Below are 55,146 nucleotides of genomic sequence, written 5' to 3'. Positions count from 1 at the left end.
ACGCGTGAACCCCATGCGCCAACCAAGGTTGGCGTCTACCAAACCCGGGCCGGGTAGAATGCCCCCATGAAGATCGCCTCGTGGAACGTCAATTCACTCAATGTCCGCCTGCCGCACCTGGAGCAGTGGCTCAAGGAGTTCGGCCCGGACATCGTCGGTATCCAGGAAACCAAGCTGGAGGACCACAAGTTCCCCGATTCGGCGCTGATCGGCGCGGGCTACCGCAGCGTGTTCGCCGGCCAGAAGACCTACAACGGCGTGGCGTTGCTGTCGCGTGAGCCGGCGCAGGACGTGCAGATCGGCATTCCCGGTTTCGAGGACGAGCAGAAGCGCGTCATCGCCGGCACCTTCGGCGACCTGCGGGTGATCAACCTGTACGTGGTCAACGGCCAGGACATCGGCACCGACAAGTACGAGTACAAGCTGCGCTGGCTGGAGGCGGTGCATGCCTGGATCGCCGAAGAACTGCAGCGGCACCCGAAGCTGATCGTGATGGGCGATTTCAACATCGCCCCGGACGCGCGCGATGTGCACGACCCGGAGGTGTGGAACGAGAACCACATCCTCACCTCCACCGCCGAGCGTGGCGCGCTCAACAAGCTGCTGCAGCTGGGCCTGCACGATGGCTTCCGCCTGCACAATGACGAGGCGGGCACCTTCAGCTGGTGGGATTACCGTGCCGCTGGCTTCCGCCGCAACCTGGGCCTGCGCATCGACCTGACCCTGGTCTCCGATGCGCTGAAGGGCAGTGCGGTGGCTTCGGGTATCGATCGTGAGCCGCGGACCTGGGAACGGCCGAGCGATCACGCGCCGGCATGGGTGCAGATCGGTTGAACGAACGGGGCCCGACGATTGCCGGGCCCGTTGTGATGCGTCTGCCGGCCAGCGGCCGGCACGACTGCCGTGTCAGCGTATGCTCTTGCGGGTGAACAGGTTGACGATCGCCAGCAGGATCACCGCACCGATCAGCGAGAACAGGAAGGTGCGGATGGTGATCGCTTCGTTGATGCCGCCGCCGAACAGCCAGCCGGAAATCAGCGCGCCGACGATGCCGACCACGATGTTGAGGATGATGCCCTGCTGGGCATCGCGCTTCATGATGATGCTGGCCAGCCAGCCTACGATGCCGCCGACGATCAGCCAGATGATGATGCCCATGATCGAACCTCCGGTGGGGAACTGTGACCAGTTGACGCGCACGGCTGTGAACCCGTCGTGGAATTGCGTGATGGGCGCGTGCGGATGAGCCTGCCAGCCACCCTCGACGGCCCGTGGCGCTTCGGTCCGGTGACGGTCTGGCGACGCCCGCATGTGCCGGGCCACCGCGGCGAACCGCAGGCGCGGCAGGTGCTGGCGCAGGCGCTGGGCGCCGAGCCGGAGACGCTGCCACTGGTCCGTGATGACAAGGGCCGGCCAGAGCTGAGCGGCGCGCTGGCCCACTACGGCACCGGCTGGAGCCACAGCGGCGAGGTGCTGCTGGTGGCGCTGGGCGAGGGCGTGCGGCTGGGCGTGGACCTGGAGCTGCTGCGGCCGCGGGCCCGCCTGCTGGAGATCGTGCAGCGCTTCTTCCACCCCGAGGAGGTGGCCTGGCTGGAAAGCCTGGACGAGGCCGGGCGCGAGCACTGGTTCTTCCGCGTGTGGTGCGCCAAGGAAGCGATGCTGAAGGCGCACGGGCAGGGCATCTCGTTCGGCCTGCACCGCCTGCAGCTGGCGCCGGGGGCCGATGGCGCCCTGCACCTGCGCTGGTGCGACCCGGAACTGGGCGAGGCCGCGCGCTGGCACCTGCACGAATGGCAGGCCACCGGCCAGTTCCGTGCGGCATTGGCCTGGTATCCACACTGAAGCGGGGAATCAGCGCGCAAAACCGGCGATAATGTCGGCATGAGCGAACACCCACTTCCCGCCAGCGTATCTGCCACGCTGGAACAGGGCCTGGCCAGCATGGGCCTGGACGCCGCGCTGGCGCCGCCGCTGCTGCGCTACCTGGCCCTGCTGCACCGCTGGAACGGCACCTACAACCTCACCGCCATCCGCGATCCGCAGGAGATGGTCACCCGCCACCTGCTCGACTCGCTGGCGATGCAACCGTTCGTGGCCGATGGCAGCCTGGCCGACCTCGGCACCGGCCCCGGGCTGCCCGGCATCCCGCTGGCGATTGCCTGCCCGGCCCTGCAGGTCACCCTGGTTGAGAGCAACGGCAAGAAGGCGCGCTTCATGCGCGAGGCCGTGCGCCAGCTCGGCCTGGGCAACGCCCGCGTGGCCGAATCGCGCGCCGAGGCGCTGGACGAGGCCGGCCGCTACGACCAGCTGACCGCGCGCGCGATGGACACCCTGGCCGGCATCGTCCGCGTCGGTGGTCACCTGCTGCGCCCCGGCGGTGTGCTGCTGGCCATGAAGGGCGTCTACCCGCATGAAGAGATCGCGGAGCTGCCGGACGGCTGGCAGGTGCGCGAGGTGACCCCGCTGAGCGTGCCCGGCCTGGCCGGCGAACGCCACCTGGTCACTGTTACAGGCCCCTGATTCCCGCCGCCAGCCCCTTGTGGAACAACGGGTTGGCGATTCACGATTTCCGCAAGGGGCCGGTTGTACGCATAATGACCGGTCCCAGCACACGTCGACGAGGCACACCCGCATGGCCCGCATCATCGCCATCGCCAACCAGAAGGGTGGCGTCGGCAAGACCACGACCGCCGTCAACCTGGCCGCTTCCCTGGCCAACGCACCCAAGCGCGTGCTGTTGGTCGACCTGGATTCGCAGGGCAACGCGACCATGGGCAGTGGCGTGGACAAACGAGAGCTGGCCGCCTCCACCTGTGACCTGCTGCTCGGCGAGAACAGCGCCGCCGATGTGCGCGTGCAGACTGCCGAGGGCTACGACCTGCTGCCCGGCAACATCGACCTGACCGCCGCCGAGATCCAGTTGATGGGCCAGAGCGAGCGCGAGCAGCGCCTGAAGCGCGCGCTGGCGCCGATCCGCGACGAGTACGACTACATCCTGATCGACTGCCCGCCGGCGCTGTCGCTGCTGACGCTCAACGCGCTGGCCGCCGCCGACTCGGTGATCGTGCCGATGCAGTGCGAGTACTACGCGCTGGAAGGCCTGAGCGCGCTGGTGGAAACCATCGAGGCGCTGCGCACCAGCCTGAACCCGGCGCTGGAGATCGAAGGCGTGCTGCGCACCATGTTCGACGTGCGCAACAACCTGGCCAACGCGGTCTCGGCCGAGCTCACCGAGCACTTCGGCGACCGCGTGTTCCGCACCATCGTGCCGCGCAACGTGCGCCTGGCCGAGGCGCCCAGCCATGGCCAGAGCATCGTCGGCTATGACCGCGCCTCGCGCGGTGGCGTGGCCTACCTGGGCCTGGCCGGCGAGATCATCCGCCGCAACAACGAACGCAACAAGGCCGCCAAGGCCGTGGAGACCGTCTGATGACCAGCAGCAAGCCGGCAGCCAAGAAGCGAGGCCTCGGCCGTGGCCTGGATGCCCTGCTGGGTCCCAAGGGTGCGGTCAGCCAGGTGCAGGCCACCACCGCGGTGATCGAGCCGCTGCCGGGTGAAGTGCTGCGCAAGCTGGCCGTGGGCCAGCTGCAGCCGGGCAAGTACCAGCCGCGCCGCGAGATGGACGAGGGCAAGCTGTCCGAGCTGGCCGACTCGATCAAGTCGCAGGGCGTGATCCAGCCGATCCTGGTGCGCCAGCTGCCGGCGGGCAACTACGAAATCGTTGCCGGCGAACGCCGCTGGCGCGCATCGCAGCTGGCCGGCCTGGACGAAGTGCCGGTGGTGGTGCGCGAGCTGGAAGACCGCACCGTCATCGCGATGGCGCTGATCGAGAACATCCAGCGCGAAGACCTCAACCCGCTGGAAGAAGCCGAGGCGCTGCAGCGCCTGATCAGCGAGTTCACCCTGACCCATGCCGAGGCCGCCGAGGCCGTCGGCCGCTCGCGCGCGGCGGTGTCCAACCTGCTGCGCCTGCTGGAGCTGCCGGTGGCGATCCGCCTGCTGCTGGAAACCCGTCGCCTGGAAATGGGCCACGCCCGTGCGCTGCTGACCCTGGCCCCCGAGCTGGCCGGCAAGCTGGCGCAGGAAGCGGCCGATGAAGGCTGGTCGGTGCGCGAAGTCGAGCGCCGTGCGCAGGCCTTCGCCGCCGGCAAGGTGCCGAGCAACCGCCCGGTGGCCACGCCGAAGGTGCAGCAGGCCGACATCGCCTCGCTGGAAACCGAGCTGTCCGAAGCCCTGGGGGCCAAGGTGGCGATCAACCATGGTCGCGGCGGCAAGGGCAAGCTGATCATCCACTACACCGACCTGGATACCTTGGACGGCGTGCTGGAAAAGCTGCGCACGCGCCAGGGCTGAGCCCGGCGCAGTGACAGGGGGCGCGGCCCGTTCCTGCCGTGTCCCGCGAATGACAGGGAACGCACCGCCGCGCGCGCCGTGGGATGTACTGCCTTCCGGCCCGTGGCCTCATCCAGGGAGCAGGACATGAGCAACGCATTCGACGACGTCAGCCCGGGCGGCAGCCCGATCCTGGTGCACAGCCGCCAGAAGGATTTCACCCCGCCGCAGGGCGAAGAACACATCGAGGCGATCGGCGCGCACATCGAGCGCCATCTGGGCCCGGTGTCCGGTGTCTTCCACGAGATCATCTCCGACCTGGTGCACATCGACGTGCACGTGGTACCGGCCAATGACCAGTTCCCGTACCTGCGCCTGGTCACCTCCGGCATGAGCGACCTGCCGATGACCGTGCCCGCCGAGGTGGACGCGGACGTGCCGCGCTACATGGAGCTGATGGTGACCCTGCCGGCCGACTGGCCGATCACGCAGGACGCCTTCGAGGACGAACGCAACTACTGGCCGGTGCGCCTGCTGAAGGGCATGGCGCGGCTGCCGCACGAGTACGACACCTGGCTGGGCTTCGGCCACACCATTCCCAACGGCCATCCCAGCGAGCCCTATGCGCCGGGCGTGGGTTTCGACGGTGCCATCGTGCTTCCACCGGTGACTGCCCCGGAAGAATTCGCCACGCTGGAACTGGACGACGGCAAGACCATCAGCTTCATGACCCTGGTTCCGCTGTATCCGGAAGAGATGGATCTGAAGCTGAAGAAGGGCGCCGAGGCGCTGCTCGACCGCTTCGATGCGAAGAAGATCCAGGACGTGATCGAACCCGGCCGCACCAACGTGGCCAGGAAGCGTTTCGGGCTGTTCTGAGTCCGCAGCGTATCCTCTGCACCTGTACTCATTGATTTCCAGGCAACTGCAATGACCATCCTGCTCACCGGCGCTGCCGGCTTCATCGGTGCCTACACCGCCCGCGCGCTGCTGGAGGCGGGCCAGCCGGTGGTCGGCCTGGACAATTTCAACGACTACTACGACCCGCAGATCAAGCGCGACCGTGTGGCCGCACTGTGCCCGACCCTGGACCTGCGCACCCTCGACCTGACCGACCGCGAGGGTCTGGCCGCGCTGTTCGACGAAGTGAAGCCGACGGCGGTGATCCATCTGGCCGCTCAGGCCGGCGTGCGCTATTCGCTGGAAAACCCGCATGCCTACGTCGACAGCAACCTTGTCGGCTTCGTTAACATGCTCGAGCTGTGTCGCCACCGTGGCGTGCAGCATCTGGTGTATGCCTCCAGCAGCTCGGTCTACGGTGATTCGGCCACGCCGCCGTTCTCCGAGGACCAGCGCGTTGACCAGCCGCGCTCGCTGTACGCGGCGACCAAGGCCGCCAACGAGCTGATGGCCTACACCTACGCGCAGCTGTATGGCCTGCACGCCACCGGCCTGCGTTTCTTCACCGTGTATGGCCCGTGGGGCCGGCCGGACATGGCACCGCTGCTGTTCTCGCGTGCGGTGCTGGCCGGGCGGCCGATCGACGTGTTCAACGAAGGCCGCATGCAGCGCGACTTCACACATATTTCCGACATCGTGTCGGGTATCCTCGGCGCCCTCGCGCATCCGGCCGACGGTCCGGTGCCGCACCGGGTGTTCAACCTCGGCAACCATACGCCGGTCGAGCTGGAGCGCTTCATCAGCGTCATCGAGCAGGCCGCCGGCCGCCCCGCGCAGAAGGTCTACAAGCCCATGCAGCCCGGCGACATGGTGCGCACGATGGCGGACACCCGGCGCGCGCACGACGCCTTCGGCTTCGATGCGGTGACCCCGATCGAAGAGGGGCTGCCCCCCGTCGTGGAATGGTGCCGCGAGTATTTTGGCGACCGCGCCTGAGCAGTGATCCTCACGCGGCCGGGTTCATCTTCGGATAACCTCGGCTGCGGAGAATGCGCGGTCTTTGTCCCCCTTGGCCGAGTCCCCCATGAGCCAACCCGAGCTTTCCGTTGTCGTCCCCGTATTCAACGAGCGCGACAACGTCGCCCCGCTGGTCGCCGAAATCACCGCTGCGCTGCGTGGCCGGCTGCCGTTCGAGATCGTCTACATCGACGATCACTCGCGCGATGACACCCTGGCGGTGCTGCAGGGGCTGAAGGCAACCACCCCGGAACTGCGCGTGCTGCACCATGTGAACCAGAGCGGGCAGAGCACCGCGGTGCGCACCGGCGTCAAGCATGCGCGGGCGCCGTGGATCGCCACCCTGGATGGTGATGGCCAGAACGATCCGGCCGATATTCCCAAGCTGCTGGCAGCGCGCGATGCTGCCGAGGCGCAGGTGAAGCTGTTTGCCGGCTGGCGCGTCAACCGCCAGGACAGCGGCAGCAAGCGCTGGGCCAGCCGCTGGGCCAACCGCATCCGCGCGCGCATGCTGCGCGACGATACGCCCGACACCGGCTGCGGCATCAAGCTGTTCGAGCGCAGTGCGTTCCTCGACCTGCCGTACTTCGACCACATGCACCGCTACCTGCCGGCGCTGATGCAGCGCGCCGGCTGGAAGACCACCAGCGTGCCGGTCAACCACCGCCACCGCACCGCCGGCGTGTCCAAGTACAACAACCTCGGGCGCGCGCTGGTCGGCATCCGTGACCTGCGCGGCGTGGCCTGGCTGATCACCCGCAGCAAGCGCACCGCGGTGGAAGAGCGGTGATGGGCCTGGAGCTGCACTGGCTCGACCAGCCGCTGACCTGGCTGTACTGGACCGGCCTGCATGTGACCGGCTGGAAGCTGATCGGCTATACCGGCGCACTGATGTTCGGCGGCCGCTGGCTGGTCCAGTTCATCGCCTCCAAGCGCGCCGGCAAGCCGGTGATCCCGCGCCTGTTCTGGTACATGAGCGTGATCGGCAGCCTGATGACGCTGAGCTACTTCCTGTTCTCGGCCAAGCAGGACTCGGTGGGCGTGCTGCAGAACCTGTTCCCGGCGTTCACCGCGCTGTACAGCCTGCACCTGGACATCAAGCACCGGGGCTGGAAGCGGGACAAGGCCAGCCACTGAGGCTGTGGGGTCGGATCCCTTTCCGCAGGAAAGGGCTCTGACCCCGTCCGGATCGCCGGCGCATCCACGCATGGCGTGGCTCTGTTGCATGTCCGGCGGCCGTGCCGGGTCCTGCCTGCTGTGGGTAGAGTCGACTTTCGCGCGAAGCGCGGGGTTTGCTACATCTGGCGGAAGAGCAGCCGACTGACAGTCGGCTCTACCACGCGCCTTCGGCGCTGGGGCCCCGGCCTGCGGCCGGTTCCCGGTCCTGCCTGCGTTGCAGGCAGGACCTTCGTCCCATGCCACGGGCCGTGGGCGGTGCCATGATCGGGGTCTGCCTTCCCGGGAACCTGTGCTCGTGAAAACCCGTCTTGCCGTTGCCCTGCTGATCGCCCTGTCCGCCCCCGCCGTGGCCCTGGCCGCGCCGCCCGCCACCGCCGCACCGGCCAGCGTGGCCACTGAATCGCCCGCCGACGCCGCCTTCCGCGCGCTGTACGAGAAGGAATGGAAGTGGCGCCAGCAGGGTGGCGGTGAAGCCAGCGAGGACGAGGACGCCCCGGCCAACGCCACCCGCATGCCCGACATCGGCCCGGCCGCGCAGCAGGCGCGCCTGAAGGTGTGGGACGAGACCCTGGCCGCGCTGAAGAAGATCGACCCGAAGACCCTGTCGCCCGACAACCAGGTCAACTACGCGATCTACCACGACCAGGTGTTCAACCTGGCCGAAGAGACGCGCCTGCGCGGCTACGAGATGCCGTTCAACGCCGACTCCTCGTTCTGGTCCAACCTGTCCTTCATGGCCCGGCGCGAGATGAAGACCGCGCAGGACTACCAGAACTACATCGCCCGCCTGAATGATGTGCCGCGCTACTTCGGCCAGCAGACCGAGAACATGCGCGCCGGCCTGAAGCGTGGCTTCAGCGTGCCGCGTGCCGTGCTCGATGGTCGCGAGGTGTCCATCGCCACCGTTGCCGAACTGAAGGACCCGACCGAATCGCCGCTGTACGCGCCGTTCAAGAAGTTGCCCAACAGCATCCCGGCGGCCGAACAGGCCAGGCTGCAGGCGCAGGCGCGTGCGGCGATCAGCGGCAAGGTCGTGCCGGCGTTCCAGCAGCTGCGCACCTTCTTCGTCAACGAATACGTGCCGCAGGCGCGTACCACCCTGGCCGCCGAAGCGATGCCTGATGGCAAGGCGTACTACAAGCAGCAGATCCACGAATACACCACGCTGGACCTGTCGCCGGACGAGATCCACCGCATCGGCCTGGGTGAGGTCGAGCGCATCCAGAAGGAAATGAACGACATCATCAAGCAGGTGAAGTTCAAGGGCAGCTTCGCCGAGTTCCTGACCTTCCTGCGCACTGATCCGCAGTTCTATGCCAAGACGCCGGAAGAGCTGCTGTCGCGCGCCGCGTGGATCTCCAAGCGGGCCGATGGCCAGCTCGGCAAGTACATGACGTTGCCACGTGCGCGCTTCACCATCGTGCCGGTGCCGCAGGACATCGCACCGTTCTGGACCGCTGGCCGTGGTGGCATGGGCACCTACTGGCTCAACACCTACAACCTGCCGTCGCGCCCGCTGTACAACCTGCCGGCACTGACCCTGCACGAATCCGATCCGGGCCACTCGCTGCAGGGCGCGATCGCCGCCGAGCAGAAGAACCTGCCCGAGTTCCGCCGCAACGCCTACATCTCCGCCTATGGCGAAGGCTGGGCGCTGTACTGCGAGAAGCTGGGCGTGGAGATGGGCATCTACGAAACCCCGTACGAGGATTTCGGCCGCCTGACCTACGAGATGTGGCGCGCTGCGCGCCTGGTGATCGACACCGGTGTGCATAGCAAGGGCTGGACCCGCGAGCAGGCACTGGCCTACCTGCGTGACCACACCGCATTGAGCGAACATGAAGTGACCACCGAAGTGGACCGCTACATTTCCTGGCCGGGCCAGGCGCTGAGCTACAAGCTGGGCGAGATCGCCATCGTTCGCCTGCGTGCGCAGGCCGAGAAGGAGCTGGGCGACAAGTTCGACATCAAGGGTTTCCACGACACCCTGCTCAAGCAGGGCTCGGTGCCGCTGCCGGTGCTGGAACAGCAGATCCAGGCCTACATCGCCGAACGCAAGAAGGCCTGACCGTTCCAAGGTAGTGCCGGCCGCTGGCCGGCAATCCGACCCGGTCATGGGGTCGGATCCCTTTCCCACGGAAAGGGCTCCGACCCCGGCATCACCTCACCCCACCGCCCTTGGCTTGGCCACCCGTGCCGCGAAGGTCGGCAGCACCAGCAGGGTCAGCACGGTGGCGGTGATCAGGCCACCGATCACCACCGTCGCCAGCGGCTTCTGCACCTCGGCACCGGAACCGCTGGCGATTGCCATCGGAATGAAGCCGACGATCGCCACCAGTGCCGTGGTCAGCACCGCGCGGATGCGACTTGAGGCACCGTTGATCGCCGCCTGCAGCGGCAGGTCGCCGGCGTCCAGACGTTCGCGGATCGCCTGCATCAGCACCAGGCCATTCAAGGTCGCCACGCCGGAGACGGCGATGAAGCCGACCGCCGCCGACACCGAGAACGGCATGCCACGCAGCAGCAGCGCGAGGATGCCGCCGACCAGTGCCAGCGGCACGCAGCTGAACACCAGAATGGCTTCCTTGCCGCTGCGCAGGGCCATGAACAGCAGGCTGCCGATCAGCAGGAACACCACCGGCACCACCGTCGCCAGCCGCTTCTCCGCGCGCTGCAGGTTCTCGAACTGGCCACCCCAGGTCAGGTAGGCACCCGGCGGCAGTGCCACGTCGGCCACTGCAGCCTGCGCCTCGCCGACGAAACCGCCCAGGTCGCGGCCACGCACGTTGGCCTGCACCACCACGCGGCGGCTGCCATTGTTGCGGCTGATCTGGTTCGGCCCTTCGCTGACCGTGATGCGCGCGACCGACGACAGCGGAATCACCAGCCCCGACGGTGTAGCGATCGGCAGTGAAGCGAGCTGGTCCGGATCGTTGCGCGAGGCATCGTCCAGGCGCACGACCACGTTGAAGCGGCGGTCACCCTCGAAGATCTTGCCGGCCGCCGTGCCACCAATGCCGGTGGACAGCGCATCACTCACGTCCGCGGCGGTCAGCCCGTACTGTGCCGCTGCCACGTGGTCGATGGCCACGTTGAGCGTGGGCAGGCCAGAGATCTGCTCCACCCGCACATCGGCCGCGCCCTCCACCGCGCGCAGCTTCAGCGCCACCTGGTCGGCCACCTTCTGCAACTGGCTGAAGTCATCGCCGAAGATCATCACCGCCAGGTCGGTACGCACGCCGGAAATCAGCTCGTTGAAGCGCAGCTCGATCGGCTGGCTGAACTCGAAGCTGTTGCCCAGCTGCTGCCCGGCCAGCGTTTCGAAGCGTGCCACCAGCGCGTCCTTGCCCAGCTTCGGATCCGGCCAGTCCTTGCGTGGCTTCAGCACGATCACGCTGTCGGAGATGTTGGTCGGCATCGGGTCGATGGCCGCCTCGGCGGTACCGGTGCGCGAGAACACGGTCTCCACTTCCGGCTGCTTGGCGATTGCCTTTTCCAGTGCCAGCTGCATCGCCAGCGACTGCTCAAGTGAGGTCGATGGCACGCGCAGGGCCTGCATCGCCACGTTGCCTTCGTCCAGCGTCGGCATGAACTCGCGGCCCAGCAGCGAGAACGAGCCGATGCCCACCACCACCATCATCACCGCACCGGCCAGCACCGTGCGCGGATAGGTCACGGCCTTGCGCACCACCGGCTCGATGCGCGCACGCAGCACGCGGATCAGCTTCGTCTCGTGCTCGCCATCATCGGTATGCGCATCGCCGTCCTTGACCTTCGGCTCGCGCACCAGCAGCGCGGCCATCGCCGGCACGAAGGTGAAGGAGAAGATGAAGGCACCGACCAGGGCCAGCATGAAGGTGGCTGCCATCGGGTGGAACGTTTTGCCCTCCACGCCTTCCAGAGTAAGGATCGGCGCGAACACCAGCAGGATGATCAGCTGGCCGAAGGCTGCAGGGCGTGCCATCTTCATGGCCGAATCGGCGGCCACGCGCAGGCGTTCCATCGCGGTCAACGCACGGCCCAGTTCGGCGCGGCGCTGACCCAGCATCAGCAGCGTCGACTCGACCACGATCACCGCACCGTCCACCAGGATGCCGAAGTCCAGCGCACCCAGGCTCATCAGGTTGCCGCTGATGCCGAAGCGGTTCATGCCGATCACTGCGAACAGGAACGACAGCGGAATCACCAGCGCGGTGATCGTTGCCGCACGCAGGTTGCCCAGCAGCAGGAACAGCACCACCACCACCAGCAGCGCGCCCTCGGTGAGGTTCTTGGCCACGGTCTTGATGGTGGAATTGACCAGCACGCTGCGGTCCAGCACCGGTGCCGCCACGATGTCGGCCGGCAGCGATTTGTTCACCTGTTCCAGGCGCGCGGCCGCGGCCTGGGCCACGGTGCGGCTGTTGCCACCGGCGATCATCAGCGCGGTGCCCAGCACGGCTTCGTGGCCGTTGCGGCTGGCCGCACCCAGGCGCGGCGCGCGGCTCAGCTCGACCTCGGCCACATCGGCCACGCGCACCACCACGCCATTGCGGGTAGCCACCGGGGCCTGTGCCAGATCCTCGGTGGTCAGCGCCAGGCCGTCAGCACGCACCACCAGGCCTTCGCCGGCACGCTGCACGAAACCGGCACCGGCCTGCACGTTGGAGCGCTGCAGGGCAGTGACCAGATCGGCCAGGCCGAGGCCGTGCGCGGCCAGCCGGGCGCTGTCCGGATGCACGCCGTATTCCTTGACGTAGCCGCCGACCGTATCGACGCCGGCCAGCCCCGGGCTGGAACGCATCTGCGGCGCGATGATCCAGTCCTGCACGGTACGCAGGTAGGTGGCACGTTCTTCCGGCGTGCGCAGCAGGTTGCCTTCCGGCGTGCGGTAGACCTCGCCGGCCTGCCAGCCCGCTTCACCGGGCTTGGCCAGCCTGGCCGGATCGAACGTGGTGAAGTCCACGGTCCACATCAGCACTTCGCCGAGGCCGGTGGTGACCGGCGACAGCATCGGCGACGCGCCATCGGGCAGGTCTTCGGATGCCTCGCGCATGCGTTCGGCCACCTGCTGGCGCGCGAAGTAGATGTCGGTCGCATCGGTGAAGATCGCGGTGACCTGCGAGAAGCCATTGCGCGACAGCGAACGCGTGGTGGTCAGGCCGGGAATGCCGGCCAGCGCGGTTTCCAGCGGATAGGTCACCTGCCGCTCGATCTGTTCGGGCGTCAGCGCTGGTGCCACCGTGTTGATCTGCACCTGGCGGTTGGTGATGTCCGGCACCGCGTCGATCGGCAGCTTGCCCAGCTGGAACAGGCCCACGGCAGCGATCAGCGCCGCCATGAACACCACCAGCCAGCGGTGGCGCACCGCTGTTTCAATGATCAGCTTGAACATGGTCGCCTCCTCAGTGGCCGTGCTCGGCTTCGCCCTTGGCCAGTTCGGCCTTGAGCAGGAAGGCGTTGGCACCGACGATGCGCTCGTTGCCGGTCAGTCCACCGAGGATCTCGATGCGGTCGCCGGCACGGCGCCCGGCCAGCACCGGCTGCGCCTTGAAGCCGCCGTCGACGGCGACGAACACCGCACTGCTGCCATCGACGTTCTGCACCGCATCGGCGGGCACGCTGAGCGAACCGTCCTGGCCCTCGGTGACCACCACCGCCGAAACCGGCGAACCGGCCGGCGGCAGCGAAGCGTCCACTGGCGTGGCGCGGATCACCGCGACGCCGCCCTGCTGGCGCACATCGGCGGCCGAACCGGTGACGGTGGCGGTGAAGCTGCCACCCGGCACGCTCACTTCCAGCTTCATGCCGGGCGTGACCTGTGCGGCCAGCGCGGGCGGCGCGGTGAACACCAGTTCGTTCATCGCCGGATCGGCGACATCGGCCACCGCGCTGCCGGCGGCGACCACCCCGCCCGGGGTGACCTGCACGTTGCCGACGATGCCGGCCACCGGACTGGTGATGCGCACGCGGCCACTGGCATCGGGCGCACCGTTGGCAGCAGCCTGGGCCTGCGCGGCAGCGGCCTGGGCCTGTGCCGCCAACGAGCGGGCGCGCGAGGCCTCCAGTTCCTGGCGCGCGACCACGCCCTGGTCGACCAGCGCCTTGTCGCGACCATAGGCCAGGCGCGCGGCTTCGGCTTCGGCCGAGGCGGCCAGCGCATTGGCGCGGAACACCGCGGCCTCACCGCTGACCACGATGGCCAGCGCCTGGTTCTGCTTCACCGCCGTGCCCGGCGCGACCAGCACGCGTTCGACGCGGCCGGTCACCGTGGACGCCACCGACGCGCGTGCGCCCACCGACGGCTCGACCCGTCCGGACAGGCGCGTCGAGCCACCGCCACCGCGACCGATGGCGACCACCTCGATACCGGACGCCTTGATCTGTTCCGGGGTCAGCTGCACCACGCCTTCATCGGCGTCGGCGGGGGCCTTGGTGGTTTCCGCCTTGGCTTCCTTGCTGTCGGCGGCATGGCCGTGGCCATCGTCGGTGCCCGCCTTGGCCGCAGCCGGGTCTTCATTGGCAGGCGTCTGCGCATTGCCGGCGCAGCCGGCCAGCAGGACGGTCAGCAGCACGCCGCCGATCAGCGGGAAAGTACGGGAGAGAGTCATTTGGCCTCCACAAAAGGTGCGCGCCCTTCAAGGCGGGCAAGATCGATTTCGGCGCCGACGCGCGACAGGCGCGCATCCACGGCGGTGCCGCGGGCGGCGATGAGGGCGCTGCGCGTGCTGCGCAGTTCCAGCTGCGAGATGCGTCCGGCATCGAAGCCGACGCGTGCGAGGCGATACGCCTCTTCGGCGGCGACCACGCTTTCATCGGCGGCGCGGGTACGGCTGCCGGCCGCCTTCAGCCCGGCCACGGCGGAAAGGCGTTCGGCCTCGCTGTCGCGGCGCTGCTGGTCCAGGCGTGCCTCGGCCGCGCGCTGGTCGGCATTGGCGGCGCGGATGCCACCGCGGTTGCGGTCGAACAGCGGGATGCTGAGGCTGACCCCGAGGTTGTAGGCACGCTCGCCGCCTTCGCGGAAACGGGTCTGCGCGGCGGTGACGCTCAGATCGGGCAGGGCGCGCTTGCGCTCCACCTCGACCAGCTTGCCGGCCGCATCGGCTTCGGCTTCAGCGATGCGCACCGCCAGCGCCACGTCGGTGGCGCCACGCGGCAGCGGCGGGGCACGGTCGAGCAGACTGTTGTCGATCGACTGCACCGGCGCATCCAGCAGCGCGGCACCGGCCAGGCGGGCCAGTGCGGCGTCGCGGAATGCCTGCGCCTCATCCAGCGCAGCGCTGGCATTGGCCACTTCGCTCTGCGCCTGCACCGCGCGCAGCTGCGGTTCGCGGCCCTGCTTGACCATCGCGTTGACCGCATTGGCGTCATCGCGGGTGAGGGTCAGCGCCTCTTCGGCCAGGGCGTAGCGGCGCAGTGCACTTTCCGCCTGTGCGTAGACCACCGCCAGCTGGCTGGCCACGTCGCTGCGGCTTTGGGCACCACGCAGGTTGGCGGCCTGTGCCTCGGCACGGGCGGCACGGACACGCGCGCCACGCTGGCCCCAGACCTCCAGCGGCTGGGACAGGGTGAGCACGGTATCGGCCTTGCCCATGCCGCCATAGGAGCCGGTGCCCCAGGCGTTCTCGGCGGAGTAGGAGAGGGAAGGGTTGGGCAACGCACGGGCCTGGTCGGCGCGCGCGTCGGCGGCCTCGGCCAGTGCCGTACCGACGCGGGTGCCGGGCAGCTGGTCCAGGCGTTCAAGCAGGGTGTCGTAGGAAGGGGCGGCTTGCGCCATCACCGATGCCGCCGGGGCCAGGCCCAGCAGCACAGCGACGACCAGCCCGGCCGCGCGCGGCGACCGAGGTGTCAGGATCGACATAGGGGGATTCCGGTTGTGAGTGAAACGGGAGCCCGCAATCGCGGGACGCGCTCAACTCACGCCCGGGGAGGACGCGTCAATTCATCCTGGGCGACCGCATAGGTCGCCGCGTCGCCGGCATTCATCCAGCGCGCCGGCAGTGGCGCACCGAAGGCAGCGAGGGTGCTGGCCGGCAGGCTCAGATTGGAGTGGTGGCAGTGGTTGTGGCCACAGGCACCGACGTGCTTGCCGTCGGCATCGCCATCGGAATCCGGTGCGGACTCCACGTGCACCGTGCTGGCGTGCGGTTCCACCGTGCAGGCCAGCGCGTCGGCCACCGGCACGACCACGAATGCCGCCATCAGCAGCATCAGCAGGTACGAGCGAAGGTGGCGGGAGATCCGGCGCATGGAGGGGAGGCTAGCAAGCGGTTTTCGCCGGATACAATATCAATGGCCACCTCGGGAATCCGTCGGAGCCTCCCGTTCAGGTGGGTCGGGCTGGGGTCGGATCCCTTTCCTCCGGAAAGGGCTCTGACCCCGACACCTTGCTGCCGGCCAGCGGCCGGCACTACCGTTCTGCAGGCAGCTTCGCGATCACCTTGATCTCGAACTGGAACCCATACAGCCAGGTCACGCCGATTCCGGTCAGGGTCGGGTGCGGTGCTTCGCCCCAATACTCGGGCACGATCGCCCACGCCTTCTCGAAGTTCTTCTCGGGATCGACCAGGAACACGGTCACGTCGACCACGTCATCGAAGGTGCAGCCGGCGGCAGCCAGCACCGCGTTGAGATTCTCGAAGGCGCGGCGTACCTGGGTTTCAAAATCCGGCTCGGGTGAGCCGTCCTCGCGGCTGCCGACCTGGCCGGAGACGAACAGGAAGCCATCGGACCGGATCGCCGGCGAGTAGCGGTTGCGCTCGTACAAGGCCTGGCGGCCGGCGGGGAAAACGACATCACGCTGTGACATGGGGAAGATCCCGTGGGAGAGAACGCCCATCCTCCGCGCCAGCGCTGTCTGGATAAACCGCGATGATCGGCCTAGATTGATTGCCGATCCCAAACAATCATGGCCCGCCATGGACCGTTTCGAGGCGATGCGGGCGTTTGCCCGGGTGGTGGAAACCGGCAGCTTCACCCGCGCCGCGCAGACCCTGCAGATCAGCCGCACCACGGCCACCCAGCTGGTGCAGCAACTGGAGGCGCACCTGCGGCTGCGCCTGCTCAACCGCACCACGCGCCGGGTCAGCGTCACCGCCGATGGCGCGGCCTATTACCCGCGCATCGCCCGCCTGCTGGCCGAGCTGGAAGAGGTGGAGGGCGGGCTGGGCGACGCGGCCACCCAACCGCGCGGACGCCTGCGCGTGGATGTGCCCGGGCCGTACGCGCGCTTGCGGCTGGTGCCGGCGCTGCCGGATTTCCAGGCGCGCTACCCGGAGATCCAGCTGGATATCGGCGTCAGCGACCGCGAGGTCGATGTCATCGCCGACAACGTCGACTGCGTGATCCGCGGCGGCACCCCGGCCGACCCGGCACTGGTGGCGCGGCCGCTCGGCGCGCTGCCGATCGGTTTCCACGCCAGCCCGGGCTATGTGCAGCGTTTCGGCCTGCCGACCGACCCGCGCGCGCTGGAAGGGCCCGATCACCACATGGTCGGCTTCCTCAGCCCGCGCAGTGGCCGGGCCCGGATGTTCAGCGCGCAGCGCGGCGATGAGCGCGTTGAGGTGCAGGGCCGCTACACGGTCGGCTTCGACGACGGCAACGCCTATCTGGCGGCTGCGTTGGCGGGGCTGGGCGTGGTGGCGCTGCCCAGCTACATGGCCGATCCGCACGTGGCGCGTGGCGAGCTGCTGCCGGTGCTGCAGGACTGGCAGCTGCCGCCGATGCCGATGCATGTGATGTTTCCGCCGAACCGGCACATGAGCCAGCGGCTGCGGGTGTTCATCGATTGGGTGGTGGAAGCGTTGGGGTGAGTGCATCGGTCGCGTGCGAAAATCCGGCTGCACGTACTGGAGAACGCACACCCTGATGAGCCGCATCGTCGCACTGGATACCGAAACCACCGGCATCTCCCACCGCCTGGGGCACCGGGTGATCGAAATCGGTGCCGTCGAACTGATCGATGGCCAGCTGACCGGCCGCCAGTTCCACACCTACCTGCAGCCGCAGCGCAAGGTCGATTGGGGCGCACAGCGCGTGCATGGCATCAGCGATGCGATGCTGGTGGGCAAGCCACTGTTTTCAAGCAAGGCCGCCGAACTGCTGGACTTCCTGCGCGGCAGCGAAATGGTCGCGCACAACGCCACCTTCGACGTGGGTTTCCTGGACAACGAGCTGCGCCTGGCGGGCATCCCCGGCACGCTGGCCCAGCATTGCCGCATCACCTGCAGCCTGAAGCTGGCGCGCGGGCGCTGGCCGGGCCAGGGCAACAAGCTGGATGATGTGCTGCAGCGCCTGCGCATTCCCGGCAACCGCGGCCTGCACGGCGCGTTGAAGGATGCCCATCTGCTGGCTCAGGTGATTCCGCATCTGCGTTGAACTGGCCCGGCACTACCGGCGGCCGTCGCGTTCAGCCCCAGCCTGTGGGTAACTTGCGCAAGTACTTGAACCCGTGCATAATGCGCGGCTCGCTGTGTCCGGTTTTCTACCGGGCGGCGCCCCCGGGAACACGTCCCCGGCCGCCCAACGCCAGCGTAACCCTTTGATTCTCTTGACGTGTGGTGGGCAACCATCGAGGCCGCCGTCTCCCGGGCTACGGGCTGACAACTACTACTATCGAGGTGCGCAATGTCCCGCGTATGCCAGGTTTCCGGCAAGCGAGTGCAGACGGGTAACAACGTCTCGCACGCCAACAACAAGACCCGTCGTCGTTTCCTGCCGAATCTGCACGAGCGCCGTTTCTGGGTGGCCAGCGAGAACCGCTGGGTCAAGCTTCGTGTTTCCGCGCATGCACTGCGCACCATCGACAAGAACGGCATTGATTCCGTTCTGGCTGAGCTGCGTGCGCGCGGCGAAAAGGTCTGAGGAGTAAAGCATCATGGCAGGCAAGCGCGATAAGGTCCGTATGATTTCCTCGGCCGGTACCGGCCACTTCTACACGACCGACAAGAACAAGAAGAACACCCCGGGGAAGATGGAATTCCTGAAGTACGATCCGGTCGTGCGCAAGCACGTCCTGTACAAGGAAGGCAAGATCAAGTAATCCGCAAGGATTGCTGGTCCCCGCGAAGAAACCCGCCCTTGTGGCGGGTTTTTTCATGTCTGGCATTCGGGTGGTGGGCACTTCCTGCATTGCCGCGGTGGGTGCCGACCGTTGGTCGGCACTGGGGCAGTCCCCGCGCAGGCTGTCGCCAATGCCGCCCTGCCTGGTGTGAAGGGCCGAATGCGATAAGTGATTCTTCCTACCGGTTCCGGTGCTCCGCGCGGTTCAAATCGATTGGAACGACGGGCGTGACCGTGCCCATGATGGCGAGCCGCTGCGGTTGCAGCGGTCGGGCTTGCAATCCCGTGAAGTCAATCAATCAGTAGACTCGCCCGCCGTCGCCGGAGATCCCTCCGGCGACGGTTGGTGATCTATCCGCCTCTATGGCGGACGGTGCGAGGGGGCCTTGCGCCCGCCGGTTCGTTTGCTGATTGATTGCTTCCCGGTATTGCAACCACGCATCGTCCGCCACCTTCACGGTGGCCAGATCCGTTGAAGGAGGTTGCATGAACACCCCATCACACCGGCAGGACCTGGAACTGGGCTGGCTGCGCCTGCAGCGCATGCTGCAAGGCATCGAGGGCATGGCGCTGCTGCTGTGCGACCACCACCTCGCGCTGGCCAACGGCGCGCCGTCGCCGCTTCCAGAGGCGCAGCTGGAACGGGCCGCGCAGGCGATCGCCTGCATGGCGCTCAACGGCCGCCGCCACGCCGAATCGGTGCGGCAGCTGTGCGAGGTGCCGGTGCGGCATTGAGCCGTCCTGTAGAGCCGAGCCCACGCACGGCTGCTCTGCCGTCGGAACGGAAGGCAGTCGAGCGCGGCTCGACTCTACAAGGGCCGGTGGGCAGAATGGCCCATCACCTCCCGACGGGCGACGCGATGCTGTTCGAGTGGTTGCTGGGTTCGTATCTGCTGCTGATCGACTGGCTGATCCGGCTGGTCGCGCTGTGCTGGATCCCCACCCGCACCACGCCGGGAGCGGCGCGCAGCTGGCTGCTGCTGGTCGGCTTCGTGCCGCTGCTGGGCCTGCCGCTGTACCTGCTGTTCGGCCACCCGTGGCTGTCGCGCGAGCGTATCCGCCGCCAGGCGGAGGCCTCGCAGGTGATCCGCGAGGAACAGGCGCTGCAGCATCGCCTGCGCTGGGCCCCGCAGCCGGACACCGCCAGCGCCGAGATCGTACCGCTGGTGCAGCGCCAGGGCGACTTCATGCCGGTGCACGGCAACGCCGTCGATCTGCTGACCGACTACGACGAATCACTGCACACGCTGATCGCCGACATCGACCAGGCCGAAGACCGCGTGCACCTGCTGTACTACCTGATGTTCGACGACGCGGTGGGCGAGGCGATCGTCGAGGCCCTGCAGCGCGCAGCGGCGCGTGGCGTGCAGTGCCGCGTGCTGCTCGACGCGGTGGGCGCCAAGCGCGGCCTGCGTGCCTATCGCAAGCGCCTGGAAGCGCGCGACATCGAAGTGCGCGCGATGCTGCCCGGTGGCCTGCGCTGGCGCCGCAGCGGGCGCATGGACCTGCGCAACCACCGCAAGATCGCGGTGATCGACAACGAAGTGGCCTATGTCGGTTCGCAGAACCTGGCGGGCCCGCAGTTCGTGCCCGGCCACCCGAACCGCGAGCTGGTGGCGCGCGTGCGCGGCCCGGCGGTGGCGCATCTGGAAGCGGTGTTCGCCAGCGACTGGTACATGGAAACCGGCCAGCGCCTGGACGTGATCGCCGATGTGCCCGAGCGCAGCGACGACATCGCCACCCAGCTGCTGCCCAGCGGCCCGGCCTACCCGTACAGCAACGCACGCGATGCGGTGGCGGCGCTGATCCACCTCGCACGGCGCCGGCTGGTGATGGTCACCCCGTACTTCGTGCCCGACGAAGCCACGCTGAGCGCGCTGCGCATCGCGGCGTTGTCCGGGGTGGACGTGCAGCTGATCCTGTCGGCCAGCAACAACCAGCGGCTGACCTCGTGGGCGCAGGAGGCGTACTACGACGAGCTGCTGCGCTGTGGCGTGCGCATCGCCCTGTACGAACCGCAGTTCCTGCACGCCAAGCACATGAGCGTGGACGAGGACATCGCCGTGCTCGGCTCGATCAACATGGATATCCGCTCGTTCGCGCTGAATGCCGAAATCGGCCTGATCTGCTACGACCGCGCGCTGGTCCAGCAGCTGTGCGCGATCGAGGACGGCTACCTGCGCGAGTCGCGGCAGCTGGACCTGCAGCAGTGGCGCAGCCGCCCTACGTGGCGGCGCAGCCGCGAAGGCATCGCACGCTTGGCCGATGCGTTGATGTGAGGCAAGGCCGGCCGCCCATTTCGGCAATCCGGCCTGTCATCGCCGATGGCCTACAATCGGCACATGACTGATTCACCGCGTAATGGCGAACTGGACCTGGCAATCATCGGTGGTGGTGCGGCCGGCGTGCTGGTGGCGATCCAGGTACTGCGCCAGGCCAAGGCGCCGCTGGCGCTGGCCATTTTCGAACCGGCTTCGCAGCTGGCGCAGGGCATCGCCTATGCCACGCCGTGGCCGGAGCACCTGCTGAACGTGCCGGCGGCGAAGATGAGTGCGTTTGCCGACCAGCCTGGCGATTTCCTCGACTACCTGATGGACGCCGATGCCTACCCGGGCGAGGCGCGCGAGGTGCTGGGCGAGCGTTACGTGTGCCGCCACTACTTCGCGGCCTACCTGCAGCAGCGCCTGCAGGACGCCGCCAAAGCCAGCCCGGCGCAGCTGCAGGTGATCGCGCAGCCGGTGCTGGGCCTGCAGCCGGATGACCATGGTTATCGGCTGCAGCTGGGCGATGGCCAGACGCTGCACGCCGCACAGGCGGTGCTGGCTACCGGCAACAGCATGCGCCCGCTGCCGGTGGCCGGTGCCGATGCGCTGCCTGCCGATGACGTGATCGAGGCCTGGGACTACGACGGCGTGCGCACCCTGGCCGGTGAACAGGCCGTGGCCATTGTCGGCTCCGGCCTGAGCATGGCCGACACCGTGCTGGCGCTGGTCGCCGCCGGCCACACCGGCCCGCTGCACGTGATCTCGCGCCATGGCCTGCTGCCGTTGCCGCATGCGCATGGTGGCCTGCCCACGTTCGACCCGGCCACGCTGCTGCCGATGAACCTGCGCCAGCGCCTGCACGCATTGCGCGGGTTCGCACGCCAGGCGCAGGCCGACGGCCTGCCGTGGCAGGGCGTGATGGACCGCATCCGCCCGCACGGGCAGGCGTTGTGGTGCAGCCTCGATGAGGCCGACCAGCGCCGCTTCCTGCGCCATGTGGTGCGCTATTGGGACGTGCATCGCCACCGCATCGCCGAAGAGGTGGATGCGCAGCTGCAGACACTGCAGGACAGCGGCCAGCTGCGTATCCACCGGTCCCGCCTGCAGCGCGTCTGGCGCGACGGCGATGCGCTGCAGCTGTCCGGCCGCGATGCCTCGGGCAATGAACAGCAGTGGACGATCAGCGGGGTGATCAACGCCACCGGCGTGGAAACCCGTGCCAGCGCGCTGCGCAATCCGTTGCTGCAGCAGCTGCAGGCCGATGGGCTGGCCCGCCCCGGCCCGCACGGGCTGGGCCTGGACAGCACGGTGCCGGGCGACCGCCTGTGTGCGGCCGGTGGCCAGCCGCAGGCACGGCTGGGCGTGCTCGGCAGCCTGCGCATCGGCAGCCTGTGGGAAAGCCTGGCGGTGCCTGAACTGCGTCAGCAGGCGCACGCACTGGCAACCCAGGTGGTCGCAGGAGCCGCGACGGCGATGCCGTAAAATGGGGGCATGGATGTCTCCCACCTGCTTGATGGCCTGAACCCGGCCCAGCGCGAAGCCGTCTCCGCTCCCCCCGGCCACCACCTGGTGCTGGCCGGTGCCGGTTCCGGCAAGACCCGCGTACTCACCCACCGCATCGCCTGGCTGCATGAAGTCGATGGCGTGCCGACCCACGGCATTTTCGCGGTGACCTTCACCAACAAGGCGGCCGGCGAAATGCGCCACCGCATCGACGCACAGCTGCCCAATGGCAGCCGTGGCATGTGGATCGGCACCTTCCACGGCCTGGCCAACCGCCTGCTGCGCCTGCACTGGCAGGACGCGAAGCTGCCGGAAGGCTTCCAGGTGATGGATTCGGACGACCAGCTGCGGCTGGTCAAGCGCGTGGTGCAGGCGCTGGAACTGGACGACGGCAAGTACCCGGCCAAGCAGATCGCGTGGTGGATCAACGCGCAGAAGGACGAAGGTCGCCGCCCGCAGCACATCCAGCCCGAGCCGCACGACGCCTGGCTGGAAACCATGCGCCAGGCCTACATCGAGTACCAGGCACGCTGCGACCGCGCCGGCCTGGTCGACTTCGCCGAGCTGCTGCTGCGTGCGCACGAACTGCTGCGCGACAACCCGGCCCTGTTGGCGCACTACCGCGCCCGTTTCCGCGAAATCCTGGTGGACGAGTTCCAGGACACCAATGCCATCCAGTACGCCTTCGTGCGCGTGCTGGCCGGCGATTCCGGCCACGTGTTCGTGGTCGGCGACGATGACCAGGCCATCTACGGCTGGCGCGGCGCCAAGGTCGAGAACGTGCAGGGCTTCTTGCGCGACTTCCCGGGCGCGCAGACCATCCGCCTGGAACAGAACTACCGCTCCACCGCCAACATCCTCGGCGCCGCCAATGCGGTAATCGCGCACAACCCCGACCGCATCGGCAAGCAGCTGTGGACCGACAGCGGCGACGGTGAGCCGATCGACCTGTACGCGGCGTACAACGAGATGGACGAGGCACGCTACATCGTCGAGCGCGCGCGCCAGTGGGTGCGTGACGGTGGCAGCTACACCGAAGTGGCCGTGCTCTACCGCAGCAATGCGCAGTCGCGCGCGCTGGAAGAAGCGCTGCTGAGCGAACAGGTGCCGTACCGCGTATACGGCGGCATGCGCTTCTTCGAACGTGCCGAAATCAAGGACGCGCTGGCCTACCTGCGCCTGCTGTCCAACCGCAACGACGACGCGGCGTTCGAGCGCGCGGTCAACACGCCGACGCGTGGCATCGGCGACCGCACGCTGGACGAAGTGCGCCGGGAGGCGCGCGCGCAGGGCATTTCGCTGTGGGAAGCGACCATGCTGGTCACCCAGGACAGCGCGCTGGCCGCACGTGCACGCAACGCGCTGGCCGGCTTCCTGGTGCTGGTCAACGAGCTGCAGGCGCAGACCCTGCACATGACCCTGGCCGAGCGCGTGGACCACGTGCTGGCCCGCTCGCAGCTGCGCGAGCACTGGAGCAAGGAAAGCCGCAACGCGCTGGACTCCGAATCGCGCACTGACAACCTCGACGAACTGGTCTCGGTGGCCTCGCGCTTCGTGCGCCGCGCCGATGACATCGAGGAAGTGGGCGAGGACATGGACGAGCTGGTCGCGTTCCTGGCCTATGCCGCGCTGGAGGCCGGCGAGGGCCAGGCGCAGGCGGGCGAAGAGGGCGTGCAGCTGATGACCCTGCACTCGGCCAAGGGCCTGGAGTTCCCGCTGGTGTTCCTGGCCGGCCTGGAAGAAGGCCTGTTCCCCAGCGCACGCTCGCTGGAGGAAAGCGGGCGGCTGGAAGAAGAGCGCCGCCTGGCCTACGTGGGCATCACCCGCGCGCGCCAGAAACTGGTACTGAGCTACGCCGAATCGCGCCGCATCCATGGCCAGGACAACTACAGCCTGCCGTCGCGCTTCCTGCGCGAGATCCCGCGCGAGCTGCTGCATGAAGTCCGCCCCAAGGTGCAGGTCTCGCGGCCGGCCTCGATGGGCGCCAGCCGGGTGATGGGCCATGCCTCGATCGAGGCACCGCCGATCAAGCTCGGCGCGCTGGTTACCCATCCCAAGTTCGGCGAAGGCATGGTGACCGACTACGAAGGCAACGGTGCCCACGCCCGTGTGCAGGTCGAGTTCGCCGACGCCGGCAGCAAGTGGCTGGTGATGGCGTACGCCAACCTGACGGTGATCTGATCACCGTCGAGGGGTCGCCGGGACACCTGTAGAGCCGAGCCCATGCTCGGCTGCTTTTCACGGCACAAGCAGCCGAGCATGGGCTCGGCTCCACAATCGCGGTCGGCCGTCAGCTGGTGGTGAACGTCTCCACGGCTGCCACCAGCCGCGCGCGACCCATCGCTTCTTCATCCTTGCGGTTGCGGATCAACACATAGTGGCCTTCCGCTGGCGACAGCACCTCGATCACCTCGCCGCGGTAGTTGGTGATCTCGATGAAGCCGTTGCCCACGCCGTTGAGGTTGTCGATTTCGGCTACTAACGTCTCCAGGCTAACGATTGCGCCGTCCCCGTCCGTTCCGCCGCCAGTGCGGGGATTGTCGAAGTACACGCTAATCTTCGGCTGCCTGGTCCTATGCCAGTTGTTGACGTCAACGATGTGATGTGTGGACCACTTGAACTCCTCCACCGACTCATTGCCGCTGAACTCGCAGCGGAAGATCGGCAGGCACAGGAACAGGTTGGTTCGATTGGCGTTGCGGTTCAGTAGCCCGTGATACGTGGCGGGAACCGCTAACGCGTGGGTGAAACCATAGGCGCTGGACGGAATTTCAAAGATCGTTGGCCCATCGTGTGAGAGATGATGCGGCGCGTTCAACAGAACGTTCGCGGCGAATTCCGGATCAGCGATGTCCTTGGAGGTGATCGCCAGATCGTGCCCGTTGGTGTTTCGCAGGCAGCAGTGAATCGTGAACGTCGCAACTACGTATTTGCCAAAGTAACAACCACGGGCTTCGCCTAGCTCGCCGAACTCCCTTAACAGGTCATCCTTGGTGATCATGGGTATCTGGACAGTGGAAAAGCCCATGATGGCCCTTCGAGTGTTTTCCGGCCATGCAACTTGTCCGAAGGCACTTGGGGAGGGCAGAACCCTTTTCCGTTGGAAAAGGGATCCGACCCCGATTAGGCTGCGGGCATGACCCGCAACGTGCTCATCCTCTGCAGCCAGAACCGCCTGCGCAGCCCCACCGCCGAGCAGGTGTTCGCCGATTGGCCAGGCATCGAGACCGCCTCGGCCGGGCTGCTGGCCGATGCCGAGGAAGTGCTCAGCCCCGAGCTGCTGCAGTGGGCCGATATCGTATTCGTGATGGAGCGCGCCCACCGCAACCGGCTGTCCAGCCGTTACAAGGCATGGCTGAACGGCAAGCGGGTGATCTGCCTGGATATTCCGGACGACTACGAGTACATGGACCCGGTGCTGGTGGAGCTGCTGAAGCGCAAGGTCACGCCGTTCCTGCGTTGACAGGCTGTTGTAGAGCCGAGGGCAGCGGCTCCTGCCGCTACCCTCGGCTCTACAATAGGCGGCACTTCTTCCAGGAACGCCCCCATGACCGAACCCACGCTGCACGTCACCGTGAAGTTGAACGCCCGGCTGCAGCCGGAGCATCGCCACGAACTGTTCGAGGATCCGCTCGACGCATTGATGCAGGCCGCCGAGATCGGCGAGATCGTCGGCGGCGGTACCGCGATCTCCGATCTGGGCGAGGTCGAGTACGGCGATATCGAAGTGGCGCTGGTCGATGCCGATGGCGTGCCGAAGCTGATCGATCTGCTGGAGCAGCTGGGCGCGCCGAAGGGTTCGCAGCTGCAGGGCGCAGGCGAGGCTGACCGCAGCTTCGGCGTGACCGAAGGCCTGGGCATCTACCTGGATGGCCTGAACCTGCCGGACGACGTCTACGAACAGTGCGATTCCAACCACGTGTTCGAGCAGCTGTCCGAGAACATCGACGGCCTGGGCGAGATCTGCAGCTGGTGGCAGGGCCCGACCGAGACCGCGCTGTACATGTACGGCGAATCGTTCGAAGCGATGCGTGATGCGATTGCCGAATTCGTGGGCAGCTATCCGCTGTGCCAGAACGCACGCGTGGTGCAGATCGCCTGAGACGTTCAACTGTGGAGCCGAGCATGGGCTCGGCTCTACAGAAGCAGGTTATCGGCCGGCTGACTGCCGGGCGTTGTCGCGCTGGGCAAGATCCTTGCCCAGGTAATAGCCGCCACAGAACAGGGCGAAGGTGGCGGCGAGGCTCCACAGGATGATCCTGAGGGTGCTTTGTGATGTCGGCTTGCTTTCCTGCATCAACGTTCTCCCGGGGCGGCCCGATACCGCTTGGTCAGCATGCGCCGCGGTCAGTGGGTACGCAAGCTGGCGGTGCGCACAGGCCGCTGCACGGCGCCGGATTGATCCTGCTCAAGGCGCGCCCTGCACATCCGGTGTGCAATGGTGTTGTTCCCATCTGGCAGACCGCCACGGAGCCCCACCATGTACAAGCGCATCCTGATTGCTACCGACGGGTCCGAGCTGGCCGACAAGGGCCTGGCCAAGGGCCTGGAGCTGGCCAAGGACCTCAATGCCGAGGTCGATATCGTCACTGTTTCCGAGCCGTGGGCCGTCGGCATGTACGACGCCATGGGCTGGAGCGTGGGCTACATGAACAGCCCCGAGTACAAGGCCGACCGCGAGGAAGGCGCACAGAAGGTGCTGCAGCCGGCGCTGGCCAAGGCGGCCGAGCAGGGCATCACCGCCAACCCTGTGCATGTGCTGGACCGCTACGCCGCCGACGGCATCATCGAGACAGCAGGGGAGCGCAACAGCGACCTGATCGTGATGACCTCGCACGGCCGCCGTGGCGTGACCCGCGTGCTGCTGGGCAGCCAGACCGCGGAAGTGCTGGCGCGCAGCACCCTGCCGGTGCTGGTCATCCGCTGATCCACACCCGCTGATTCAAGCGTTCCCGGGGAGGGGACCCGACGCCGGCCGCAGGATGCGCGCCGGCGTTGTCTTTTTGGGCCGGGGGGCCATCCACGCGTGGCGTGGATCCACGTTCGTTGTCCCGGTAGATCCACGCCATGCGGGGATGGGCCGTGCCGATCGCCTTGATGGGGTCAGAGCCATTTCCTGTGGAAAGGGATCCGACCCCGGGTCACATCACCAGCTATACAGCTTCCAGTACACCGGCGACACGCCGTCCTTGTCGTTGTCCATGCGGCCGTCGCCGTTCTTGTCGTACATGTAGAACGGGGCGCCGCGCGACGGGGTCACCTTGACCATGCGCAGCTGGCCGGACACGCGGTATTCCTCGATGGTGTCACCGTTGTCCATGGTGCGCTTGGACACATCCGCGCCCTTGACGTCCACCGGGGGAGCGCCCGCGCCACCCATGCTGGCGCAGCCAGCGAGCAGGAGCAGGGAAGCCAGCATCAGGGTCTTCATCGGCGGGGGCCTTTGCCTGGAAAGAGCCCAGATTATGCCCCATCGCGGTGTACGGGCCGTGTCGCCGCGATGCAGGCACGGGCGCGTAGAATCGACCCATGAGCAGATTAGTCCTGATCGACGGGTCCAGTTACCTGTACCGCGCGTTCCACGCGCTGCCGCCCCTGTCCAATGCACAGGGTGAACCCACCGGCGCGCTGTTCGGCGTGGTCAACATGCTGCGCTCGACGCTGAAGGAGCGCCCGGCCTACGTGGCGTTCGTGGTCGACGCACCGGGCAAGACCTTCCGTGACGACCTGTACGAGCAGTACAAGGCCAACCGCCCGCCGATGCCCGATGAGCTGCGCAGCCAGGTCGAGCCGATGTGCCGCATCGTCGAGGCGCTGGGCATCAGCATCCTGCGCATCCCCGGCGTGGAAGCCGACGATGTGATCGGCACGCTGGCCCTGCAGGGCCAGGCGCAGGACCTGAAGGTGACCATTTCCACCGGCGACAAGGACTTTGCCCAGCTGGTGCGCCCGGGCATCGAGCTGGTCAACACCATGACCGGCAGCCGCATGGATTCGGACGCGGCGGTGATGGAGAAGTTCGGCGTGCGCGCCGACCAGATCATCGACCTGCTGGCGCTGATGGGCGACACCGTCGACAACGTGCCGGGCGTGGAGAAGTGCGGGCCGAAGACCGCTGCCAAGTGGCTGGCCGAGTACCAGCACCTGGACGGCGTGATGGCGGCCGCGCCGACCATGAAGGGCAAGATCGGCGAGAACCTGCGCGCCGCGCTGGAGCGCCTGCCGCTGAACCGCGAGCTGGTGACCATCCGCACCGACGTGGAGCTGGACGCCAGCCCGACCACGCTGGCCCTGCGCGAGCAGGACGTGCCGGCGCTGACCGAGCTGTATACGCGCTACGGCTTCACCCAGGCGCTGAAGGAACTGGGTGCGCCGCTGCCGGCGCCGGCTGCCGCCAGCGAGGCCACGCCGAGCCTGCGTGGTACCGCCGCCGGCTTCGCCCGTGGCAGTGCCGAGGCACCGGCCGCCGGCACGCTGGATCCGGCGCTGGCCGCACCGGGTGAATACGAGACCGTGCTGACCAGCGCGCAGCTGCAGGCCTGGGTCGAGCGCCTGCAGCAGGCCGATCTGATCAGCTTCGATACCGAAACCGATGCGCTGGACGCGATGCGCGCGCGCCTGGTCGGTGTCAGCCTGGCGGTCGAGCCGGGCAAGGCCGCCTACATTCCGGTCGGCCACGATTACCCGGGTGCGCCGGCCCAGCTGCCGATGCAGGAGGTGCTGGATGCGCTGCGCCCGGTGCTGCAGGACCCGGCGAAGAAGAAGCTGGGCCAGCATGGCAAGTACGACCTGCATGTGCTGCGCCGCCACGGCGTGGACGTGCAGGGCTACCACGACGACACCATGCTCGAGAGCTTCGTGCTCAATTCCACCGCCACCCGCCACGACATGGATTCGCTGGCCCTGCGTTACCTGGGCTACAGCACCATCAAGTTCGAGGATGTGGCCGGCAAGGGCGCCAAGCAGATTCCGTTCTCGCAGGTGGGCATCGACGAAGCCAGCCGCTATGCGGCCGAGGACGCCGACATCACCCTGCGCCTGCACCACGCGCTGCAGCCGCAGCTGCTGGCCGAGCCGGCGCTGGACAGCGTGTACCGCGACATCGAGATGCCGCTGGTGCCGGTGCTGACCACGATCGAAGCCAACGGCGTGCGGATCGATACCGATGAACTGCGCCGGCAGAGCCAGGACCTGTCCTCGCGCATGCTGGCCGCACAGCAGAAGGCCACCGAGCTGGCCGGCCGCAGCTTCAACCTGGATTCGCCCAAGCAGCTGCAGGCGGTGCTGTTCGACGAGCTGAAGCTGCCGGCGGTGGTGAAGACCCCCAAGGGCCAGCCCAGCACCAATGAAGAGGCGCTGGAGGCGATTGCCGACCAGCACGAACTGCCGCGGGTGATCCTCGACTACCGGGGCCTGGCCAAGCTGCGCAGCACCTACACCGACAAGCTGCCGGAGATGGTCAACCCGGACACCGGCCGGGTGCATACCAGCTACCACCAGTCCGGTGCTGCCACCGGCCGCCTGTCCTCGTCGGACCCGAACCTGCAGAACATCCCGATCCGCACCGAGGACGGCCGCCGCATCCGCCGCGCGTTCATCGCCCCGGAGGGCTTCCAGCTGCTGGCGGCCGACTATTCGCAGATCGAGCTGCGGATCATGGCCCACCTGTCCGAGGACCCGGGCCTGGTGCGTGCCTTCGAGCAGGGCGCCGACGTGCACCGTGCCACCGCTGCCGAGGTGTTCGGGCGCACGCTGGAGGAGGTGACCCCGAACGAGCGCCGTGCCGCCAAGGCCATCAACTTCGGCCTGATGTACGGCATGAGCGCCTTCGGCCTGGCCCGCAACCTGGGCATCGACCGTGGCCAGGCGCAGGACTACGTGGCGCTGTACTTCAGTCGCTACCCGGGCGTGCGCGACTTCATGGAGCGGATGCGCCAGCAGGCCCGTGACCAGGGCTACGTGGAAACCCTGTTCGGCCGTCGCCTGTACCTGAACGACATCCACGCCCGCAACCAGGGCCTGCGTGCCGGTGCTGAACGTGCGGCGATCAACGCGCCGATGCAGGGCACCGCCGCCGACATTATCAAGCGCGCGATGGTGGATGTGGACCAGTGGCTGCGTGACAGTGGGGCACCCGCGCGGATGATCCTGCAGGTGCACGATGAACTGGTCTTCGAAACCGAAAGCAGTTTCGTTGAAGACTTGCGTTTGCAGGTGGTGGAGCGCATGTCGCAAGCGGCCAAACTGCGGGTGCCGCTGGTGGTCGACACCGGCGTCGGCAACAACTGGGACGAAGCGCATTGACCACGTTTCAAGCCGAAAACGACGTGAACCTATTCATTCATCAGATGTTTCTGACTCGATCATGAATGTTGCCCTGATTGAAGCTCATTAAATTGGGCCCCTTCACGAACCGTTAGTGTTCGGAGTGCTTCTATAACTCTCGACAGGCGCAATGCCTGTTGTGGATCTCTCCCATCCCCTGGAGCAGATCTCGGAACGGGGACTCCTCCCCAAGTGCCCGTTCCCCGGCCCCGTTGACCTCCCCCTGGTCAGCGGGGCTTTTTATTTGTGCCGCCGGAACATCTCGGATGGGGTCAGATCCCTTTGCCCGGTGGGCAAAGGGATCTGACCCCAGGTGCTAGGCTGGGCCACTATCCAGCAGGGGAACCCGCAATGCCCGATCTGTTCGCACTGGCAATGCCGTGGTGGGAGTTCATCCTGCGCGCGGTGGTGGTGTATGTCGTGGTGCTGGGCATGGTCCGGTTGAGCGGCAAGCGCCCGCTGGGGCAGATCACCCCGTTCGACGTGCTGCTGGTGGTGCTGCTGGGCAATGCGGTGCAGAACGCGCTGCTGGGCACCGACACCTCGCTGGGCGGCGGCCTGCTGCTGGCCGCGACCCTGATCCTGCTCAACTACGGGGTGGGCTGGGTCAGTACCCGCAGCCGGAGGGTCGAGCGCCTGGTGGAGGGAGAACCGGTGGTGATCGCACGCGATGGGCGCCTGTTCGACGCCGTGCTGCGTCGCGAACAGGTCACCCGCTCGGATTTCGACGCCGCCCTGCGCCAGCAGGGATGCCTGGGCGTGGAGGAGGTCGAGCTGGCCCTGCTGGAGATCAACGGGCACATCACCATCATTCCCAGGAAGAGCGCCTGACCTTGTAGCGCCGAGCCCATGCCTGGCTGCCTTGCGCCCGGCGCTTCAGGTGCCGGGCGTCAGGGAGCGGCTTCAGCCTTCAGCGCCGGCCAGTTGCGCGTCGCGTCCACATCGCAGGCGACGTGGGTGCCCTTGCCGTCCTTCGCGCAGATCGCCGCCATGGCCTGCGGCACCTTCGGGTCCGCCGTGTGCGCATACACCGCGGCCAGTGCCAGGCAACCTTCGCGTACGCCCGCACTGCACAGCGTCTGGAAGTAGGGCAGCGATGCGGCCCATTGCTCGTCGTTGAACAGTGCCTCGCCGGCAACCTTGCAGCCCAGCAGCTTGCCATCGGTGCAGCAGGCCTTGGCGCCGTCCTTGCGGCCCAGACTCGGGCAGTCCAGCGGCAGCGGGATCTCCACGAAGGCCACCGGCGGTGCGCAGCTGGCATTGCCTGAGCCCGGCTTGCGCTGGTAGTAGGCGAAGCGGTTGCCGTTGTCGATTCCGATCAGGTTGCCGTTCTGCAGCGCCTGCAGCACAAAGTCGCTGCCGACGTCGCGGCGGATCAGGATGCGTCCGCCTTCCAGGCTGGCGCGCAGGCGCTGGCTGCGGCCCTCGACATCGACCACGCCGCCGTCGAGGAAGTTCAGCTGCGAGAGCACGCTGTGCTCGGCTTCGTAGCGGCCGCAGGGCAGGGTGATGGCCGGCACCGGTGCCAGCGCCGTGGCCGGCACCGTGTCCAGCACCGCGAGACGTCTGGCGGTCTCGCACTCGGACGCCTCCGCGCGCTGTGCGCAGGCCAGCTGCACCGCGTCGCGGGCCTGCAGCGTGCGCCCGGCGCTCCACAGTACATCGGCTACCTTGCTGCAGAACGTCTCACCGTGCTGCTGCCGGCACAGCGCAGACAATTCATCGAGCTGCGCGGCCGGCAGCAGTGGCGCCATCGCGTGTTCCAGCCCGAACACCAGCTTGCCCATCTGCTCCCAGGCCACCACTGAGGCCATCGCTTCGCATCCTTCTGCGTCGAACGATGGGGAATCTTCCTTGCAGAGCTCAGGCATCGGTGGCTCTGCCCGCGTGGCCTTCGGGGCCGCGTCCTTGGCCTGCTGCTGGTAGGTTTCCAGCAACTGCACGCAGGCCGCGCCCACGCCTTCGGCGCACCAGGCGTGCAGCTTCGGCGGCGCGGCCTCGGGCAACGCCTCCAGGCAGTCGGAGGTATTCATCACGCAGCCGCCCTCGATTGGTTCCGGCATCGCCTTGCAGGCCGCGGAGCGCTGGCGGGTGAACTCGCCATAGGGCGTGACGATGTTGCGATCGTCGTTCTCGAAGAACCAGTTTTCCAGGCGGCCGGTGCTCAGGTTGCCGGTGCCGAGCACCTCCTGCTCGCGGGCCACGCGCAGTTCTTCGGTGGCCTGGTAGGGACCGGACAGGTATCCGTGGCCCTCGCTCTCGAGGGTCAGCGTGGTGGTGCCGCTGCTGTTGGTGTAAGTACCACAGGCCATTGACTGCGCCGCTGCCGGCAGCGCGGCCGAGGCCAGTGCAAACAACAGCAGGGAGCGCCAGCCCGCAGCGCGGGGACGGAAGGAAACAGCGACAGGCATTGGGGGATCATCCTTGAAGGAGGCAGAGCAGGACCTGTCCGGTGCTGGACGCACCACAGGCGGGGAAGGCACCACGCGTCAGGCGTGGCGTCGGAAGATCAGAGCCAGTCGCGCGGCACCAGGTAATCGGCCAGGCGCGCCTCGGCGCTGCCGGCCTCCGGGCTGAAGCCGTACTCCCAACGCACCCGTGGCGGCAGGCTCATCAGGATGCTTTCGCTGCGGCCACCGCTCTGCAGACCGAACAGCGTGCCGCGGTCATAGACCAGGTTGAACTCCACATAGCGGCCACGACGGTACAGCTGGAACTCGCGTTCGCGCTCGCCATGGGCGGTGTCCTTGCGCTGCTGCACGATCGGCAGGTAGGCGTCGAGGAAGCCATCGCCAACCGCGCGCAGGTATTCGAAATCGCGCTCGAAGTCGCCATGCAGGTCGTCGAAGAACAGGCCGCCTACGCCGCGCGTTTCATTGCGATGGCGCAGGAAGAAATACTCATCGCACCAGCGCTTGTGCGCGGCATAGCGTTCGTCGCCAAACGGTGTGCACAGGTCGCGTGCGACCCGGTGCCAGTGCTGCACGTCTTCGTCGAACGGATAGAACGGGGTCAGGTCGAAGCCACCACCGAACCAGCTGGCCACCACTTCGCCGTCGCGCTGCGCCTGGAAGAAGCGCACGTTGGCATGGGTGGTCGGCACATAGGGGTTGAGTGGGTGGAACACCAGCGACACGCCGGTAGCACGCCAGGAGGCGCCGGCCAGTTCCGGGCGGTTGGCCGAGGCCGACGGCGGCAGGCGGCTGCCGGCCACGTCGGAGAAGCCGATGCCGGCCTGCTCGAACACTGCACCATCGCGCAGCACGCGGGTACGCCCGCCACCGCCCTCGGCACGCTGCCACAGGTCTTCCTGGAAGCGGGCCTGGCCATCGACGGCCTCGATCGCCGCACAGATGCGGTCCTGCAGGTCGGTGAGGTAGGCGCGCACGCGCTCGAATTCGTTCATGGCGCGTACTTTACCGCAACGGCCACGCACCGCTGGAAGGCCCCGTCCCATGGAGATGGGGCCTTCAGCCCCTCCTACTCGGTCGCCCTGAAGTAGTGGAATCCAACGTGCTGCCCGATGCCGAGCAGATCTCCGTTGAGCAGCGGCTGGAGGATCAGCTCTCCAACCCTTGCATGCTTGAGATGGATCCGGTCATTTTCCAGTCGGGCCTGCAGCTGACCGAAGGGGGCGGAGGCACTGCCGTCTTCAGTGAAGGTCAGGGAGCTTATGATGCCGCCCGACGAGACGAACGTTCCTTGCGGAAGCTCCACGCCCTTGGCTGGCTGCAGGTCCGGGCCCAGTCCCCGAAGTGGTTCCAGCAATGCGCAGTCGAGGCTCCGGCCACCGGTGCATGCCAGTTCCAGGGCCTCCGTTGCCCGTCCAAGGTCGCCTGCCGAAGCATGCAGATCGGCGACTTTGCCGCAGAACGCACCATCAGGCGTCTTCGTGCAGAAGTCATGCAACATTTCCCTGTGATCCTTTGGAAGGGTGGCGGTGGCCACAGTGGCTGCATGCAGCCCCAAAGAAGCATGGACAATCGCGTTCCTGAATGAACTCAACAGCTCGGGTTTGTCCTCGAGCCGTGCCAGACACGCTGGCCCCGAGGTGGTGCTGTCGGCATCCTGGCACTCGGTAGGCAGCGGCATCGTGGCCAGCTGCTTCTCCAGCGTCGCCCGCATTCTGGTGACCAGTTCCTCCGGCGGAGCAATGGTGCCGGCATCGATCAGATGCTCGATGTACTTCTCCGGCAATGCCATGCACATGTAGGGCACGCCTTCCGCACATGCATTCTCAAGAGCGGTGGTATCCATGGAATGGCGCATGTCCACGCATCGCTTGGGATCTGCGAGACAGCTGTCTGCGGGATGTCTGAGTGCGGCCGAGCACTGCGACGGTTCGATCAGCGAGTAGTGCGTTCCATCGTCGTGAAGAGCCTGTCCGCTCTGATCTGCACCCACGGAGCGGGCGTAGCCGGTGCTGAGGTTGACGATGATCATGTCGTCCCCGGATTGTTGCAGCGCGAATCGGGAATGACTTCCATCGTGGGAGATTGCATGTCCTCTATCCGGTGCCTCGACAACAAGCTTCGAGCTTCCGTACTCGTCACTGAAGACGCCGCACGCGACCCCGGATGCCAAGGTTGGAAAGGAAAGGAACAGCAGAAGGGCGCCGGTCACGGGCGACCAGGCAAGCAAGCGCGGAGCATCTAGCGGCATTTCGCCTTCTCAGCATGAATGGAGATACTGGAGTACGCATTGGGCGATGACCTGAGCACGCCCGTCGGCTCCAGTGAATTCCATGATAGGGCGACGATCGGATGCAGCAGTGATTCCATCCGGGAGCCCTTGCAGGCTGGTGGGAGCAAGTCGACCCGGGTATGTCGATCACGACAATCAGGGCCCGCACGAAGCAGCGGACAGGCCCTGGCGGGCTCAGCGCTTGCGGTTGGAATTGCGCGGCGCCGGAGCGTCGTCCACGGCCGCCTCGTCAACCGCCTTCTGCAGGGCACCACCCAGCGTGATCAGCTCCCAGTTCTGGGTTCCGAGCACGTCGCAGGCCACATGCAGGCCGCTGCGGTCGGCCTTGCACAGCTGCTCCAGGGTTGCCCGTGCGTCAACATCCGCACCGTTGCCCTGAGCGGTGACCAGGTTCTCGCAGCCCTCGCGGACGCCAGCGCGGCAGACCGTGGTGTAGTGCTCGGCGGCCTGCAGCCAGTTCCCGGACAGCGCAAGGCGGTTGCCGAGAATGTTGCAGCCCTGCAGCTTGCCCTGGGCACAGCAGGCTTCGGCACCGCCCTCGTTGGCCAGTGCCAGCGGGCAATCCTGCGGCAGTGGCAGCACCTTGAACTGCTTCGGTGCACTGCAGCGGGTCGGGCCCTCGCCGGTGGGACGGAACACCTGGAAGCGGGTCCAGTTATCCAGCCCCAGCAACTGCCCGCCCGGCAGCGGGCGCAGCACGAAGTCACCGTCCCTGTCGTGATGGATGCGGATGTCGCCATCTTCGACACGCGCGCGAAGATGGCTGCTCCAGCCAACGCCAACCAGGCCGGCATCGCCGAAGTCCAGCGTGTCCATCAGGCCGCCGTCTGCCCGGTAGTTGCCGCAGGGCAAGGCCGTTGCCGGTTGCGGCTGCAACGATGCGCCCACCGCCTGCAACGCCGGCAGGCGTTCGCAGGTGGCGGTGTCATTGCCAGGTGTGCAGGCCGCAGCCAGCGCTTGCACTGCCTGCAGGGGATCTCCCGCCTCCCAGGACAGCTCAGCTACGCGGGTGCAGAAGCCGCCATGCGGTACCTCGCGGCACAGCCGCAACAACTGTTGCCGCCGCTCGACCGGAATGATCACCGGCACGGTCGGCGCCGTCATCGTCACCATGGCTTCGGTCATGGCTGCCGTCATCGCGGCCTTGACCAGCTGCTCCTGCACTGCCGGGTCGGCCTCGAGTGCGGCGGCACACGCCGGGGTTCCCTGTTCGAAGCCGCCGTTGTTGCAGGCGGCGGGGAGTTTGATGCCGGACAGGGCGGCGTCGAGCGCTGCCTTTGCCAGAGACGGATCGGCCTCGACCGTGGGTTTGGCCTCCTCATGCCAACGATCAGCCAGTTGCAGGCACATGCCAGGCACGCCTTCCCGGCACCCTGCTTCCAACGCGGTCGGGGTCGCTTCGCGACGGTTGTCCAGGCACGCCGCCGCATCAGCCAGGCAGCTGCCTTCAGCCGGTATGGCCGCTGCGGCGCACTGTGCGGGGGTCTGCAGGAGGTAGACCGTGCCATCCACCTCGACCGTGCGGCCACGATCGCGCACCTGCAGGGCACTGGGCAGGCCGTACTCCAGGTTCACCAGTTGCAGCGTTCCATCGATCTGCTGGAACACGACCGGAGACGGCGCACTGCCGAAGTGCTTCTGCTCGCCACGGTTGGGTGAGCTGATGCGCAGCGTGCCGCTGCCTTCGTCGGCCTTGAACAGGCCGCATTGCGGTGACTGTGCGACGGCCGTCGGCGCGGCCAGCAGCAAGGCCCAGGCCAGCCAGCGGCGGCGCGGTGCGGGTGAATGCATGTCGTCTCCTTGACGATCGAACGGGAAACTCCCGGCGCTACGGCGAACCATGGCCCTCGCGCGGGGGCGTGCAGTGTGCCGTGCCTGGCACGGGCTGGTAACGCTGGTAGGCGGTCTGGATGTCCATGCCGAGCAGGTCGCCGTTGCCGAGCTGGCGCAGTACGAACGTTTCGCCGTTCTGCTGCAGCTGGACGGCGCCTTCGTGCAGGCGGGCCTGCGTGCCGTCGCCGAAGTCGAACCTGTCGAACTGGCCGCCGTCGGCCTGGTAGCGGCCACACGGCACCTGCTGCAGCGGCACCAGGCGCAGATCGGCGCCGAGTTCACGCAGCGGCGCGGTACGTTCGCAGGCACTGATGCGGCCGCCATCGCAGGTGACCTGCAGGGCCTGCACCGCCAATGCGGGCTGCAGCGCGATCAGCTGCTGCGCGGCCACTTCGACGCAGAAGCGGCCACCCCGGTGCTGCAGGCACAACTGCTGCAGGCGATCGCGTGCAGCGGCCGGAAGTGGCGAATCCAGCGTGTCTTCGTCTTCCTGTGCCAGCCGTTGATCCACCCGCCGCATGGCGGTGGCCAGTGCATCGTCGGTCATGGCTTCGCAGGCCTGCCGATCGTGCCCGGCGGTGTGTTCGCGGCACGGCGGCGGGCGCTCGAAGACTGCCGGGGCTGCGTCATCGGCTGCATCCGGCGCACCGCCCTCACGCATCAGCCGCAGCAGCGTCGAGCAACCCGCACCCACGCCCTCGTCGCAGGCGCGCCGGGCCTGGCCGGGCGAGGCCGTTGGCAGCTGCACCATGCAGTAGCTGCCAGCAGCGCGGCAGCTGCCGGCCACAGCGCTGGGTTCGGCGGTGCAGGCCCGGGACTGGCGCAAGGTGTAGACCACCGTCACGCTGTCCTCGATGCGCTGCCCATCGGCGCTGATCCGGATCGGTTCCGCCACGCCATCGTCGAGCATGACCAGCCGCGTCTGTGCCGCACTGCGATCGACCCACAGCGGCTCCGGCTCACCGATGCCGTTGTCGCGGTAGCCGCTGCTGTGGGTGGTGAACACGAGGGCCATGCCGTCGTCGACACTGCGGTACTCGCCGCATTGCAGGGCATCGGCGCTGGCAGGCAGCGCGGCGAACAGCAACAGGGCAGGGAAAAGAGTCAGCAAGCGCATGCGACGGTCCTTGTCGGAGCAGATGGGAGGGCAGGCTCAGTGGAAGCGGGAGCGGATGTCCGGCCGCAGCAGGCGCCAGGCCAGCCAGCCCTGCAGGCCGAGGAACAGGATGGAGGTGCCGACCACGATGAAGGTGACCATCCAGCGCCGTGGCTGCAGCTCCTGCTGCAGGGCCGGGTCGTCGGCCAGCAGCGCGATGAGATCGCGCATGCAGGCATCCAGCCACCAGGCGATCGCGAAGTTGGCCAGGGCGCCCAGCAACAACAGCGCCACGAAGCTCCACAGGCCCCAGCGGCGTTCGCGCAGCAGGCCCCAGCTGGCTGCGGTCGAGACCAGGCAGACCAGCGCGGCGATCATCGAGGCGCCCACCGGGTGGGCCAGCAGCCAGGTGACGCTGTGCATCCGGTGGGCCTGCGCCATTCCGGCCAGTGACTGCCACAGCGCGGTGCCGTGCAGTGGCCACACCAGCAGTGCTTGCAGTACGAAGTAGAGCGTCAGCAGCAGGCACAGCCAGAACGAAGCCTGCGCCATCGGCCGCACCCAGGCGTGAGCGGCGGGTGCGGCGGGCGTGGGAAGTGGCGGGAGCGGCACTGACATCCGATGTCCTTGCAGTCGGCGCCCGCCTGCTCAGCGGGCCGTCACCCGGGTGGCGACCGCCGGCAGGATATGGTGTTCGCTCAAGGGTGCCAAGGGCAGGCCATGTGGTGGTTGCAGTGGAGCCCAGGCCAGTTCGGCGATCTCGGCGCGTGCCTGCGGCGTGCCGTCCACCTGCACCCACCAGGCCTGCGCCTGCACGCGGTGGCCGGGCTCGTTCACCGCCCAGTCCTCGAATGTACCCAGCGCGATGGCCGAAGCGATGCGCAGCTGCACGCCCAGTTCCTCGTCCAGCTCGCGCGCCAGCGCCTGCAGCGGTGCTTCGCCGGGTTCGGGCTTGCCACCGGGCTGGATGAAGCGGTGGGCACCGTGCTTGCGCACCAGCAGTGCCCGGCCGCGGTCATCCAGGATGACCGCGGCCACGATCCGTATCGTGGCCGCGGCGTTGCTCACTTCAGGTTCTGCTCGAACAGCTTGAGGATGCGCTTGTACTGGTCCAGCCAGGAATCGGCACGCACGTAGCCGTGGCGTTCCAGCGGGTACGGTGCGATCGACCAGTTGTCCTTGTGCAGTTCGATCAGGCGCTGGGTCAGGTGCACCGAGTCCTGGAAGAACACGTTGTCATCCATCATGCCGTGGGCGATCAGCAGGTTGTCCTGCAGGTTCTGCGCGTACTCGATCGGCGAGGACACGCGGTACGCCTCCGGATCGATGTCCGGGGTGTTGAGGATGTTGCTGGTGTAGCCGTGGTTGTAGTTGTGCCAGTCGACCACCGGGCGCAGCGCGGCGCCGGCCTTGAACGTGCCCGGTGCACGGAACAGCGCCATGAAGGTCATGAAGCCGCCATAGGAGCCGCCGTAGATGCCGGCGTGGTCACGGTCGCCCTGCTGGGTGTCGACCAGCCAGTCCAGGCCATCCTTGTAGTCTTCCAGTTCCGGGTGGCCCATGTTGCGGTAGATGGCCGTGCGCCAGTCGCGGCCGTAGCCCTCGCTGCCGCGGTAGTCCATGTCCAGCACGATGTAGCCCTTCTCCACCAGCAGGTTGTGGAACATCTGCTCGCGGAAATAGGCCGGGTAGCGCTGGTGCACGTTCTGCAGGTAGCCGGCGCCGTGCACGAACATCACGATCGGGTACTTCCTGCCCGGTTCCTTGTGCTCGGGCTCGTAGTACTTGGCCCAGACCACGCCGGCACCATGCTTGGACGGCACCGCGACCAGCTTCGGCTGGATCCACTCACGTGCCTTGTAGTCGGCGGTGCGGGTATCGGTCAGCACGCGTGCCTGGCCACCGGCGCTGGGCAGCACCGCCAGCTGCGGCGGCAGGTAGGCCGCGGAGTAACGCACCAGCAGCTGCTGGCCATCCGGCGACAGCGAGAAGTCTTCCACGCCATTGAGGCTGGTCAGCTCGCGCACCTGGCGGTTGCCGGTGTCGACCGCGCAGACTTCGTAGTCATGCGGCGCCTGCTGGTTGCACAGGAAGTAGAAGCCCTTGCCATCGGCCGACGGTACCGGCGCCGAGGTTTCCCACTTGCCACTGGTCAGCGCCTGCGGCTTGGCGGTGCCGGCCTGGGTGTACAGGTGCGAGAAGCCCGATTCCTCGGACAGCAGCCACAGCGTGCGGCCATCGGCCATCCAGCCGAAATCGTTGAAGCCCCAGTTGATCCAGGCGTTGTCGGTCAGGCGATGGCGGTTCTGCACGCGGCCATCGGCTGCGTTGACGCTGATGATCCAGCGGTCCTTGTTGTCGTTGGCACGCAGCATCACTGCGGCCTGCTGGCCGTCGGCACTCCAGCGGATGCCGCCGCCCATGAAGTCGCTCATCACCTGCACGCTGCGCTCGCCCTTCAGCGCATCCTTGCCGGCCTTGCGGCGCAGCTCGGCCAGCGGGTCGGTGCTGATGCCCGGCAATCCGGACAGCGAGATCTTCTCGGCCTTGCCGGTGCGCACGTCCACGTACCACAGGGTGTGCGGTTCGAAGCCGTTGCGGCCGACGCGGGTGCGGGTGTCCTCGGTCTCCTCGTAACCGGATTCGGTCACGTACAGCGGCATCTTGCTGGTGCGGCCGTCGTCGAAGTCCTTCGGCTTGGTCACCACGATCAGGTGGGTCAAGTCGGGCGACAGCACGCTGTCACCGATCTCGACGTCGGCGCCCAGGTACACCGGGCCCGGCGCACGGGTCGGGTCGGCCTGGCGCCAGCGCTGGTCCTGGTCCTTCAGTGCCTCGCGCTGGTCGCGGTCGCGGCGCAGGGTTTCCAGCGTGCGCAGCTGCTGGTCGCGCAGCACGTCGGCCTTCGGCGGCGTGCGCGGATCCTTGTCGGCCTTCAGGCTGGCCACCTGCTGCACACCGCTGGCAGCGGTCCAGTGGAACCAGTTCTGGCCAACGCGCCAGATCACGCCATTGTCGGCAGCGAAGTTCACGTTGCCCGCGCGCTCGTTGCTGCGGGTCAGCTGGGTCAGCGCGCCGCTGCGCAGGTCGCGCACGAACACGTCGCCATTGCGGACGAAAGCGCTGCGGCTGCGGCTGCGGTCGTAGACCGGCTCGGCCACGTCCAGGGTGCCACGCTGGTCATCGGCCACCTGTGCGGCCACGCCACCGGCCACCGGCTGGCGGAAGGTATCGCGCACCGGGCTGCCGTTGCGCTTGAGCTGGTATTCCACCTGCTGGCTGTTCCACGACCACCAGGCCTTCTCGACCGGCGGACCGATCCAGTCCGGGTCGGCCATGGCCTGTTCGATGGTGATCGGCGTCGGCGCGGCATGCGCAGCCGGTGCGGCCAGCACGGCCGACAGCAGGAGGGACAGGGGCAGCACTCGGGACATGGGCGGACGGCACCAGAAGAGGAAACCGGGCAAGCGTAGCAGCCGCAAGGACCCGGGGCAGGGGCCACAGGTCATGGCAGCGGGATTGGCAAAGTGGTGCAACCGGTGGCCGGCCTCGCGCATCCATTCTCCTGAACCCGCATCATCCATCGAACAGGAGCCCGACCATGCAGGAACTGATCCCGATCACCCTCTTCATCTGCATCGCCTACGCGATCCATGCCATTGCCGATGCGCGCGCGCGCAGCAAGCTGGTGGCCCCGCACGTGCCGGAGGAAGTGATCCGCTCGCTGGCCGTGCTGGAAGAAGAGCGCCGCCGCCAGGGCGCGCTGCGCTGGGGCATCAGCCTGGTCTGCCTGGCCCTGGCCATGGCCCTGCTGGAAGCCATCGGCGCCCGTGACCTGACCTTCGGCGCCGCCGCCGCGCTGGTCGGCAGTGCTGGCCTGGGCCAGCTGCTGGCCTGGCACTTCACCCGCCCCGCCGCACGCAAGGGCTGAGCCGGCGCATGCCACGGGCACAGGGGGCGCCCCGCAGATGAGCCTGCTCGGCGAAGCATTGTCGGCACTTCGGGGCCGTCGCCGCCACGATGCATCAGCGGCGGCACCGCCCGCCGAGCCGCTGGACGCGGACCAGGCCCTGGTGCGGGCCATCATCGATGGTTCGCAGGCGGCGTTTTCGCAGCTGGTGGAGACCCACCAGCGCACCTGCGCGCATGTGATCGGACGCATGGTCGGCGACCGCGACCAGGTCGCCGACCTGCTGCAGGAGACCTTCCTGGCCGTGTTCCGCCAGCTGCACCGGTTCCGCTTCGAATCCTCGCTGCGTACCTGGGTTTCGCGGGTGGCCTACACCACCGCGCTGCAGCACCTGCGCCGGCGGCGGCTGGAGGCGCAATGGATGGTGGCGGTGGAGGTGCCGGAAGAACTTGGCATCGGTGATGAGGGGCCGGGCCCGGCCGAGTTGAGCGAGGCGCTGCAGGCCGGGCGCCAGCTCGGCGCGGCGCTGGAGCGACTGAGCGCACCGCAGCGCCTGATCGTCGGCCTGCATTACCTGGAGGATTTCGACCTGGCCGAGATCGAACAGGTGACCGGGCTGGCACGCGGTACCATCAAGAGCCACCTGCACCGCGCGCGCCAGGTCCTGAAGCAGGAACTGACGCGGCATGCCACCGCCGGAGAGCCGCTGTGAACCCACCGACCGACCCTCGCGATGCGGAAGCGCGCGCGCTGGCACAGGCGTTGCGTGAACAGGCACGGCAGGAACAGACGCCGGATGTAAGCGAGGCGCTGCAGAAGCGCATTACCGCTGAGTCGCGCGACAGTGGTGTGGGCTATGTGGTGGTGCAGATGCTGTTGTTTGGTGCCCTGCTGGCTGCCGCAGCCTGGTATTTCTGGCACTGAGGCACCCTCCGGGCGGTGGGCCTGGTAGATGCCGACCTGGGTCGGCGTCTGGGCGTGTGTGCCAACCAAGGTTGGCAGCTACCAGAACGGTTGACCCCTGCGACAAAGTGAAGCAGCGCGTCACCCGGTCGCATCCCACCTTAACGAAATCCTCCTAAAGTGGTCCGGTATCCCACCGGTCGCAGGCAGGAGGCGTCCCTTGGACGCGTTGTTGTTGTCCCGGATCCAGTTCGGATTCGTCATCAGTTTCCACGTGCTGTTCCCCGCCTTCACCATCGGCACGGCCAGCTGGCTGGCCTTCATCGAATGGCGCTGGCTGCGCACGAAGTTGCCCGTGTGGCGCGAGCTGTATTTCTTCTGGCAGAAGATCTTCGCGGTGTCGTTCGGCATGGGCGTGGTCAGCGGCATCGTCATGGCCTTCCAGTTCGGAACCAACTGGCCGCGGCTGAGCGAGGTGGCCGGCACGGTCATCGGCCCGCTGCTGACCTATGAAGTGCTGACCGCGTTCTTCCTCGAAGCCAGCTTCCTCGGCGTGATGATGTTCGGCTGGGGCCGGGTTTCGCCGCGCCTGCATTTCCTGTCCACCTGCATGGTGGCGCTGGGCACGCTGTTCTCCACGTTCTGGATCCTGTCGTCCAACAGCTGGCTGCACACGCCGGCCGGTTACGAGATGGTCAACGGCATCGTGCATCCGGTGGACTGGTGGCAGGTGGTGTTCAATCCCTCGTTCCCGTACCGCCTGGCGCACATGGCACTGGGTTCGTTCATCACCACCTGTTTCGTGATTGGTGGCGTGGGCGCGTGGTACCTGCGCAAGGGCACGCACGTGGAAGCGGGTCGGCGCATGCTGATCGCCGCCGTGGCGTTCGCCGCACTGACCGTGCCGGTGCAGATCTTCGTCGGCGACATGCATGGCCTGAACACGCTCAAGCACCAGCCGATGAAGATCGCGGCGATGGAAGCGCACTGGCATGAAACCAGGGAAGGCGAGGGCGTGCCGCTGGTGGTGTTCGCACTGCCCAATGAAAAGGAAGAGCGCAACGATTTCGAAGTGGCCATCCCGAAGCTGGGCAGCGTGATCCTCACCCATTCGCTGGATGGCACCTTCGATCCGCTCACCTCGGTACCGGCCAGCGAACGGCCGCCGGTGACGCCGGTGTTCTTCGCCTTCCGCATCATGGTCGGGCTGGGCACGCTGATGCTGTTGCTGGCCTGGGTCTCGGCCTTCCAGCTGTGGCGCAGGAGGCTGCTGGATTCACCGTGGCTGCTGCGGGGCTGGAACTGGATGCTGCCGAGTGGCTTCATCGCGCTGCTGTCCGGTTGGTTCGTCACCGAGATGGGGCGCCAGCCGTGGGTGGTGTACGGCGTGCTGCGCACCGCCGATGCGGTCGGCCCGCAGAGCGCGTGGATGACCGCACTGTCGCTGGGTGTCTACGTGGTCGGCTACGCCTTCGTGTTCGGCTGGGGCATCTGGTACCTGGTGAAGATCCTGCGCCACGGGCCGCAGCCGTATGCCGAGGGGCCGTCGCTGGACCATGGCAGCCACACTCCGGCACGCCCGCTGTCGGCGGCCGACGAACCGCTGGAGGACCGCTGACATGGACCTGATGACCTGGCTGCCGGTGGCGTGGTTCGCGGTGATCGGCTTTGGCGTGCTGATGTACGTGGTGCTGGACGGCTTCGTGCTCGGCATCGGCATCCTTGCCCCGTTCGCCGAGGACGAGCAACAGCTGGACCTGATGATGAACACCGCCGCGCCGATCTGGGACGGCAACGAGACCTGGCTGGTGCTGGGTGGCGCCGGCCTGCTGGCGGCCTTCCCCAAGGCCTATGCGGTGCTGTTGTCGGCGCTGTACCTGCCGGTGCTGCTGCTGGTGGTGGCGCTGGTGTTCCGCGGCGTGGCGTTCGAGTTCCGCTTCAAGGCACATCGTTCGCGCCGGTTGTGGAGCGTGGCGTTCGGGCTCGGTTCGTTGCTGGCGACTTTCGCCCAGGGCGTGATCCTGGGCACGCTGGTGCAGGGCATCCCGCTGGTGGACGGTACCTACCAGGGCGGCGTGTTCGCTTGGTTCAGCCCGTTCGCGATGCTGACCGGTGCCGCGCTGGTGGCCGGCTACGCGCTGCTGGGCAGCACCTGGCTGATCCTGAAGACGGAAGGGCGCGTGCAGGCGCTGGCGCGGCAGATGACGCGGCCGCTGGTGGTGGCGGTGATCGCGGCGATGGGCCTTGTGAGCAGCTGGCTGCCGTTCCTCGATTCGCGGTTGATGGACCGCTGGTTCAGCGACGGCAACTTCTGGTGGCTGTCGCCGGTGCCGCTGCTGACCCTGGCGGTGGCTGCGGCGCTGTGGCGCAGCGCGACCCATCCGCGCCGTGACCTGCCGCCGTTCCTGCTCAGCCTGGCCCTGTTCGTGCTCGGCTTCCTCGGCCTGGTGCTGGGCATGTGGCCGTACCTGCTGCCGCCGTCGATGACGCTGTGGCAGGCCGCCGCGCCGGCCTCCTCGCTCGGCTTCACCCTGGTCGGGCTGGTCGTTCTGCTGCCGGTCATCCTCGGCTACACGGCATGGTCGTACCGGGTGTTCCGCGGCAAGGTGCACGCCGACACCGGTTACCACTGATCGATTGAATGCGGCGGCCCGCCGGTGCCGGGTCCCGCGTTGGGGAATGTGAAACCTGCACACCCCGTGCAGGACGTGCTAGCGTGCGCTCCTTTCCGGCGGCCAGGGGGGCAGCCGGCGACGTCCTGGACGGACGCACGGCTGCAGGAATGGGGGGCCGCCGCGCGTCGCCGTAATGGCTCGTGCCTATCGTTCTCCCGTTGAAGCACCATCGCTAAATGATCGAATTCTCCATCGTCGACTGGGCTGCCTGGGCGCCCGGCCTGAGCGAGCGTAGCCAGTGGCTGGGCTGGGCCGATGCGCCGTATCCGCCACAGGGCGAAGACACGCCGGCGCTGGCCGAGATACCAGCGATGCAGCGCCGCCGCATCGAGCGGCTGGGCCGGATGGCGATCCAGGCTGCCTGCTGGTGCGAGGATGGGCAGGGCGCTGACAGCGAGGTGCCGCTGGTGTTCGCCAGCCGCCATGGCGACGTGGCCCGATCGATGGATCTGCTGGGGGCGCTGGTCGGCGAGCAGCCGCTGTCGCCGACAGGGTTCGGCCTGTCGGTGCACAACGCGATCGCGGCGCTGTACTCGATCGCCCGCGGCCACCGCGGCAACTACCTGGCGCTGGCCGCCGGCCAGGCCACGGTCGAGACCGCCTGCCTGGAGGCGGCCGGGCTGCTGGCCGATGGTGCCCGCGAAGTGCGGGTGGTGGTCTATGAATCGCCGCTTCCTGAAATTTACGCGACGTTCGCTGACGAACCCGACCCGTTCTTTGCCTGGTGTTGGCGCTTGACCGCGCCTAAACCGGGCCGGCCGACCCTCTCGCTGCAGTGGGAGGCGGCGCAGCATGCCGCAGCCACCGCACCGGGTGCGCTGCCGCACGCGCTGGACCTGCACCGCTTCCTGCTGTCCGGCGCGCCGGCGCTGGAGCACGTGGCCCAGGGCCAGCGCTGGCGCTGGGGGCGCCGTGGCTGAGGCGCTGCGCCGCCTCGATCATGCCTGGCGGGTGTTCGGCACCGGCCTGAGCTTTGCCGCATTTGGCGTGGGCGGCCTGTTGCTGGGCGTGCTGGTGATGCCGGTGCTGCTGATGCGCGACCCGGTGGTCCGCCGCCGCCGGGCCCGCCGCGTGGTCCAGGTCGCCTTTGCCAGCCACCTCCGCCTGATGCGTGCGCTGGGGGTGATGACCTACCAGATCGAAGGCGGGGAACGCCTGCAGCGCGACGGTTTGCTGGTTCTGGCCAATCACCCGACCCTGATCGACGTGGTCTGCCTGATCTCGCTGCTGCCCAACGCCGATTGCGTGGTGAAACGGGCCGTGGCCTGCAATCCGTTCATGCGCGGCCCGGTGCGGGCGGCTGGCTACATCGCCAATGATGACGGGGCCGGCCTGGTCGACGACTGCGTGGCGGCGGTGCATGCCGGCGGTACCCTGGTGATCTTCCCGGAAGGCACCCGCAGCGTGCCGGGCCAGCCGCCGCGGCTGCAGCGCGGGGCTGCCAACATCGCCGTACGGGGCCGGCTGGACATCACCCCGGTGCGGATCACCTGCACCCCGCCCACGTTGACCAAGGGACAGAAGTGGTATCGTGTCCCCTCACGTCGCTTTCACGTTCGGCTGCAGATCGGCGAAGATATCCCGATCGCGCCCTTCCTGGCCGATGACGACTCGCCAAGGGGGGATGCCTTGGCAGCACGCCGCGTCACCGAGCACCTTTCTCGTTATTTCGACCTGTCTGGAGATCCGCCCCGTGCAAGCACTTGAGCACGAGATCAAGGAATTGATCATTTCCTCCCTTTCGCTGGAGGACATCACGCCGGAGGACATCGATCCGACCGCGCCGCTGTTCGTCGAGGGCCTCGGCCTGGATTCGATCGACGCGCTGGAGCTGGGCCTGGCGCTGCAGAAGAAGTACGGTGTCAGCCTCTCGGCCGATTCGGAAGAAACCCGTCGCCATTTCTCCAGCGTGCGCGCGCTCGGCGAGTTCGTCGCCGCCCGCCAGTCGTAACGGCGCCAGGAATTGCCATGACCAAGAATGAACTGTTCGAACGCATCGTCAGCATCCTGACCGACAGCTTCGAGATCGAAACCGCCCGGATCACCCCCGAGGCCCGCCTGTACGACGACCTGGACATCGACAGCATCGATGCGGTCGACCTGATCGTGCAGCTCAAGCCGCTGCTCGGCCGCAATCTGCAGCCGGAAGCGTTCAAGGCCGTGCGCACCGTGCAGGACATCGTCGATGTCGTACATGGACTGCTGCCGGACCAGGCAGCCGCCTGACCGCAGCGCCGGCGGCTTCGCCATGGCTCGCGCACGTACCGTCGTGGTGGCAGCGATTTCGCTTGCCTACCCGCTGCTGGTGTACCTGGCGATGGGCCGTTTCGAGCCGCGCTGGCTGTCGCTGCTGCTGTTCACCCTGGCCCTGCTGCGTGCGCTGAGCACGCGCCAGCCGCTGTGGTGGGCCGCCGCCGCCGGTACCGGCCTGCTGGCGGTGCTGGCTACCGTGCTGAACCAGGCCCTGCCGCTGAAGCTGTACCCGGCGCTGGTCAACGCGGTGATGCTGGCGGTGTTCGGCACCAGCCTGCGCTTCGGGCCGCCGCTGGTGGAGCGCCTGGCGCGGCTGCAGGAGCCGGACCTGCCCCCGTTCGCGGTGGCCTATACCCGCCGCGTCACCCAGGTGTGGTGCGGCTTTTTCGTTCTCAACGGCAGCCTGGCCCTGCTGACCGCGCTGTACGCGTCGGACCGGGTCTGGATGCTCTACAACGGATTGTTGGCGTACGTAATGATGGGCGTGTTGTTCGCAGGTGAGTGGCTGGTGCGGCGGCGGGTGAAGGCGGCACACGCGCATGGCTGAGTGGATTGCCCTGGACCGGCTGCTGCTGGAGGCACGGCCGCAGCGCGGCGTCGGCCTCTGCGACGGCGAGGTGATCGACCACGCCGGCTTCCGCCAGCGCGTGCTGGGCTGGCGCGCCGCCTTTGCGGCGGCCGAAGGCCGCGACTGGGCCCTGTACTTCGATGATGCCGTGGCCTTCGCCGCGGCGCTGTTCGGTGCCTGGCATGCCGGCAAGCGGGTGTTCCTGGCCGCCGACAACCTGCCGGCCACGCTGCTGGCACTGCAGCCGCAGGTGAGCGGTTTCGCGGGTGATGTCAGCGCCGATTACCGCCCGCTGGTGGCACAGGACGCCGCGATGGGCGATGAACTGCAGGCGCTGGACGAGCGCGCCTGCGAACTGTGCGTGTTCACCTCCGGCAGCACCGGCGAGCCCAGTGCGATCGGCAAGCGCCTGGACCAGCTGGCGCGCGAGGTGGAGGCGCTGCAGGCCGCATTCGGTGCGCAGATGGAGGGTGTGCAGGTTCATGGCACGGTGTCCCACCAGCACATCTACGGGCTGCTGTTCCGCGTGCTGTGGCCGCTGGCCGCCGGTCGCCTGATCCATCCGCGCCGGTTCTTCCACGAAGACCTGGTGGGGGCGCTGGCCGGTACCGATACAGTGCTGGTGGCGACGCCGGCCCACCTCAAGCGCCTGCCCGGGCAGCTCGACTGGGCCAGCCTGCATGGCCGCCTGCGCGCGGTGTTCTCCTCCGGTGGCCCGCTGCCGGAAGACGCGGCGCGGCAGGTGCGGCAGTGGCTGGGCGTGGCCCCGACCGAGGTCTACGGCAGCAGCGAAACCGGCGGCATCGCCTGGCGCCGCTGGGACACCGACCTGCCACCGTGGCAGCCGTTGCCGGGCGTGCAGTGGCGGATCGACGATGGCTGCCTGGCGGTGGCCTCGGCGCATCTGGAAACCGCCGACTGGTGGCGTACCCAGGACCGCGTTGAAGCCCTGGCCGATGGCCGCTTCCGCCTGCTGGGCCGCGCCGACCGCATCGTCAAGATCGAAGAACGCCGCGTGTCGCTGGACGCGCTGGAACGCGCGCTGCGCGAAGACGCCGAAGTGGATGACGCGCGCGTGCTGGTGCTGCCCGGGCAGCGCGAGCAGCTGGCCGCCGTGGTGGTGCCGGCCGATCCGGCGCTGCTGGACGCGGGCGACGCCGCGCGTCGTGCGCTGGGCCAGCGCCTCGGCGCCCGCCTGGCGCATGCGCATGACGCCGTGACCCGCCCGCGTCGTTGGCGCCTGGTGCAGGCGTTGCCGATCAACGCGCAGGGCAAGGTGACCCAGGCCGCCCTGGCGGCGCTGTTCCAACCGCTGATGCCGGTGCCGGTCTGGGACCGCCGCGATGCTGCGAGCGCCACGCTGCGCATGACCCTGGACCCGGCGCTGCGGCCGTTCCAGGGCCACTTCCCGCAGGCGGCGATCCTGCCCGGCGTGGCGCAGCTGGACTGGGCGGTGCGATTCGGCCGCCAGGCGTTTGCGATGCCGGCAGCGTTCCTGCGCATGGACGCAGTGAAGTTCCAGCACGTGGCCCGCCCGGGCGATGAGCTGACCCTGCAGCTGGACTGGGATGCCGCACGCAACGTGCTGGCTTTCCGCTACACCTCCAGCCATGGCGTGCATGCCAGTGGCAAGGTGGTTTTCGCTGATGCGGACTGACCCGGCCGTTGCCGGTGCCGCGTTCGCGCCACTGGTGGTGATTCCCGTCTACGACCACGAGCATGCCATCGCGGCGGTGGTCGACGGCGTGCAGGCCGCCGGCCTGCCGTGCCTGCTGGTCGACGATGGTTCGCGGGTCTCCTGCGCGGCGGTGCTGCGTTCGCTGGCACAGCGCCAGGGCGTCGACCTGCTGCGCCTGGATATCAACCAGGGCAAGGGCGGGGCGATGCTGGCCGGTTTCGCCGAGGCGGCCGCGCGTGGTTACAGCCACGTGCTGCAGATCGATGCCGATGGCCAGCACGACACCCGCGATCTGCCACGCTTCATCGAAGCGGCGCGCGTGCATCCGGATGCGGTGATCTGCGGTATCCCGGCCTACGACGCCAGCGTGCCGAAGGCGCGTCTGTACGGCCGCTACGCCACCCACATCTGGGTCTGGATCAACACGCTGTCGCTGCACCTGCGCGACACCATGTGCGGCTTCCGCGTGTATCCGCTGCCGCCGGTACTGCGCCTGATCGGCGAGGAAACCATCGGCCGGCGCATGGATTTCGATACCGAAGTGATGGTGCGCCTGTACTGGCGGCAGCTGCCGGTCGAGCACCTGGCCACGCGCGTGACCTATCCATCCGATGGCGTGTCGCACTTCGATGTGTGGCGCGACAACGTGCGCATCAGCCGCATGCATACCCGCCTGTTCTTCGGCATGCTCTGGCGCGCACCGCGCCTGTTGTGGCGCCGCCTGCGGGGGCAGCGCTGAGATGGCGGCCGCGCAGGGTGCCCCGCACTGGGCCGACATCGGCGAATCGACGTCGGTGGCCGGCGTGCTGTTCCTGTGCTGGGTGCACCGCTGGTTCGGGCGCTGGCCGTTCCGCCTGTGCGTGTGGCCGGTGGTGGCCTGCCATTGGCTGGGCAACCGCGTCGGCCGCCAGGCCTCGATGCAGTATCTGCAGCGGCTGCAGGCATACAGCGGCGTGCTCGGCCGCACGCCGACCCGGCGTGACAGCCTGCGCCACTTCTTCGCCTTCGCCGATACGATGCTGGACAAGATCCTCGGCCTGGGCGGGCGCTATCCGGCCGAACGCATCCATCTGCATCGCGACCTGGTGCTGGAGAAGATCGCGCGCCGCGAAGGCGGGCTGATCCTCACTGCGCACATCGGCTGCCTGGAGCTGTGCCAGGTACTGGCCGAACAGGTGCCGGGCTTCCGCATCACCGTGCTGGTGCATACCGCGCACGCGCAGCGCTTCAACCGCCTGCTGCAGCGGCTGGACCCGCTGGCGGCGGTGGAGCTGGTGCAGGTGACCGAAATGGGGCCGGCCACCGCGGTGATGCTGGCCGAGCGCGTGGCGGCGGGTGGCTTCGTCGCCATCGTCGGCGACCGTACACCGGTGCAGGGCGGCCGCAGCGTCACCGCCGATTTCCTTGGCCACCGCGCCCCGTTCCCGATCGGCGCCTATGTGCTCGCCGCCGCGCTCGGTTGCCCGGTCTACACCATGGCCTGCCTGCACCAGGGCGAGGGCTACCGCGTGGCATTCGAACAGTTTGCCGAACGCATCGTGCTGCCGCGTGGCTCGCGCGACGCCGCGCTGGCCGAACAGGCTCAGCGCTTCGCGCGTTGGCTGGAACTCCAGGTCATCCAGTCCCCGTTGGACTGGTTCAATTTCTTCCCCTTCTGGGATCAGGCTCCGCATGACGACTGACGCCGTACCCGTGTGCCGCTTTGGCGATGCACCGTTGACCATTGAAGACGTGGTTGCCCTGGCCCAGCGCCAGTGCGAGGCCGCACTGAGCGACGCGCCGGCGTTCCGCGCACACATCCAGCGCGGTGCCGACTTCCTCGACCGCCTGCTGCGCGAGGACGGCGTGATCTACGGTGTGACCACCGGCTACGGCGACTCGTGCACGGTGAACATCCCGCCGGCGCTGGTGGCGGAACTGCCGCACCACCTGTACACCTACCACGGCTGCGGCCTGGGCCGTTACCTGGACCCGGTCGAGACCCGCGCGGTGCTGGCCGCGCGCCTGGCGTCGCTGGTGCGCGGCATGTCCGGTGTCAGCGTGCCGCTGCTGGAGGGCCTGGCCACGCTGCTGCAGCACGACGTGCTGCCGATGATTCCGGCCGAAGGCTCGGTGGGTGCCAGTGGTGACCTGACGCCGCTGTCGTACGTGGCGGCGGTGCTGTGCGGCGAGCGCGAGGTGCTGCACGACGGCCGTGTGCAGCCGGCGGCGGAGGTGCTGGCGAAGATCGGCATGACCCCGCTGAAGCTGCGGCCGAAGGAAGGCCTGGCGATCATGAACGGCACCGCGGTGATGACCGGCCTGGCCTGCCTGGCCTGGCAGCGCGCCGATTACCTGGCGCGCATGGCCACGCGCCTGACCGCGTTCAACGTGCTGGCCAGCGACGGCAACGCGCACCACTTCGACGAAACCCTGTTCGCGGCCAAGCCGCACCCGGGCCAGGGCCGCATCGCCGCGCGCCTGCGCAGCGACCTGCACAGCGAGCGTCCGCCGCGCAATGAACAGCGCCTGCAGGACCGCTATTCGCTGCGCTGCGCGCCGCATGTGATCGGCGTGCTGGAGGACAGCCTGCCGTTCCTGCGCCAGCTGATCGAAACCGAACTGAACAGCGCCAACGACAACCCGCTGATCGATGCCGACGGCGAGCGCATCCTGCATGGCGGCCACTTCTATGGCGGCCACATCGCGCTGGCGATGGACACCCTGAAGAACACCGTGGCCAACGTTGCCGACCTGCTCGACCGGCAGCTGGCGCTGGTGGTCGATGCCCGTTACAACCATGGCCTGCCGGCCAACCTGTCGGCGGCCACCGGCCCGCGCGCGGCCATCAACCATGGCCTGAAGGCGCTGCAGATCAGCGTGTCGGCCTGGACGGCCGAAGCGCTGAAGCAGACCATGCCGGCCAGCGTGTTTTCGCGTTCCACCGAGTGCCACAACCAGGACAAGGTCAGCATGGGCACCATCGCCGCGCGCGACTGCCTGCGCGTGATCGAGCTGACTGAACAGGTGGTGGCCGCGATGCTGATCGCCGCCCGCCAGGGCCTGGCGCTGCGCGAACGGGTTGGCCTGAACGCGCAGCTGCATGGCAGTCTGGCCGACATGTACGCCGACCTGGGGCAGCGCATCGCCCTGGTTGAAGAAGACCGCGCGCTGGATCGCGAACTGCGGGAACTGCTGGTGGAGATCCGCGCGCAACGTTGGGAGCTGTATGCCGGTGAATGAGGCCATCGAACGGGTCGGCGAGATTGCGCTGACCCCCGCCTTCCATGACTGCGATCCGATGAACGTGGTCTGGCATGGCAACTACTTCAAGTACTTCGAGATCGCGCGCTGCGCGCTGCTCGGGCGCTACGACTACGACTACCCGCAGATGCTCGAATCGGGCTACCTGTGGCCGGTGGTCGATGCGCGGGTGAAGTACGTGCGCCCGCTGCTGTTCAACCAGGCGCTGCGCGTGATCGCGCGCATCGTGGAATGGGAGAACCGGCTGAAGATCGAGTACGAAATCGTCGATGCGCAGAGTGGCCAGGTGCTGACCCGCGCGATGACCATCCAGGTCGCGGTGGACGCGGCCAGCAAGGAAATGCTGTACCAGTGCCCGCCGGTACTGTGGGAACGCCTGGGAGTGCCTGCGCCGTGAACATGTTTGCCCGTCTTCCGAGCGTGCTGCTGTGCGTGCTGATGCTCGTTGCCGCACCGCGCGTGCAGGCCGCCGACCCCGCCATCGATGCGATCACCCAGGCGGTGGCGCGGCCGGATGTACTGCGTGGCCAGTTCAGTCAGGAAAAGCAGGTCAGCGGCTTCAAGAACCCGTTGCGCTCGCAGGGCCAGTTCGTGGTCGCGCGCCAGCACGGCGTGATCTGGACCACGCTCAAGCCGTTCCCCTCCGAAGTGGTGGTCACCGCCGACCGCATCCTCAGCCGCCAGCGCGATGGCAGCACCCGTGTCGAGCTCGATGCACGGCAGCAGCCGGCGATGCGTTCGGTCAACGCGATCATGTTCGCGCTGATGAGCGGCGACGTGCAGGCGCTGTCCAGCCAGTTCAACGTGGCGGCCAGCCGTGAAGGGCAGGGCTGGCGACTGCGGCTGACGCCGAAGTCGGCGATGCTGGCCAAGGCCTTCCAGTCGCTGACCCTGCAGGGTGACCGCTACGTGCGCCAGGTCGAGATCGTCGAGGCCAACAAGGACCGCACGCAGATCCAGTTCAGCGCGTTGAGCGAGGCGCCGGCCACGCTCAATGCCGACGAGGCCCGCCGCTTTGAGTGAGGTCGTGGCATCGAACGCACCGGACCGGTTGCGGCGCTGGTGGCACTGGCTGGGCATCGCCTGGCTGCTGGTGCTGCTGGTGATGGGCGCGCAGCAGTGGCGCTTGTGGAGCCAGGAATCGCGGATCGACACCGATATCCTCGCCCTGCTGCCGCAGGATGCGCATGACCGCCTGTTGAGTGATGTCACCCGGCGCATCGCCGACGGCAGTTCGCGCCAGGTGGTGGTGCTGCTGGGGAGCAAGGACGGCGCCGCCGCCAAGCGCGCGCAGGCAGCCTTCGCTGCGGCCATGGCTCAGGACGCCGACCATGCATTGCTGGTGCCCAGTGGTTCGATTGAAGGCTGGTTCGACGAGGCGCGGGCGTTCTACGCGCCGTACCGCGACCGCCTGCTGACGCCGGCCCAGCGCGAGCAGTTGCAGGGCAGCGAACCGGGCGCGTTGGCCGAGCAGGCGTTGGCCGCGCTGTACGGCCCGATGGGCGCGCCGCGCCTGACCGACTGGCGGCAAGACCCGCTGTCGCTGTGGCCGCAATGGTGGCAGCAGCAGGCGCAGGGGTCGGGGCTGCGGCTGGGCGATGATGGCCTGCTCGAAGCCGAGGGCAAGCATTGGGCGGCGCTGCAGTTCGATACGCCGGGGTCGGCGTTCCAGCTTGACGGTGAGCGCCATCTCGATGGCCTGCTGGAACGTGCCGGGCAGGCT

At 67.8% G+C, this 55,146-nt stretch carries 57 protein-coding genes (1 of these 57 running past the window's edge); 40 read left to right on the top strand and 17 right to left on the bottom strand.

Going from position 1 to position 55,146, the window contains the following annotated elements:
* Window positions 1-66: 66 nt before the first annotated feature.
* Window positions 67-834: an exodeoxyribonuclease III gene (gene xth, locus DFO63_RS11595; RefSeq protein ID WP_049446923.1), complete on the top strand. Its 768-nt coding sequence runs from the start codon at window positions 67-69 to the stop codon at window positions 832-834.
* A 72-nt stretch (window positions 835-906) separates the two neighbouring features.
* Here the strand turns inward: xth and DFO63_RS11590 are convergent, their stop codons facing one another.
* Window positions 907-1,158 (bottom strand): GlsB/YeaQ/YmgE family stress response membrane protein, encoded by a 252-nt coding sequence (locus DFO63_RS11590; protein WP_005411656.1) that lies wholly within the window; start codon window positions 1,156-1,158, stop codon window positions 907-909.
* Between the two features lie 84 nt (window positions 1,159-1,242).
* On the opposite strand from DFO63_RS11590, the gene DFO63_RS11585 reads away from it, so the two are divergent.
* From DFO63_RS11585 to DFO63_RS11545, 9 genes are all read left to right on the top strand, one after another.
* Window positions 1,243-1,842, top strand: a complete 600-nt coding sequence (locus tag DFO63_RS11585; RefSeq protein WP_049446926.1) for a 4'-phosphopantetheinyl transferase superfamily protein — start codon at window positions 1,243-1,245, stop codon at window positions 1,840-1,842.
* 39 nt (window positions 1,843-1,881) lie between these two features.
* Window positions 1,882-2,520 (top strand): 16S rRNA (guanine(527)-N(7))-methyltransferase RsmG, encoded by a 639-nt coding sequence (gene rsmG, locus DFO63_RS11580; RefSeq protein WP_014038973.1) that lies wholly within the window; start codon window positions 1,882-1,884, stop codon window positions 2,518-2,520.
* Window positions 2,521-2,632: 112 nt separating this feature from the next.
* Window positions 2,633-3,430, top strand: a complete 798-nt coding sequence (locus DFO63_RS11575; RefSeq protein ID WP_005411653.1) for a ParA family protein — start codon at window positions 2,633-2,635, stop codon at window positions 3,428-3,430.
* Entirely contained in the window at window positions 3,430-4,353 is a 924-nt protein-coding gene (locus DFO63_RS11570; protein WP_008267278.1) for a ParB/RepB/Spo0J family partition protein, read from the top strand. Before DFO63_RS11575 ends, DFO63_RS11570 begins: the two co-directional genes overlap by 1 nt.
* A 126-nt stretch (window positions 4,354-4,479) precedes the next feature.
* On the top strand, window positions 4,480-5,211 hold the full coding sequence (locus tag DFO63_RS11565) for a suppressor of fused domain protein (RefSeq protein WP_119006948.1): 732 nt from the start codon (window positions 4,480-4,482) through the stop codon (window positions 5,209-5,211).
* A gap of 51 nt (window positions 5,212-5,262) precedes the next feature.
* Window positions 5,263-6,228, top strand: a complete 966-nt coding sequence (locus DFO63_RS11560; protein ID WP_119006947.1) for an NAD-dependent epimerase/dehydratase family protein — start codon at window positions 5,263-5,265, stop codon at window positions 6,226-6,228.
* A gap of 88 nt (window positions 6,229-6,316) precedes the next feature.
* A complete protein-coding gene (locus tag DFO63_RS11555) occupies window positions 6,317-7,039 on the top strand; it encodes a glycosyltransferase family 2 protein (protein ID WP_049446937.1) in 723 nt (240 codons plus the stop codon).
* Window positions 7,039-7,386, top strand: a complete 348-nt coding sequence (locus DFO63_RS11550; RefSeq protein ID WP_014038968.1) for a lipid-A-disaccharide synthase N-terminal domain-containing protein — start codon at window positions 7,039-7,041, stop codon at window positions 7,384-7,386. The genes DFO63_RS11555 and DFO63_RS11550 overlap by 1 nt, the downstream gene beginning before the upstream one ends.
* Window positions 7,387-7,723: 337 nt before the next feature.
* Window positions 7,724-9,496 carry a DUF885 family protein gene (locus DFO63_RS11545; RefSeq protein WP_119007010.1) on the top strand — a complete coding sequence of 591 codons (1,773 nt, stop codon included), beginning with the start codon at window positions 7,724-7,726 and terminating at the stop codon, window positions 9,494-9,496.
* A 96-nt stretch (window positions 9,497-9,592) separates the two neighbouring features.
* On the opposite strand, the gene DFO63_RS11540 is transcribed toward DFO63_RS11545, so the two are convergent.
* The 5 genes from DFO63_RS11540 to DFO63_RS11520 form a co-directional block, all read right to left on the bottom strand.
* Window positions 9,593-12,802, bottom strand: a complete 3,210-nt coding sequence (locus tag DFO63_RS11540) for a CusA/CzcA family heavy metal efflux RND transporter (RefSeq protein WP_119006946.1) — start codon at window positions 12,800-12,802, stop codon at window positions 9,593-9,595.
* 10 nt (window positions 12,803-12,812) lie between these two features.
* Window positions 12,813-14,018 (bottom strand): efflux RND transporter periplasmic adaptor subunit, encoded by a 1,206-nt coding sequence (locus DFO63_RS11535; protein ID WP_119006945.1) that lies wholly within the window; start codon window positions 14,016-14,018, stop codon window positions 12,813-12,815.
* Window positions 14,015-15,268 carry a TolC family protein gene (locus DFO63_RS11530; RefSeq protein ID WP_049446945.1) on the bottom strand — a complete coding sequence of 418 codons (1,254 nt, stop codon included), beginning with the start codon at window positions 15,266-15,268 and terminating at the stop codon, window positions 14,015-14,017. The genes DFO63_RS11535 and DFO63_RS11530 overlap by 4 nt, the downstream gene beginning before the upstream one ends.
* A gap of 56 nt (window positions 15,269-15,324) precedes the next feature.
* Window positions 15,325-15,657, bottom strand: coding sequence for a hypothetical protein (locus DFO63_RS11525; RefSeq protein WP_049446947.1), 333 nt, complete (start codon window positions 15,655-15,657; stop codon window positions 15,325-15,327).
* A gap of 160 nt (window positions 15,658-15,817) precedes the next feature.
* Window positions 15,818-16,216: a RidA family protein gene (locus DFO63_RS11520; protein WP_101766320.1), complete on the bottom strand. Its 399-nt coding sequence runs from the start codon at window positions 16,214-16,216 to the stop codon at window positions 15,818-15,820.
* A 109-nt stretch (window positions 16,217-16,325) separates the two neighbouring features.
* Between DFO63_RS11520 and DFO63_RS11515 the strand changes: the two genes are divergently transcribed.
* The 8 genes from DFO63_RS11515 (at window position 16,326) to uvrD (ending at window position 24,416) form a co-directional block, all read left to right on the top strand.
* Entirely contained in the window at window positions 16,326-17,219 is an 894-nt protein-coding gene (locus DFO63_RS11515; protein ID WP_119006944.1) for a LysR family transcriptional regulator, read from the top strand.
* A 55-nt stretch (window positions 17,220-17,274) separates the two neighbouring features.
* Window positions 17,275-17,784, top strand: a complete 510-nt coding sequence (gene dnaQ, locus DFO63_RS11510) for a DNA polymerase III subunit epsilon (RefSeq protein WP_006402525.1) — start codon at window positions 17,275-17,277, stop codon at window positions 17,782-17,784.
* A 249-nt stretch (window positions 17,785-18,033) separates the two neighbouring features.
* On the top strand, window positions 18,034-18,270 hold the full coding sequence (gene rpmB, locus DFO63_RS11505) for a 50S ribosomal protein L28 (RefSeq protein ID WP_005411638.1): 237 nt from the start codon (window positions 18,034-18,036) through the stop codon (window positions 18,268-18,270).
* A gap of 10 nt (window positions 18,271-18,280) precedes the next feature.
* Entirely contained in the window at window positions 18,281-18,448 is a 168-nt protein-coding gene (rpmG, locus tag DFO63_RS11500; RefSeq protein WP_169411268.1) for a 50S ribosomal protein L33, read from the top strand.
* A gap of 506 nt (window positions 18,449-18,954) precedes the next feature.
* Window positions 18,955-19,203, top strand: coding sequence for a hypothetical protein (locus tag DFO63_RS11495; protein WP_014038959.1), 249 nt, complete (start codon window positions 18,955-18,957; stop codon window positions 19,201-19,203).
* A 125-nt stretch (window positions 19,204-19,328) separates the two neighbouring features.
* Complete coding sequence (gene cls, locus DFO63_RS11490) at window positions 19,329-20,747, top strand: cardiolipin synthase (RefSeq protein ID WP_119006943.1); 1,419 nt, start codon at window positions 19,329-19,331, stop codon at window positions 20,745-20,747.
* Between the two features lie 45 nt (window positions 20,748-20,792).
* The gene (locus DFO63_RS11485) at window positions 20,793-22,214 is read left to right on the top strand and encodes an FAD/NAD(P)-binding protein (protein WP_119006942.1); all 1,422 of its coding nucleotides are present in this window, start codon (window positions 20,793-20,795) and stop codon (window positions 22,212-22,214) included.
* Window positions 22,215-22,223: 9 nt separating this feature from the next.
* On the top strand, window positions 22,224-24,416 hold the full coding sequence (uvrD, locus tag DFO63_RS11480; RefSeq protein WP_119006941.1) for a DNA helicase II: 2,193 nt from the start codon (window positions 22,224-22,226) through the stop codon (window positions 24,414-24,416).
* A 109-nt stretch (window positions 24,417-24,525) separates the two neighbouring features.
* On the opposite strand, the gene DFO63_RS11475 is transcribed toward uvrD, so the two are convergent.
* Window positions 24,526-25,236 carry a hypothetical protein gene (locus tag DFO63_RS11475; RefSeq protein ID WP_259337420.1) on the bottom strand — a complete coding sequence of 237 codons (711 nt, stop codon included), beginning with the start codon at window positions 25,234-25,236 and terminating at the stop codon, window positions 24,526-24,528.
* Window positions 25,237-25,371: 135 nt separating this feature from the next.
* Between DFO63_RS11475 and DFO63_RS11470 the strand changes: the two genes are divergently transcribed.
* Both DFO63_RS11470 and DFO63_RS11465 read left to right on the top strand, forming a co-directional pair.
* The gene (locus DFO63_RS11470; protein ID WP_119006939.1) at window positions 25,372-25,698 is read left to right on the top strand and encodes a low molecular weight protein tyrosine phosphatase family protein; all 327 of its coding nucleotides are present in this window, start codon (window positions 25,372-25,374) and stop codon (window positions 25,696-25,698) included.
* Window positions 25,699-25,782: 84 nt separating this feature from the next.
* Window positions 25,783-26,337, top strand: coding sequence for a hypothetical protein (locus tag DFO63_RS11465; RefSeq protein WP_119006938.1), 555 nt, complete (start codon window positions 25,783-25,785; stop codon window positions 26,335-26,337).
* A 48-nt stretch (window positions 26,338-26,385) separates the two neighbouring features.
* Here the strand turns inward: DFO63_RS11465 and DFO63_RS22125 are convergent, their stop codons facing one another.
* Window positions 26,386-26,532 carry a hypothetical protein gene (locus DFO63_RS22125; RefSeq protein ID WP_168356070.1) on the bottom strand — a complete coding sequence of 49 codons (147 nt, stop codon included), beginning with the start codon at window positions 26,530-26,532 and terminating at the stop codon, window positions 26,386-26,388.
* A gap of 183 nt (window positions 26,533-26,715) precedes the next feature.
* Between DFO63_RS22125 and DFO63_RS11460 the strand changes: the two genes are divergently transcribed.
* Window positions 26,716-27,162, top strand: a complete 447-nt coding sequence (locus DFO63_RS11460) for a universal stress protein (RefSeq protein ID WP_005411629.1) — start codon at window positions 26,716-26,718, stop codon at window positions 27,160-27,162.
* 219 nt (window positions 27,163-27,381) lie between these two features.
* On the opposite strand, the gene DFO63_RS11455 is transcribed toward DFO63_RS11460, so the two are convergent.
* Window positions 27,382-27,666, bottom strand: coding sequence for a DUF2782 domain-containing protein (locus DFO63_RS11455; protein WP_014038952.1), 285 nt, complete (start codon window positions 27,664-27,666; stop codon window positions 27,382-27,384).
* Window positions 27,667-27,764: 98 nt separating this feature from the next.
* Between DFO63_RS11455 and polA the strand changes: the two genes are divergently transcribed.
* Together polA and DFO63_RS11445 are read left to right on the top strand one after the other, a co-directional pair.
* Window positions 27,765-30,539 (top strand): DNA polymerase I, encoded by a 2,775-nt coding sequence (gene polA / locus DFO63_RS11450; protein WP_119006937.1) that lies wholly within the window; start codon window positions 27,765-27,767, stop codon window positions 30,537-30,539.
* Window positions 30,540-30,911: 372 nt separating this feature from the next.
* Entirely contained in the window at window positions 30,912-31,391 is a 480-nt protein-coding gene (locus DFO63_RS11445) for a YetF domain-containing protein (protein WP_049446968.1), read from the top strand.
* A 59-nt stretch (window positions 31,392-31,450) separates the two neighbouring features.
* Here DFO63_RS11445 and DFO63_RS11440 read toward each other — a convergent pair whose 3' ends face one another.
* The 8 genes from DFO63_RS11440 to DFO63_RS11405 all read right to left on the bottom strand — a co-directional run bounded on the left by DFO63_RS11440 (window position 31,451) and on the right by DFO63_RS11405 (window position 41,627).
* On the bottom strand, window positions 31,451-32,971 hold the full coding sequence (locus DFO63_RS11440) for a hypothetical protein (RefSeq protein ID WP_119006936.1): 1,521 nt from the start codon (window positions 32,969-32,971) through the stop codon (window positions 31,451-31,453).
* A 98-nt stretch (window positions 32,972-33,069) separates the two neighbouring features.
* Window positions 33,070-33,966, bottom strand: coding sequence for an oxygen-dependent coproporphyrinogen oxidase (hemF, locus tag DFO63_RS11435; protein WP_101766309.1), 897 nt, complete (start codon window positions 33,964-33,966; stop codon window positions 33,070-33,072).
* Window positions 33,967-34,040: 74 nt separating this feature from the next.
* Window positions 34,041-35,003, bottom strand: a complete 963-nt coding sequence (locus tag DFO63_RS11430) for a hypothetical protein (RefSeq protein WP_147416436.1) — start codon at window positions 35,001-35,003, stop codon at window positions 34,041-34,043.
* 435 nt (window positions 35,004-35,438) lie between these two features.
* On the bottom strand, window positions 35,439-37,055 hold the full coding sequence (locus DFO63_RS11425) for a hypothetical protein (RefSeq protein ID WP_101766308.1): 1,617 nt from the start codon (window positions 37,053-37,055) through the stop codon (window positions 35,439-35,441).
* Between the two features lie 37 nt (window positions 37,056-37,092).
* Entirely contained in the window at window positions 37,093-38,214 is a 1,122-nt protein-coding gene (locus tag DFO63_RS11420; RefSeq protein ID WP_119006934.1) for a hypothetical protein, read from the bottom strand.
* Window positions 38,215-38,250: 36 nt separating this feature from the next.
* Window positions 38,251-38,811, bottom strand: a complete 561-nt coding sequence (locus tag DFO63_RS11415) for a hypothetical protein (protein WP_119006933.1) — start codon at window positions 38,809-38,811, stop codon at window positions 38,251-38,253.
* A 30-nt stretch (window positions 38,812-38,841) separates the two neighbouring features.
* Window positions 38,842-39,261 carry an NUDIX domain-containing protein gene (locus DFO63_RS11410; protein ID WP_119006932.1) on the bottom strand — a complete coding sequence of 140 codons (420 nt, stop codon included), beginning with the start codon at window positions 39,259-39,261 and terminating at the stop codon, window positions 38,842-38,844.
* Window positions 39,258-41,627 (bottom strand): S9 family peptidase, encoded by a 2,370-nt coding sequence (locus tag DFO63_RS11405; protein WP_119006931.1) that lies wholly within the window; start codon window positions 41,625-41,627, stop codon window positions 39,258-39,260. The genes DFO63_RS11410 and DFO63_RS11405 overlap by 4 nt, the downstream gene beginning before the upstream one ends.
* A gap of 167 nt (window positions 41,628-41,794) precedes the next feature.
* On the opposite strand from DFO63_RS11405, the gene DFO63_RS11400 reads away from it, so the two are divergent.
* The 17 genes from DFO63_RS11400 to DFO63_RS11320 form a co-directional block, all read left to right on the top strand.
* Window positions 41,795-42,124, top strand: a complete 330-nt coding sequence (locus DFO63_RS11400) for a hypothetical protein (RefSeq protein WP_005414880.1) — start codon at window positions 41,795-41,797, stop codon at window positions 42,122-42,124.
* Between the two features lie 37 nt (window positions 42,125-42,161).
* Complete coding sequence (locus tag DFO63_RS11395) at window positions 42,162-42,815, top strand: sigma-70 family RNA polymerase sigma factor (protein ID WP_119006930.1); 654 nt, start codon at window positions 42,162-42,164, stop codon at window positions 42,813-42,815.
* Window positions 42,812-43,027 (top strand): hypothetical protein, encoded by a 216-nt coding sequence (locus DFO63_RS11390; protein ID WP_119006929.1) that lies wholly within the window; start codon window positions 42,812-42,814, stop codon window positions 43,025-43,027. Before DFO63_RS11395 ends, DFO63_RS11390 begins: the two co-directional genes overlap by 4 nt.
* 199 nt (window positions 43,028-43,226) lie before the next feature.
* A complete protein-coding gene (locus DFO63_RS11385; protein WP_119006928.1) occupies window positions 43,227-44,624 on the top strand; it encodes a cytochrome ubiquinol oxidase subunit I in 1,398 nt (465 codons plus the stop codon).
* A gap of 1 nt (window position 44,625) precedes the next feature.
* Window positions 44,626-45,639, top strand: a complete 1,014-nt coding sequence (gene cydB / locus DFO63_RS11380) for a cytochrome d ubiquinol oxidase subunit II (RefSeq protein ID WP_119006927.1) — start codon at window positions 44,626-44,628, stop codon at window positions 45,637-45,639.
* 218 nt (window positions 45,640-45,857) lie between these two features.
* Window positions 45,858-46,601, top strand: coding sequence for a beta-ketoacyl synthase chain length factor (locus tag DFO63_RS11375; RefSeq protein ID WP_119006926.1), 744 nt, complete (start codon window positions 45,858-45,860; stop codon window positions 46,599-46,601).
* The gene (locus DFO63_RS11370; protein ID WP_119006925.1) at window positions 46,594-47,388 is read left to right on the top strand and encodes a lysophospholipid acyltransferase family protein; all 795 of its coding nucleotides are present in this window, start codon (window positions 46,594-46,596) and stop codon (window positions 47,386-47,388) included. The genes DFO63_RS11375 and DFO63_RS11370 overlap by 8 nt, the downstream gene beginning before the upstream one ends.
* Window positions 47,375-47,632, top strand: coding sequence for a phosphopantetheine-binding protein (locus DFO63_RS11365; protein WP_005411610.1), 258 nt, complete (start codon window positions 47,375-47,377; stop codon window positions 47,630-47,632). Before DFO63_RS11370 ends, DFO63_RS11365 begins: the two co-directional genes overlap by 14 nt.
* Window positions 47,633-47,649: 17 nt before the next feature.
* The gene (locus DFO63_RS11360; protein WP_005411609.1) at window positions 47,650-47,907 is read left to right on the top strand and encodes an acyl carrier protein; all 258 of its coding nucleotides are present in this window, start codon (window positions 47,650-47,652) and stop codon (window positions 47,905-47,907) included.
* Window positions 47,908-47,929: 22 nt separating this feature from the next.
* Entirely contained in the window at window positions 47,930-48,481 is a 552-nt protein-coding gene (locus DFO63_RS11355) for a membrane protein (protein WP_032954654.1), read from the top strand.
* A complete protein-coding gene (locus DFO63_RS11350; RefSeq protein WP_119006924.1) occupies window positions 48,474-50,159 on the top strand; it encodes an AMP-binding protein in 1,686 nt (561 codons plus the stop codon). Before DFO63_RS11355 ends, DFO63_RS11350 begins: the two co-directional genes overlap by 8 nt.
* The gene (locus DFO63_RS11345; RefSeq protein WP_049446995.1) at window positions 50,149-50,919 is read left to right on the top strand and encodes a glycosyltransferase family 2 protein; all 771 of its coding nucleotides are present in this window, start codon (window positions 50,149-50,151) and stop codon (window positions 50,917-50,919) included. The genes DFO63_RS11350 and DFO63_RS11345 overlap by 11 nt, the downstream gene beginning before the upstream one ends.
* A gap of 1 nt (window position 50,920) precedes the next feature.
* Window positions 50,921-51,862: an acyltransferase gene (locus DFO63_RS11340; RefSeq protein ID WP_014038933.1), complete on the top strand. Its 942-nt coding sequence runs from the start codon at window positions 50,921-50,923 to the stop codon at window positions 51,860-51,862.
* Entirely contained in the window at window positions 51,852-53,402 is a 1,551-nt protein-coding gene (locus tag DFO63_RS11335; protein ID WP_032960620.1) for an aromatic amino acid ammonia-lyase, read from the top strand. Before DFO63_RS11340 ends, DFO63_RS11335 begins: the two co-directional genes overlap by 11 nt.
* Window positions 53,389-53,820 (top strand): acyl-CoA thioesterase, encoded by a 432-nt coding sequence (locus tag DFO63_RS11330; RefSeq protein ID WP_014038931.1) that lies wholly within the window; start codon window positions 53,389-53,391, stop codon window positions 53,818-53,820. The genes DFO63_RS11335 and DFO63_RS11330 overlap by 14 nt, the downstream gene beginning before the upstream one ends.
* Window positions 53,821-53,822: 2 nt before the next feature.
* On the top strand, window positions 53,823-54,446 hold the full coding sequence (locus tag DFO63_RS11325; protein WP_182474406.1) for an outer membrane lipoprotein carrier protein LolA: 624 nt from the start codon (window positions 53,823-53,825) through the stop codon (window positions 54,444-54,446).
* Window positions 54,418-55,146: the start of a hypothetical protein gene (locus tag DFO63_RS11320; protein WP_119006922.1), read on the top strand. It continues 1,647 nt past the right edge of the window; the window shows 729 of its 2,376 coding nt (coding positions 1-729); it begins with the start codon at window positions 54,418-54,420; its stop codon lies beyond the right edge, outside the window. Before DFO63_RS11325 ends, DFO63_RS11320 begins: the two co-directional genes overlap by 29 nt.

Source organism: Stenotrophomonas sp. AG209 (assembly GCF_003550055.1).
Taxonomy (GTDB): domain Bacteria; phylum Pseudomonadota; class Gammaproteobacteria; order Xanthomonadales; family Xanthomonadaceae; genus Stenotrophomonas.
Note: the sequence above shows the minus strand (reverse complement) of the source record. Positions and strands in the feature narration are given on the sequence as shown.

What these genes read in the sequence shown, in the direction of transcription:
- DFO63_RS11495 (WP_014038959.1), top strand. Translation starts at nt 18,955, where the DNA reads ATGAACACCCCATCACACCGGCAGGACCTGGAACTGGGCTGGCTGCGC.
- DFO63_RS11570 (WP_008267278.1), top strand. Translation starts at nt 3,430, where the DNA reads ATGACCAGCAGCAAGCCGGCAGCCAAGAAGCGAGGCCTCGGCCGTGGC.
- hemF (WP_101766309.1), bottom strand. Translation starts at nt 33,966, where the DNA reads ATGAACGAATTCGAGCGCGTGCGCGCCTACCTCACCGACCTGCAGGAC.
- DFO63_RS11525 (WP_049446947.1), bottom strand. Translation starts at nt 15,657, where the DNA reads ATGCGCCGGATCTCCCGCCACCTTCGCTCGTACCTGCTGATGCTGCTG.
- DFO63_RS11330 (WP_014038931.1), top strand. Translation starts at nt 53,389, where the DNA reads ATGCCGGTGAATGAGGCCATCGAACGGGTCGGCGAGATTGCGCTGACC.
- DFO63_RS11455 (WP_014038952.1), bottom strand. Translation starts at nt 27,666, where the DNA reads ATGAAGACCCTGATGCTGGCTTCCCTGCTCCTGCTCGCTGGCTGCGCC.
- DFO63_RS11485 (WP_119006942.1), top strand. Translation starts at nt 20,793, where the DNA reads ATGGCCTACAATCGGCACATGACTGATTCACCGCGTAATGGCGAACTG.
- DFO63_RS11540 (WP_119006946.1), bottom strand. Translation starts at nt 12,802, where the DNA reads ATGTTCAAGCTGATCATTGAAACAGCGGTGCGCCACCGCTGGCTGGTG.
- DFO63_RS11560 (WP_119006947.1), top strand. Translation starts at nt 5,263, where the DNA reads ATGACCATCCTGCTCACCGGCGCTGCCGGCTTCATCGGTGCCTACACC.
- DFO63_RS11360 (WP_005411609.1), top strand. Translation starts at nt 47,650, where the DNA reads ATGACCAAGAATGAACTGTTCGAACGCATCGTCAGCATCCTGACCGAC.
- DFO63_RS11335 (WP_032960620.1), top strand. Translation starts at nt 51,852, where the DNA reads ATGACGACTGACGCCGTACCCGTGTGCCGCTTTGGCGATGCACCGTTG.
- DFO63_RS11515 (WP_119006944.1), top strand. Translation starts at nt 16,326, where the DNA reads ATGGACCGTTTCGAGGCGATGCGGGCGTTTGCCCGGGTGGTGGAAACC.
- DFO63_RS11440 (WP_119006936.1), bottom strand. Translation starts at nt 32,971, where the DNA reads ATGCCTGTCGCTGTTTCCTTCCGTCCCCGCGCTGCGGGCTGGCGCTCC.
- DFO63_RS11445 (WP_049446968.1), top strand. Translation starts at nt 30,912, where the DNA reads ATGCCCGATCTGTTCGCACTGGCAATGCCGTGGTGGGAGTTCATCCTG.
- DFO63_RS11520 (WP_101766320.1), bottom strand. Translation starts at nt 16,216, where the DNA reads ATGTCACAGCGTGATGTCGTTTTCCCCGCCGGCCGCCAGGCCTTGTAC.
- DFO63_RS11530 (WP_049446945.1), bottom strand. Translation starts at nt 15,268, where the DNA reads ATGTCGATCCTGACACCTCGGTCGCCGCGCGCGGCCGGGCTGGTCGTC.
- DFO63_RS11465 (WP_119006938.1), top strand. Translation starts at nt 25,783, where the DNA reads ATGACCGAACCCACGCTGCACGTCACCGTGAAGTTGAACGCCCGGCTG.
- DFO63_RS11395 (WP_119006930.1), top strand. Translation starts at nt 42,162, where the DNA reads ATGAGCCTGCTCGGCGAAGCATTGTCGGCACTTCGGGGCCGTCGCCGC.
- dnaQ (WP_006402525.1), top strand. Translation starts at nt 17,275, where the DNA reads ATGAGCCGCATCGTCGCACTGGATACCGAAACCACCGGCATCTCCCAC.
- xth (WP_049446923.1), top strand. Translation starts at nt 67, where the DNA reads ATGAAGATCGCCTCGTGGAACGTCAATTCACTCAATGTCCGCCTGCCG.
- cls (WP_119006943.1), top strand. Translation starts at nt 19,329, where the DNA reads ATGCTGTTCGAGTGGTTGCTGGGTTCGTATCTGCTGCTGATCGACTGG.
- DFO63_RS11585 (WP_049446926.1), top strand. Translation starts at nt 1,243, where the DNA reads ATGAGCCTGCCAGCCACCCTCGACGGCCCGTGGCGCTTCGGTCCGGTG.
- rsmG (WP_014038973.1), top strand. Translation starts at nt 1,882, where the DNA reads ATGAGCGAACACCCACTTCCCGCCAGCGTATCTGCCACGCTGGAACAG.
- DFO63_RS11350 (WP_119006924.1), top strand. Translation starts at nt 48,474, where the DNA reads ATGGCTGAGTGGATTGCCCTGGACCGGCTGCTGCTGGAGGCACGGCCG.
- cydB (WP_119006927.1), top strand. Translation starts at nt 44,626, where the DNA reads ATGGACCTGATGACCTGGCTGCCGGTGGCGTGGTTCGCGGTGATCGGC.
- DFO63_RS11555 (WP_049446937.1), top strand. Translation starts at nt 6,317, where the DNA reads ATGAGCCAACCCGAGCTTTCCGTTGTCGTCCCCGTATTCAACGAGCGC.
- DFO63_RS11420 (WP_119006934.1), bottom strand. Translation starts at nt 38,214, where the DNA reads ATGCGCTTGCTGACTCTTTTCCCTGCCCTGTTGCTGTTCGCCGCGCTG.
- DFO63_RS11375 (WP_119006926.1), top strand. Translation starts at nt 45,858, where the DNA reads ATGATCGAATTCTCCATCGTCGACTGGGCTGCCTGGGCGCCCGGCCTG.
- DFO63_RS11405 (WP_119006931.1), bottom strand. Translation starts at nt 41,627, where the DNA reads ATGTCCCGAGTGCTGCCCCTGTCCCTCCTGCTGTCGGCCGTGCTGGCC.
- DFO63_RS11460 (WP_005411629.1), top strand. Translation starts at nt 26,716, where the DNA reads ATGTACAAGCGCATCCTGATTGCTACCGACGGGTCCGAGCTGGCCGAC.
- DFO63_RS11575 (WP_005411653.1), top strand. Translation starts at nt 2,633, where the DNA reads ATGGCCCGCATCATCGCCATCGCCAACCAGAAGGGTGGCGTCGGCAAG.
- polA (WP_119006937.1), top strand. Translation starts at nt 27,765, where the DNA reads ATGAGCAGATTAGTCCTGATCGACGGGTCCAGTTACCTGTACCGCGCG.
- DFO63_RS11565 (WP_119006948.1), top strand. Translation starts at nt 4,480, where the DNA reads ATGAGCAACGCATTCGACGACGTCAGCCCGGGCGGCAGCCCGATCCTG.
- DFO63_RS11415 (WP_119006933.1), bottom strand. Translation starts at nt 38,811, where the DNA reads ATGTCAGTGCCGCTCCCGCCACTTCCCACGCCCGCCGCACCCGCCGCT.
- DFO63_RS11475 (WP_259337420.1), bottom strand. Translation starts at nt 25,236, where the DNA reads ATGATCACCAAGGATGACCTGTTAAGGGAGTTCGGCGAGCTAGGCGAA.
- DFO63_RS11550 (WP_014038968.1), top strand. Translation starts at nt 7,039, where the DNA reads ATGGGCCTGGAGCTGCACTGGCTCGACCAGCCGCTGACCTGGCTGTAC.
- DFO63_RS11430 (WP_147416436.1), bottom strand. Translation starts at nt 35,003, where the DNA reads ATGATCATCGTCAACCTCAGCACCGGCTACGCCCGCTCCGTGGGTGCA.
- DFO63_RS11325 (WP_182474406.1), top strand. Translation starts at nt 53,823, where the DNA reads ATGTTTGCCCGTCTTCCGAGCGTGCTGCTGTGCGTGCTGATGCTCGTT.
- DFO63_RS11590 (WP_005411656.1), bottom strand. Translation starts at nt 1,158, where the DNA reads ATGGGCATCATCATCTGGCTGATCGTCGGCGGCATCGTAGGCTGGCTG.
- DFO63_RS11400 (WP_005414880.1), top strand. Translation starts at nt 41,795, where the DNA reads ATGCAGGAACTGATCCCGATCACCCTCTTCATCTGCATCGCCTACGCG.
- DFO63_RS11425 (WP_101766308.1), bottom strand. Translation starts at nt 37,055, where the DNA reads ATGCATTCACCCGCACCGCGCCGCCGCTGGCTGGCCTGGGCCTTGCTG.
- DFO63_RS11470 (WP_119006939.1), top strand. Translation starts at nt 25,372, where the DNA reads ATGACCCGCAACGTGCTCATCCTCTGCAGCCAGAACCGCCTGCGCAGC.
- DFO63_RS22125 (WP_168356070.1), bottom strand. Translation starts at nt 26,532, where the DNA reads ATGCAGGAAAGCAAGCCGACATCACAAAGCACCCTCAGGATCATCCTG.
- DFO63_RS11340 (WP_014038933.1), top strand. Translation starts at nt 50,921, where the DNA reads ATGGCGGCCGCGCAGGGTGCCCCGCACTGGGCCGACATCGGCGAATCG.
- uvrD (WP_119006941.1), top strand. Translation starts at nt 22,224, where the DNA reads ATGGATGTCTCCCACCTGCTTGATGGCCTGAACCCGGCCCAGCGCGAA.
- DFO63_RS11535 (WP_119006945.1), bottom strand. Translation starts at nt 14,018, where the DNA reads ATGACTCTCTCCCGTACTTTCCCGCTGATCGGCGGCGTGCTGCTGACC.
- rpmB (WP_005411638.1), top strand. Translation starts at nt 18,034, where the DNA reads ATGTCCCGCGTATGCCAGGTTTCCGGCAAGCGAGTGCAGACGGGTAAC.
- DFO63_RS11355 (WP_032954654.1), top strand. Translation starts at nt 47,930, where the DNA reads ATGGCTCGCGCACGTACCGTCGTGGTGGCAGCGATTTCGCTTGCCTAC.
- DFO63_RS11345 (WP_049446995.1), top strand. Translation starts at nt 50,149, where the DNA reads ATGCGGACTGACCCGGCCGTTGCCGGTGCCGCGTTCGCGCCACTGGTG.